The organism is Phycobacter sedimenti (assembly GCF_038148855.1).
Classification (GTDB): Bacteria; Pseudomonadota; Alphaproteobacteria; order Rhodobacterales; family Rhodobacteraceae; genus Phycobacter; species Phycobacter sedimenti.
Genome location: NZ_JBBVGR010000001.1, coordinates 227637 through 284983 on the forward strand (window position 1 = coordinate 227637; position 57347 = coordinate 284983).

The following is a 57347-nucleotide window of genomic DNA, read 5'->3' on the forward strand; positions in this document are numbered from 1 at the left end:
GCTTTGGAACGCATCACGCCCTTTTCTTTCCTGCGGGACATCTGTGGTCGGTTGAATTGGGACGGCAATGTCTGGGACAGGTTCTCATCGTGCCGTCGAGCGCGCCGGTGTCCATGCCGTCGGATCCCCTGCACCTGAAAGTTGCGAACGCCAGGGATCAGGCGCGACTGAACAGCCTGCTGGAGGAAATCGCACATGAACAAAGCAGGCATCCGGCATTTTGGCGACGTGCGATTCAATCCTATTCGGATCTCATCAGCATCCACCTGCGCCGCCAGATACCGTCCGGCCCTCTGCCTCCGCCCAAGCCAACCGCCGCACGGCGGCTTTCGCAGGCATATTGCAAACGTGTGGTCGAAAGCTTCAACCAGAACGCGAACATGGCCGAATACGCCGCGGACCTTCAGGTCACCCCCACCCATCTGACCCGCGTCTGCAAGGCCGAAACCGGCAAGACCGCCGCCGCGATCCTGACAGAGCGTCAGTTGTATGCCGCGCGCAACCTGCTGATCTCCAGCGACCTGCCCATGCGCGAGATCGCTGACCAGCTCGGGTTTGGCAGCGCGGCCTACTTTACCCGTTTCATCGCCCAGCACACCGGCGAAACCCCAAGCAGCCTGCGCAAGACGGCCCGGCTGTCCGCCATCGCGCAATAAATCCGTACGCACCGCATCGGGCTTCCAAAGCGTCATATCACGAAGCACGCCCTCTCGGCAGCACTGGACACTGTCTGCCCGGTTCCACCGCCGACCCGATGCCTCACAATGATCCGAAGCACGAATTCGACACAAAAAATTTCGTTCTTTTTGATCCACAGCTGTCGAATCGGCGCATTGACCTGCTGCGTCCAATCAGGCCCATGGATGGGTGAGACAGCGAAGTCCAATGGATGCACCTTTGCGGTCAGCCAAAGGACCAAACAATCATCACGCGAAACAGCGCGGCAAAAATGAAGGCCGAGGAAGCCGGGCTGCGCGAAGTCGGCATCAACGTCAAACGGACCATTCCACCGGGCAACGAACAGATCGGCACAAACGGACCTTCGCGAAACCCGTGCTGGTCCTGGCGTTCACTCCATCGACCTGATGAGTCTCTATGGCTCCAGGTAGACCTCATAACGCTGGTCGGTAAGCGTTTTGAGAAAGGCCACGAGCGCATCGATACGGCGATCATCCAACGCCGGGCCATGGGTCAACTCGGTCTGTGCCAGCGTCTGCGGCACCGGAATATCTCCCCAGGGCTGCCCGGTTTCAGGGTTGATCCATGCCGCCTCGGACTTGCTGTTGTAACGGTTATAGAACGCGATGACCGTGCGCAGCTCCTGAAACACACCATTGTGCATATAGGGGCCGGTCACCGCCACATTGCGCAGGGTTGGCGTTTTGAACTTTCCCTTTTCCTTTGGGTCCGTCACTGCCGGATTGGCCAACAGCCCCTCATCGACTGTGCCAAGGGGAACGCCGTTTTCCGCACGGCCCGGCACATTTTCGGGCACCCCGATGTTGTGATAGCTGTAATCGGTAAAGGTCTCTTCCGGATCAATCGCACTGCGTTTCAGTTGATGACACTGATTGCAGTTCGTGAACTGCTCGGAAAAGAACAGCAGCCGACCGAGCTCTTCCTCTTTGGAAAGCGCCGCCTCGCCCCGCAGAAATCGGTCATACTTGCTGTCAAACGGGGCAAAGGCGCTGCTGCGTTCAAAGGCGGCAATCGCCTTGGTCATGGCATCATAGCCGCTGTCAGGGCTACTCAGGACAGATGCGCCGAAATGCGCCTGAAACGCCGCGACATATTCAGGGCTTTCCGACAGGCGCGCGACGGCCTGCTCCTTGCTGGCCAGTCCCATCTCGATCGGGTTGAGCGGTGGCCCCTCGGCCTGTTCCTCAAGGGTCGCTGCGCGCCCGTCCCAGAACATACCGCCCACCCAGGCCCCGTCAGTGCTCTGATGAAAAGGTGGCGCATAGGCGGCGTAGGACGCTGTTGGCGCATTGCGATCCCCCAGAGACTGCCCGTCATCCCCAAGCGAAAAAGCGCCATCCGCGGTGCGCCTCGGATCCGCGAACCCGTACTCCGGATCATGGCAGCTGGCACAGGATTGCGTGCGGTTTGCCGAAAGGTCCGGATCGTGAAACAGCGCTTCGCCCAGGTCCTCCAGCGTGGAGATATCCCGACCTAGCGCGTCGCTGCCGTGCGACATCTGCCCGGCCAGACCAACGCCCAGAAGAATGAGTGCTGCAGAAAACGGCGCAGCGGCTTTTCGCATAAAGAAAGGCATGAACGGGCTTTCGATTCTGGGCTTTTCCTGGAGCCTGTTACGGCTCCATAGGCCAGACCTTGATCGAGCGCAATTCCCGACAATAAAAATCAACTACCTCACGGCGCGCCGCACTTTGTCCGTTCAGTAGCTGAGCAGAAGCACCACGATCATCAGGAGATTCATCGAAGAAAACTGCATAAGACGCGGGTGTTTGGCGCTGTGACATGCAGCATATACCGAAAGGCACACGGACAGGCCGAGACCCAGCAACGAGAGCGTGCCAAAGATCAGCCCAATTGTTCCGCTTCCCGGGCCCCAGGGGGACTGTGGAAAGGACATGCCAATCAGCCCGAATCCAATCAGAATACCGAGGATCGCACCTACCAGAGTGGCCGCAATGCTGCGGGTGCGCTGTCTGTGCCTCGCGCCCAAAACACTGTCCACGATTTCGCGGGAGGGCACGGCGGATGGTGTCCACTGCAGGCGATCAAGTCGGTCATCAAAACTGTAGGCTGTCACAGCAATTCCTCCTGAAACTGGCCCGGTTTTCCGGTCCAATTCAGGCAAGATCGTGACCAAGAAACGAAGTTAACGCGGCATTTACCAATATTACCGCTTTATGAACATTGCCTATCAGGCAAGGTTGCCCAAAAGCCGGGTGCCCATCGCCGCTCAGCTGCCCCAGATCTTGGAGACATAGGCCTGAGTTTCCTTGTACGGCGGTACTCCGCCATGGCGTTCCACCGCTTCCGGACCCGCGTTGTAGGCGGCCAGGGCCAACCGCCAGGAGCCGAACTTTCGGAATTGCCGCGCCAGATACCGCGCGCCCCCCTCCAGATTCTCCACCGGAACGGTCGGATCCACGCCAAGGGACTTTGCGGTTTGCGGCATCAGTTGCGCAAGCCCCAGCGCCCCTTTGTGGGACTTCGCCGCGGGGTTCCAATTGCTTTCCTGTTGCACCAGACGCAGGAACAAATCTTCAGGGACACCGTGCTTGCGCGCCGCAGCCCGGGCCATGGGCAGGAATTCACCGCGGTATTTCCCTGTGTAAAGCAGGTTCGAAGCCGCCTCGCCCGCGTATGGAGAGGGTGGCTTGAGGCGCGCCGAGTGCTGGTATTGTTTCGCCGCGCGCCCATCCAGAACCTTTGTATGGGCGGAAAAAAGACTGCGCTGGCTTTTGGTTGAAAACATGTCAGCGCTGGCCGTTTGCCCCCAAAGCATCAGTGCGCAGAGACTGCCCGCCAGCAAGATCCCGAACCTGTATTCGGTCCCGGTCTCGCCCCGGGGGAGTGTCAGACACATGGACTTAACCTTGGCCGCTTTCCGCTTCGACATTCGCGCTCCTCAACCCTGTCTTGAATACCGGCATCCACTCTGGCGCTGGACTATACCCAATTTGCTCCGAATTGAAACCTTTGGCTGCAGGTCGGCAGATCCGCGCCTGCCGGACGGAACGTCGGCCACCCCAAAGAAGCTTGCTTTCATCGCGGGCTGGGGGCCTGTAGGGTGTCGCCAACCCGCGGCCAAGCAAGATTCGTTCAGGTGAGGCAGCGCAGACAAATAAGAACAGACAAGAACAAGGACAGGACCAAATGGCCGGCTCAGTCAACAAAGTCATCCTCATCGGCAACCTGGGCCGCGACCCTGAAGTGCGGACCTTTCAGAACGGCGGCAAGGTGTGCAACCTGCGCATTGCGACCTCGGAAACGTGGAAAGATCGCAACACCGGGGAGCGCCGCGAAAAGACCGAATGGCACAGCGTTGCCGTCTTCAACGAGGGTCTGGTCCGTGTTTGCGAGCAGTACCTGCGGAAAGGCTCCAAGGTCTATATCGAGGGGCAGCTGCAAACCCGCAAATGGCAGGACCAGAACGGCCAGGACCGCTATTCAACCGAGGTGGTGCTGCAGGGCTTCGGCTCGACCCTGACCATGCTGGACGGCCGCGGCGAAGGCGGTGGTGGCGGACAGGGTGGCGGCTACGGCGGCGGCAGCGGTGGTGGCGGCTATGGCGGCGGTTACGACAGCGGACCGCAGGGTGGCGGCGGATTTGGCGGCGGCCAAGGCGGCCCTTCGCACAATATCGATGACGATGAAATCCCCTTCTGAATCGGGCAATTCCTCTGTGTGAAATTGATCAAAGGGCTGGCTTCTGCCAGCCCTTTTTTTTTGCACCTGGATCCTTGCGAAAACGGCGCATGCAGACATGCAGCAAACAACGCAAGCATCGTAAACGACCGTTAACCATATCTGAGATCGATCTTGCTTTACGCACCCGTGACCCCGATAATTAAAAATTGATTAACATTCAGGATATCAGCATGACGCGCTTCGCCTCCATGGTTTCGGCCCTTTCGCTAGCCCTTGTGGTGCCCATGAGCGCAAAGGCTGCAACCCTGTTCTCCCAGACCTATACCGGTGCTGAATTTGCAGCTCTGGCCACGCTCGGCCCGAACGCAACGCAAAGCGTGTCGGGCAACTCTGTCACCTATGGCATGACCTCGCACTATGCCACACTAGCTGAATTCTACGCCCTCAGCCCTGGTGCGCGCGGCGATATGACCTTTTCGGTCACGATCAATTATGATGCCCTCACCAACGACAACGACATGGCATTCGGCTTCACCGATGGATCTGGCATCATTGGTGCAATGCAGGCCGACAATGGCAGCGGGACCCTTTACGTGTTGAACGGGTCTCCCTCCAATCTTTCCGCGATTCAGAACGGGACAGGCTTTTCCAATCAGATCTCGGCGACGTTCACTGTAGCGGATGGCAGTGGTCCTGCGACCCTCTCTTACACCAACGGTAGCTACAGCGTGAGCGATCTCCCCCTGTCTTCCACGTTTGATACCGATGGCGTGCTCGGCTTTGCGCTATACGGCAACAACAAAAATGAATCCTACCGGATCAACTCCGTCGCTCTGGAGTTTGCAACGATGGCAGCCGTACCGCTGCCGGCGGGCGGAATGCTTTTGCTGACAGGTCTGCTTGGTACGGCCGCTGTGCGCCGTCGCCGACGCAAGAGCTGATCTGGCCCTGCCTTAGGCTGCGACTGTGCGCCTTCGGTCAATGGGTGACTTCGGCTGAAAAACCAAGATCAAACCCGCAGCGTTGTCGCGTGCGGGTTTCTTCTGTTCCGGGCCTGCAGTGTTTCGCGTTATACCCGAGACATCGATGGGCCTGTGCCTGACCGGCAGGTGACTCTTTTTGGATGCAAGGAACGACAATCATGACATGGTCTTTCTCTCTTGGCCGCCTGCTGGGTTCAGATGTGAGGGTTCATGTGACCTTCTTCCTTCTGCTGGGGTGGATCGCCCTTTCCGCCTATTCCGAAAGCGGCCTTCCGGGAGCAATCGAGAACACGGCCTTTGTGCTGGCCCTGTTTGCCTGTGTCCTGGCGCATGAGTTTGGCCATGCCCTGATGGCGCGACGCTATGGCATTGCGACCCCGGACATTACGCTGTTGCCGATTGGCGGGCTGGCCCGGCTGGAGCGCATGCCGACCAACCCCTTGCACGAAATCGCAGTGGCCCTGGCCGGCCCTGCCGTCAACGTGGTGATTTGGGCGGTCCTCGTGATGATCGGCGCGGGACACTGGACACTCGAAAGCCTGACCGATCCCAGTCAGGAGTTTTCGATCTGGACGTTCCTGGGACGTCTGGCCGCCGTGAACCTGATCCTTGCCATCTTCAACCTGATCCCCGCCTTTCCGATGGACGGCGGCCGGGTCCTGCGCGCGGCCTTGTGCCTGAAGATGGACCGAGTCAAAGCCACGCGCGTTGCTGCGCTCGCGGGCCAGATCTGCGCCGTCGGCCTGGCCTACCTTGGCCTTACGTCAGGCAATCCGATCCTGGTTCTGGTCGCCGGCTTTGTGTTTATAGCGGCCAATGCGGAAAGCCAGGATGTCGCGATGCGGGATCTCTCCCGGCAGTTCCTTGCGCGCGATGCGATGATCACCAGTTTCGAGGCCCTCAGGCCAGAGGACACTCTGGAAACCGCCTCTGCCGCCGTGATCCGCACCACGCAGCACGAGTTCCCAGTTCTGGATCCGGCGGGCCAGCCATTGGGCTTTCTCACCCGCAGTGCGCTGTTCTCTGCACTGGCCGCAGACCGCCCCCGTCTGACGCAGGTATCTGCGATCATGCAGACCGACATACCCACCGTTCCCATGACTGCCGGTCTCGACACTATTCTGGACAACCTTCACGCAGGCGCGCCCGCGGTTGTTGTGACCACGAAAGCAGGCACCATCGCGGGCTATGTCACCGCTGAAAACATCGGGGAGTTGATGGTGGTCCAAGGGCGCTGAAAAGCGCCCCTGGCTGCGGCATTTGTCTCAGGCTGCCCGCAGGGCCAGTGCATCTTTCAGCACGTTCAAGACCGCATCGCGCGGAACATCGGAGGTGACAAAGGCCGCCCCGATGCCACGTGCCAGGATAAAGCGTAGCTGGCCATCGACGACCTTCTTGTCCTGTGCCATCAGATCCAGCAGCGCTTCGGCATCCGGCAGATCGCCCGCGATGTCCGCAAGGTCCGCCTTCATGCCCATCGCCTTGAGGTGCGCGCGCACCCGGCTTGGATCTTCCTGACTGCAAAGGCCAAGCCGCGAGGAGAGTTCAAAGGCAAGGGCACATCCGATGGCAACCCCCTCGCCATGCAACAGACGGTCGGAATAGCCGGTCGCGGCCTCGAACGCGTGGCAAAAGGTATGGCCCAGGTTCAGCAGCGCGCGATCTCCCTGCTCGGTTTCATCCCGCGCAACGATATCAGCCTTCATCTGCACAGACCGCGCCACCGCCTCGACCCTTGCGGCCATGTCACCGGCAGACAGTGTCGGCCCCTGCTCTTCAAGCCAGTCGAAGAACGCCGCATCCCCCAGCAGGCCGTATTTTACCACCTCGCCATAACCAGCCAGAAAATCCCGCGCTGTCAGCGTCCCCAGAACCTCGGTATCGGCCAGCACCAACGTCGGCTGGTGAAAAGCACCAATCAGGTTCTTGCCCTGCGGCGCATTGATGCCTGTCTTGCCGCCAACCGAGCTGTCCACCTGCGCCAGCAGCGAGGTCGGGATCTGCACGAAACGTACCCCCCGGCGCAGGACGGCGGCTGCAAAACCGGCAAGATCCCCCACCACGCCGCCGCCAAAGGCAACCACGACGTCGGAGCGTTCGACCCGCTTGTCCAGCAGCCATTCCACCGCACGGGTGAACTGCGGCCAGCCCTTGGTGCTTTCGCCCGGCGGCAGCGCCAGGGCATCCATCTCGATCCCCTCCAGCGCAAGACCAGCGCGCAAGGTGTCCAGATGAAGGCCTGCGACGGTCTCATCGGTCAAGACCGCAACGCGCGGGCGTTTCAGCAAGGGCTTGATCCGCTTGCCTGCCTCCATCAGCAGGCCCGGACCAATCACCACGTCATAGGCGCGCTCCCCGAGGGGCACATGTACGATGCGTTCCATCTAGTTCCATTCCAATACGTCAGGTCGCGTTTTCAACGCCTCAAGCACCCGATCGACCATTTGCTCAATCGAGGCCTGACCATCCGATTTCACCGTAAGATCCGCCTTGGCATAAAGGGGCACACGCGCCTCATAAAGGCCGCGCAGGGTCGCCTTCGGGTCGGGCGTGCGCAACAGCGGGCGCGTATCGCGATGACGTACCCGGTTCCAAAGCACGTCAAGGTCTGCCTGAAGCCAGACTGAAACACCGCCTTTGGAAATCAGATCCCGGTTCTCCTTTGCGAGAAAAGCGCCGCCGCCGGTGGACAGGATCCCGCGCTCTTCCTCCAGCAAACGGGAAATCACCTGTCGCTCTTTCAGACGAAAGAACGGCTCGCCATCGCGGGCAAAGATTTCGGGAATCGACATATTGGCCGCGGCTTCAATTTCATGATCACTGTCGAGAAAGGGCACACGCAGGCGCGCCGCCAGAGCGCGTCCCACGGCGGTTTTCCCGGCGCCCATCATACCCACCATGACAACGGTCTTCTTGAGCCGCCCCGGCACGGGCTGGGTCATCACGGTTTCTTCAGTTTGCTCTTTTTCGCTCATTCTTCAGTGAATGACGTGATATTGCAAAAAAGGCCATATATAACTTGAACAAAAGACAAAGAAGCAGGCAGCAGGGACGTCATGGCGCGCTTGATCAAATACTTGTTTTACATCGTCCTCCTGGCCGGGATCGGGCTGGTTGGATACGCTTATGTGGGCCCGTGGTTCGGCGCTGATTTCAGCGCCCCGACAGAGGAGATCCGCAAACCGGTGGTGCTCAATGCCGACTAGGCTGTCGCTTTTGCCCCTTGCTGCGCTCTGTGCTTCGCTTTTGGCAAACCCGTCGCTCGGCGAAGAGCCCCTGACCGTCATCGACTGGCTGGGTCAGCCGACAACGGAGGATATTCCCGATACGGTTTTGATGGAGCCTGCAGTCAGCAGTAGCGCCGCGCGACCCGAAATCACCGTCACCCCGCTGGAGGCCCTTTTGCCCCCGATCGGCCTTGTGGCGCCATCGGCGACCGGGCTTCCCGTCGATCTGTGGCGCGGCAGCGATCCACGGGACATCGCCAGTTTGATCCGCGAGGTTCCGGTACGGGACAGCCCGGCTATGCAATCGCTGCTGTTCACGCTTCTCCTGTCTGAAAGCCGCCCTCTGCCCTCTGGCCAGGACGAGATATTGCTCGCCCGCCTGGACCGTCTCATCTCCCTCGGGGCGATCGATCCGGCTCAGGCGTTGGCGGAACAGGCAGGACCGACAACCTCTCGCGAAAGATTTGCGCGCTGGTTCGACGCGACCTTGTTGACCGGGGATGAGGATCGCGCCTGCGCTGCCCTGACGGCGGCGCCTTACCTTGCGCGGGACTACAGCGCACGGATTTTCTGTGCTGCCCGGCGGGGCGACTGGCCGACGGCCGCCCTGATGCTCGAATCGGCCCACGCCTTGGGTCTTTTGCCATCCGAGCGATTGGCGCTTTTGGACCGGTTCCTGAACCCGGACATCTTTGAGGACGCACCGCCCCTCCCTGCCCCCGAGACCCTGGATCCTCTCACGTTCCGCCTGTTTGAAACCATCGGGGAGCGCTTGCCGACGGCACCGCTGCCGCGTCCCTATGCCGCTGCCGATCTGCGCGACATTGCCGGCTGGAAGGCCCAGCTAGAAGCTGCCGAGCGGCTGACGCGTGTCGGCGCGCTGAACCCGAACCAGCTTTTGGGACTGTTCACCGAGCGTCAGCCTGCCGCCTCTGGCGGGATCTGGGACCGGGTCGAAGCCCTCCAGGCGTTTGAACTGGCCCTTCATGGCAATGCGCTCAAGGGTCGTCCTCCAGCAGGTCCTGAACACCTAGCCGTTTCTTTGAACGCGGCATGGAAGGCGGCAAAATCGTCTCGCACCGAGGTCGCCTTTGCCGATCTGTTTGCCGACGAACTGGCCCGCACGCAGCTGTCGGCCGAGGCCGAAGAACTGTCATGGCGCATTCGCCTGCTGGCCCCCACCTACGAGCTTTCGGCGCGCAGACCTCCGTCGCAGAGCACCGAGGATCTGTTCCTCGCCGCACTGGCCCAGGGACGCCCGCAGGAGGTGGAGGCACCCTCGGAAATTGCCCGCAGCATTGCCACCGGGTTTGCAGGCCAGCAGGAACTTCCCCTTTCCGTTCGACGGCACCTCGATGACGGGCAGCTCGGAGAGGCAATCCTGCACAGCATGTCCTTGTTCGCGCGTGGTGCGACGGGAAATCTGGGTGATCTTACGGGCGCCTTGATTGCCTTTCGCACCATGGGGCTTGAAGACACCGCGCGGCGCGCTTCGCTGCAGCTGATGCTGTTGGAGCGCCACTGACATGGACGCGCCAAAGGGCGATCAATTCTGGATTTCTTGCTTTCTGGATGCGCAGGCGGCCGACCTTGGCGCGGCGCGCAACACGCTCTTGGCTTATGGGCGGGATCTGAAGGATTTTGCCGGGTGGGCGGCGCGCAAAGGCACCGGTTTTGCCAGCCTCACTCAGGAGCAGATCGAGACCTATCTGGTGGCCTGCGATGCCGAAGGGCTGTCGCGCGCAACACGGGCACGCCGCTTGTCGGCAATCCGCCAGCTCTACCGCTTTGCCTTCGAGGAGGGCTGGCGCCCTGACAACCCGGCGATCCAGATCAAGGGCCCGGGCCGCAGCAAGGCCCTGCCAAAAACGCTGGAGGTGATCGAGGTCGACCGGCTGCTTGATGCGGCACGGACCAGCGGGCGCACCCCGCTCGAGAGGCTGCGCAACACCTGCCTGATGGAGCTGCTATACGCCACCGGCATGCGTGTGAGCGAGCTGGTCTCCCTGCCCGTGGCCGCCGCGCGGGGTGATCCGCGCATGCTTTTGGTGGCGGGCAAGGGCGGCAAGGAACGCATGGTCCCCCTGTCCCCGCCCGCCCGCGAGGCTTTGTCGGCCTGGCTCATCGCCCGCGATGCCGCCGAGGCCGAGGCCGAGGCGGATGGCCTCCCCCCGTCGCGGTTCCTGTTTCCCTCGCGTGGCAAGGCAGGACACCTCACCCGGCAAAGGTTCTTTCTGCTGATCAAGGAATTCGCAGCCTGCGGTGGGGTCCCCCCCGAAAAGGTCACGCCTCACACCTTGCGTCATGCGTTTGCGACGCATCTTTTGGCAAATGGTGCTGACCTGCGGGCGATACAGGCGCTCCTGGGTCATGCCGATATCGCCACGACAGAGATCTACACCCATGTCCTTGATGCGCGCCTGAGCGAGCTGGTCCTCGAACATCATCCGCTGTCACGTGGCAAGGCCCGACCTGAACGGGACTAGTCCGTGCCCTGAGCAGAAGAGCGCACCCTGCCCCTTGAACGAAACCCCTGCGGACCCCATAACCGGGAAAAGCCTTTGAAAAACGGAACCTGACATGGAAACCGAACTAGCAACCCTGGACAGTGCCTTTTGGTTCACGGCCGGATCGATCGTCTTGCTGCTTGTCCTGTCGGGGTTCTTTTCCGGCTCCGAAACCGCCCTTACCGCAGCCTCCCGCGGAAAGCTGCGCAGCCAGGCCGATAAGGGCTCGCGCGGCGCAAAGAGTGCGCTCGTCGTGACCGAGGACAGCGAGCGGCTGATCGGCTCCGTGCTGCTTGGCAACAACCTTGTGAACATTCTCGCGACCTCTCTGGCGACCGCCCTGTTCACCAGGGCCTTTGGCGAAAGCGGCGTCGCGCTGGCCACCCTCGTGATGACCCTTCTGGTGCTGGTCTTTGCCGAGGTTCTGCCCAAGACCTATGCCATTTCCAATCCGGAGAAAGCCGCCTCGGCCGTTGCGCCCGCCATCAGCTTTCTGGTGACCGTGCTGGCCCCCATCGTCGGCGCCGTGCGCCTGTTGGTGCGCACCGTTCTGCGCGTGTTTGGAGTGCGCATCGATCCCGACAGCCACATCATGGCCGTCCGCGAAGAGATCGCAGGCGCCCTGCACCTGGGCCACTCCGAAGGCGTGGTGGAAAAGGAGGACCGGGACCGGATCCTTGGCGCCCTCGACCTCTCGGAGCGGTTCGTCGAAGAGATCATGCTGCACCGATCCCACATCGAGATGATCGATGCTAATGCCGACCCGGAAGCCATTCTGGAGCAATGCCTGACCTCACCCCATACCCGCCTGCCGGTTTTCAAGGATGAACCGGAGAACATCGTCGGCGTGGTCCATGCCAAGGATCTGCTGCGCGACATGTACGCCCAGATCGGCGGGCCGGACGGCGATGCGGCCGCCTTGCGCAATTTCCAGATCATCTCGGTCGCCAAGCCGCCCTATTTCGTGCCGGAAACCACAACGCTGGATGAACAGATGCGCCAGTTCCTGCGCATGCGCAGCCATTTTGCGTTGGTTGTGGATGAATATGGCGCGCTGCAGGGGCTGATCACGCTTGAGGACATTCTCGAAGAAATCGTGGGCGAGATCACCGATGAGTTCGACCCGGCCGAGCAGTCTCCGGCGAAGAAAACCCAGGACGGGCATTTCATGGTCGATGGAGCGACCACGATCCGCGACCTCAACCGTGCAACGGAATGGAACCTGCCCGATGACGAGGCGAACACCATTGCGGGCCTCGTGATCCACGAAGCGCAGATGATCCCTACCGTCGGCCAGGTCTTCTCCTTCCACGGGTTTCGATTTGAAGTCACTGCGCGCGAAGGCAACCGCGTCACCCGCCTCAAGATCCGCCCGCTGGCATGAGATCAGGGTCGTAGGGCAAGCACGGACAGGGAAGAGATACGCAAATGACACGCGCCTGGCGATGGATCGACAGCATCTTCGTGGATCTTTCGCGCCAGCTGCGCTGGTCGTTTCTTCCCCCGTTGCTGATCTATTTCGCCTATGGGGCGCAGGGCATAACCTCAGTTGCGGGCGCCTTTTACGTCAAGGAATACCTCGACCTGCCGGCCGCCTTCCTGGCAGGCCTCAGCTTTTGGGTGGGAATTCCCTGGGCGCTGAAAATGCCGATCGGGCATCTTGTCGATCTGATCTGGCGCTGGAAATACCTGCTGATCCTGCTCGGCGCTGCACTGATGGCGATGAGCTATGCCATTATCGTGGCGCTGCTGACGATGCCCGAGACCATGCAGGCGATGATGACGGTGAACGCCTGGTACGTGACCTCGATCATCCTGGCCCCCTGCGGTTTCGTCCTGCAGGATGTGGTCGCCGATGCGATGTCGGTCGAGGCCGTGCCGCACCGTGATGCCGAAGGCAACGAGCTGCCCGCTGAGGAAACCCGCGCGCTGCATACCACGATGCAGACCTTTGGCCGGATCGCCCTGATTGCAGGCTCCAGCGCGGCGGCGGCGCTCAACGTGGTGCTGTTCGAAGGGGCAGAGGCCCTGCCCCAAGCCGAAAAGGGCACGCTTTATGCACATGTCTACGAGCTGGCGCTTCTGGTCCCCATGCTGTCCCTTTCGGGGGTGGCGCTGGCTCTGGTGCAGCGTCTCCGCAAGACCGCACATCTGCGAGGCAACGGGCTGTCGGTGAGTGAAATCCTGGCGCGACTGGATCCGCCGCGCGATCCGGTTGATGTCAACTGGTGGTACTTCATCGGCGGCGGCGCCTTTGTCGCCCTCTCGCTCAGCGTTGGCCTCAGCGATCTGGCCTATGGGCAAGAAATCATCTTTGCAGGCTCAATGGCTATTGTCCTGTTGCTGATGCGCCAACTGATTGCGGTGCTGACCCCGGCGCAGGCCCGCGCCCTCATCGGAACCGCAATCATCATCTTTATCTACCGCGCCAAACCGCTCAGCGGGCCAGGCACCACCTGGTTCGAGATCGATGTCCTGGGCTTTGATCCGCAGTTCCTGTCGGTGCTCTCCCTGATCGCATCGCTCTTGACCCTCCTTGGCATGATCGTTCTGCGCCCGATGATGGCGAACAACTCGATCACCTGGATCGTGATTTTCCTGACCATAAGCGAGACGATCCTCAGCCTGCCGAACCTCGCCCTGTACTACGGTGTGCATGAATGGACCTCGGCCATGACGAATGGTGTCGTGGATGCCCGCTTCATCGCTCTGGTGGATACGGCCGTGGAATCGCCGCTTGGGCAAGTGTCCATGATCCCGATGCTGGCCTGGATCGCACGCAACGCGCCATCGGGGCTGAAGGCGACTTTCTTTGCGGTGATGGCCTCTTTCACGAACCTTGCGCTTTCCGCCTCAAGCCTTGGTACGAAATACCTGAATCAAGCCTTCATCGTCACCCGCGAGGTGAAGGACGACACCGGCGCAATCATCACCGCAGCCGACTACACGCAACTGGGCCCCCTTTTGATCACGGTTACGGTGCTGACGCTGCTGGCGCCCTTGCTGGCCATCGTGATCGTGCAAAACAGCAGATTCCGTACCGAAGACTGAACCCCGTGCTCCTCCGGTCAGCAAAGAGCGAGATGGGCCGTCGCGTAATTCAGTGGAGCACTGTTCACCTCGGTCCAGAAGGAAGAATCCCGACACGCCAAGGGGCTTGGTGATGAAAACCTCAACCCGCGCAGCGGTCATCGGCAGGCGGAAGGCCGCACGACATGAATCCCTTCGCCATGCGGGCGATGATGTCGCTGACGCTTGACGGGTTCTTTGGCGCCTGGCTGCGGGCATTCCCCCCGCTTCCAACGCAGCGGAAACCGGCCTTGATCGCTTCATCTTCTTCAAGAAGGACGTCGTTGTCATGCGGTGCGCACCGGCTGACGCCGGGCGCAAATCAGGCCCTGCCCGCTGACTTTGCGCTTTTTGGAGGTCGATGCCGATGCTGAAACCTATGAGCGAACCGGCTTGATGGCGCAGCTGTGGGGACTTGCACCTCGGGCGGCTATTCGCATCACGCGCGGACATCCGTCGCCCCGGGGGTCATGCCTGCCGACAAGGTCACCGAGGGCCTTGAGGTGGAAATCGAGCTCCTCGGACAGATGCACAAGGCCTGCCTGATCATGACACCACTCTATGATGCGGACAGAGCACGGATGCGCAGATGACACGTGCCATCAGGTGCCTCGGTCCACTGGCGGGGGCGCTGGCTGCGGCGAAAAACCTCTGGCCTTGACCGTGGCATTCGCCGAAGATCCCCCTCAGATGGCACAGACCTGCCATCACACGGGGGAACTTCATGTCCAATATCGCGATCCTGCTCCTGGCAGCCGGGGCTTCGTCCCGTATGGCCGGGCGAGACAAACTCACCGAAGAGGTCGATGGCCAGCCGCTGCTGTCATTGATGTGCCGCCGTGCGGCTCTGACCGGATTGCCCGTTTATGTCACCGTGCCAAGTGACGCACATCCCCGCACCGGCCTGACCGGTACGGCAACCACGGTGCCCGTTCCCGACGCGGATGAGGGGATGGCGGCCTCCATCCGGCGCGGAATTGCGGCTCTCCCCTCGGACTGTGACGGGGTGATGATTATCCCTGCGGATATGCCAGAGATCGAAACTCAGGATCTATTGCATGTCGCCGCGCATTTTCACGGGGGAAACGGCCCGATCCTGCGCGCCACAGCAGAAGATGGCCAGGTTGGCCACCCGGTGCTGTTTCCAAGGCGCTGCTTTGGGCAGCTTTTCGAGATTTCAGGGGACCAAGGCGCCCGCGTGCTATTGAAACAGGACAAGGTGCAATACATCGCCCTGCCCGCCCGCCACGCGATCACCGATCTCGACACCCCCGAAGCCTGGGCCGCCTGGCGCGCAGCAAATGGCTGAGCCTGCCCGGTTGAGAACGGAATGACGGCGAGTCGTATTGCTTCCCATGGCAGAACCACACAATTCCTTTAAATCAAGGAACTGGCAGAGTTCAGCCAAAACGCGACATTTGTGCCAAGTGTCGAAAGCCCTGTACTGGTGTGCAGATTTTGATCACTTCCCGAAAGCGGCCATCGGTTAGGATCGACCAAGCTTTCCAGCTATTGCGGAAGTTGCGGACGAAGCACACTATACTCTTCTTTTTCTAAAAATAAGGGATTTTCATTTGCAACATGACAAATGGCAAAAGAACATATTCAAAAAATAATCCGAAATAATACCATCAGCCCCGGGTTTTCACCCCCAAAACCTTGACGCCAATCATGATCAACTCAAGCATGGTCAGCAGCAGAAAAAACATATATTTCCCAATATTCAGTCACATGCCCACTCTACACATTTCAAGCTCAGCTCGCAAAGCTTGCAAAATTTGTTCTCGCGCCTGTCCTTCAAATAACACATACTCACTGAGCGAAGACGATAGCGAGAGTTCAATCAATCCATCACAGCGGATAGATCTTGTTCCAGATTGAACACCATTCTCAGTCAATATCCGCTCGGCAGTCGCGTATCGCCTCTGAGGAGTTCCTTCAAGATCACCATGCTCGTGATTCAACGTTCGGTCCATCAGGCTATTGAAAGCCCGTTCAAATCCACTTCGAGTACGCTGATTAAAGTAGAACTCCAAAAACTGACGTTCTCCCCGCCCCCTTAGCAAAATCACCTTAACCTCTCTCAGATCAACTTTTGTTTCAGTTAGCTGGTATTGATCGTCTGCGGTGCAAACTCGGGGGTTCGGGATCTGAATATCGATAATGCAATCTTCAAATCGAACCCTTGATTCACCGGACAATTTAAATGCAGCATACAGCTCTCGTTCGAATTCATCCATGGCAAGAGACTGACCAGGAATAGACAGCAAAAGAACAGATGCGAAGAACCAAGCGTGTGCCAGTTTTGTCATTTTATAATGCGTCTCACTACTGCATGGATACCGGGTTCTGCATTAAGCAAAAGAACCCGAAAGATTATCTCGCTCAAAACGCGCCAGTCATCGACACGCGGCTTGCCGTGGGACTTCGGAAAAACAGGGTTCCAGATGCGCTACCTGCGTATCGCTCATCCAGAAAAGATCCGACTTGTTCCTCACTCACTTTTGGGATAGTGGATCACGCCGCAAAGCGAAAAACAATGGGGCCTTAGGCGGACTTTGCAAACCCCGCTTCTGTCGCGCATCGGCCACCCGGGAGCTCATAGCGGAGCGACACGTTTCACCGCCATCCCTGCAACAAAAATGAGCAGGGCCATCACAGCCCTGCCCCCCATGTGCCGATGCTCTTTCACCGCGCGGCCCGCTCCTGTCGGTCCTCCCCAGGCGACAAGGTGAACCGGGTCAGTGCACCAACAGCTGGGCTTCGTGTTTCTTGAGCGAGCGGCGCGCCGAGGTATAGGCTTCACGCCCTTCGGCCGATTTTAGCTCGGGGAAGAGTTCAAACACCTCGTTCCGCTGCCCCTGATCGAGGCCGCGCAGGGTCAGATCGCCAGGCTGGAAGCTTTCGGTCCAGGCCCCGTCCGACAGCACCACCTCGTGCTGATCGAACATGAAGTGGATGTAGGTGACAGCCGTGGTTTCGACCGCGTCGATGCCCTCAAGTCCGGTCAGATGCTTGGCTGCAACCAGAACCTCACGATCTTCGAAGTAGAGTGCCGTCTTGTCATTGGCGACCAGAACCCGGTGGTTGGGGCTGACCATCATGTCGCGTTCCGGCAGACCGTTGCCCAAGGCCCCTTTGCGGATAAGGACCGGTTGCAAATGCGCGGCATGTGCCAGGTCTTGAGCTGTCAGGCTGCGCGTTCCGATCCAGCGGATTTCCTGAATACCGTTGTCACGGGTGATCACGCGGTCGCCCACCGTCAGCTCTTCGACCTTCCGCTCTCCGTTTGGAGTGGCAATCAGGGTGCCCGGCGTGAAACAGGGGATGATCCGCTCGATCTCGCGGTAGGTCATCGTTCCGATGACCGAGTCCGAACCGTCCAGCAGATCGATGCTTCCCGAATAGCTGTTTCCATCTGCATCCAGAGTGCGGGACGTGATCACGAAGTTCTGCCCGGTCAGGTCCAGAGTATCGTAGTCGTCACCACCCGAGCCGCCATCAACTGTATCTCCGTCAGTGCCGCCAATAAAGGTATCCCGATCCGCACCGCCGCTGAGCGAGTCCGTGCCATGCCCCCCGGTGATCATATCGTTTCCGGCGCCGCCGGCTACGGTGTCGTCGTCGATGCCCGCGTCGATCGTATCGTCGCCCTCACCGCCCGAAATCAGGTCGTCATCGTCCTGACCGAAGATCAGATCGTTGCCTGCGCCCCCTTCGATCGTGTCCATACCGTTGGTGGGGTCAGGATCAACCGGGCGGCCGTCGGCGCCATCGTCCATGATGTTGAGGCCATCCGGGAAAGCCGGGTCGAGGCCCCCATAGAGCGTGTCGTCGCCCGCACCGCCCAAAAGCACGTCGGAACCTTCGCCACCGGTGATCACATCATTATCAGCACCACCATCGACCGTGTCATCGTCGATACCGGCATTGATCACATCATCACCAGCTCCCCCCGAAACAAGATCCGCGTCATCTCCGGTGAAGATGGTGTCATTTCCCGCGCCACCTGCAACGGTGTCCATGTCATCTGTCGGATCCGCATCGGCCGGGATCGGCGGGATGGGCGGCGTCGTACCCGTATATCCCGGAAAGCCACGATCCGGCAGCGGAGTAGGCTCATTGCCGGAGGTGTCGATGAAATCATCGCCCTCGCCGCCGTCGACGCTGTCGGAGCCATCGCCGCCGATCAGGCTGTCATCGCCGCCGTTGCCGAAGATCGCGTCATCGCCGTCGCCGCCGTCGATTGTGTCATTGCCAGGCACGATCGGCGCAGTCGGGTCGGTGGCGTCGAAATAGACATCCGTGACATCGATTTCGCTGTTGTTTACCCCGTCCTGGCTGTGTTCGATCACGATCCGCGAAACCGGGCCCGGAATGGTCACCAGCAATGAGTGGTCAGGATTGTCGTCGCTGACATAGGTTCCTGATACGGAAACACCGGCGATGTCGTCTCCTGGCACGCCATCGGTATCGGACAGCGTCAGCGCCGGGCCACCGGCCAGATTGACCACGACCGGGTTTCCGGCCGCATCGAATGCCGTGATCTGAACCGTGCTGTCGCCGTCAATGTCGTTGACGCGGAAGGACACGTTGCCAACTGCGTCGGAGAACTCAAGCTGATAGCCGGCGCTGTTCCCATCGCCGTTCATGTCTGATGCAAGACCGCTGTTGGCATCTGCCGTATTTCCGCCGGTATCGATGTTTCCGGTGAACTGGGTCACATCGCCAAATTCCGTATCCACAGCGGACGATTGAGACAGCACCGAGAAATCGACAGTCACCGAGCCGGTATCCTGGCTGAAACCGCCGCTCAGATCATCTCCGTCGTCCACGGCGCTTGCATCATCAGGGTCCGGCGCAAGATCCCACTGGAACACCTCGCGGCTGCTGCTGCCCGCTCCGGGCGCATCGGTATCGCCTTCGATGACGTCATTGCCTGCACCGCCGCTCAGGCTGTCGGCCCCTGCCCCACCATGGATGGTGTCGTCAGAAGCACCAGCAAGAACCGTGTCATCGCCTGCTCCGGCACTGACCAGATCAGCATCGGGATCGACAGATGGGTTGATTGCATCGCCGGCGTCGATCCGGTCGCCCTCGGGATCACCGGTGTAGCCAAGATCAATCAGATCATCCGTTGCACCACCCTCGACAATTCCATCCAGGCCGCCCGAGATGACATCCTCATCCAGCACTGCAACATAGTCGATCATCCCGTCAAACGACTGCGAACCATCTCCGGCTGCTCCGATGGAGAAGCTATCATCCCCAGAGCCAACAACATCCAGGGTCAACCCCGAGACATCATCTCCTGCGGTGGCCACGGTTCCCTGGGTGGTATTTTCCACCACCATTGTCTGGCCGCCGTCGGTCCAGCTGTATTTGACGTTCAGGATGTCCCCATAGGTGAAAAAGCCAGGATCTGTTGACAAAAGAACCGAGGCGCCGCCGTCCGCATGCAGGACTTCCACCGCGCCCTCAGGGGTGATACGGATCTCAAAATTCTCGCCATCCGCATCCCCTGCCGTGTCCAGACCGCGGCTGACGACGGTCTGATTGTCCGAGACAGGCACGGCGCTGGGGCGGAATGTGGTGATGATGGTGCCTTCGGTCAGATCAAATGGTCCATCCTGGCTCCCGTCCACCGTGAATTGAGTATCGCTGCCATTCCCCATCATCCAGCCACCCGCATAAGAGGTGGACGCAGACCCTGCCCCGTCTTGAGCTATGCCGTCGCCAAGCCCGGTATCATCCTGCGTGTAGCCGTCTCGAAAGTCCCAAAGTCCAACCAGATTGGCCGAATAAGGATTGTCAAAATTGTTAGCCATCACAGCCTCCTTGGCGGCACACTATCGTACCCAGAACCTTGTTTGACGCCGGATAGTAAAAAGTGCCGACGCGACAACGCAGGTACGGCCAACGCCGCAATGCGGCCCTTTGCGAAACGGGGGATGGATCGGATGCGAACCGCTTTCAACGTGGCGCGTCACACTTTCCACAGGCGCAAAACGGGCTCCTTCCGTCGACGAGAGAAGTCAACAGTGCCGCAGCAGACGAATTAACCTGAGCGCATGCAACTGAAACAGAAGACCGGCACCAACGATCGACACACTCACCGAACAGCCCCCCCAAACGGGCAATCTCAAGCTACTCCACGGCCCCACACCGACAAAGAAAAAAATTTAATGAAGTTTTAAAAACCAACGCGCTGGAAGGATAACGGCCAATCCCCCCCTGCCGGCGACGGGATCAGTTTCACCGGACATATCAGTGTTGCGTTTCAAGGACTTGAAGCACCGCGCCCGCTTGGAAACTCACCGAAGGATTGGCCTGCCCCATGTCACGTGAGCCGGAATTTAGCGGCAACTGTTTCCAATCAGCTTTCAATAAGGCGTGCTACTTGGACAAAACAACCAAAAAAAGGCAAAGTGGGCGACATTCCCGACCTTGCGAAGACCGACACAATCAACCCACACAAACCAAACTGTCGACGAAAGCGAAACACCGTCCCCTTAGCAGGCAGGAGCGAATCACATCATAATAGCCCGCCGCTGGTGTATGTATGGTGTCTGTGGCAGGGCGGGCAACGCTGTCCTCCTTGCAGTGAGGCTGCACAGTTCAGAAAAGGCCTGTGTGGAGATCAGTCGTCCCCATCGGCTTCATCCGGGTCAAGATCTTCCAGATCGGGTTTCACGGGGCCTTTGGATGGATCGGCTGGCCTGGATCCAGCTGGCAACGGGCCGAAAGGGGTTTGCAATTTATCGAGGTTGCGGATCCAGATATCGCGCTGGGCAAACGGGATTTCGATCCCCGCGTCATGGAAGCGCCGGGCAATCTCGTAGTTCATGTCCGATTTGACCGACAGCACCCAATTCACATCGCGAAGGATAGCGCGGATTTCAAACTCAAGGCTATCGGCGCCAAAACCCTGGAAGATCACGCTTGGCCCTGGGTTCATGAGAACCATCGGATGCGCTTCGGCGATTTCCAGCAGGATGGATTCAACCAGCCGCAAATCGGTGCCATAGGCAACACCAACCGGCACGATCACACGACCGACCGTATTGTTGCGGGTGTAGTTGGTGACGGTGCCACTGATCAGGTCCGAATTCGGAACGATAACATCCGTGCGGTCAAAGGTCTCGATCCTGGTCGAACGCACGGAAATGTCACGCACATAGCCCATCAAACCGCCGACCTCGATCCAGTCCCCTTTCGAAATCGGGCGCTCAATCAACAAAATGATGCCCGAGACGAAGTTCGAAACGATGGTTTGAAGACCAAACCCGATGCCGACCGAAAGAGCCCCCGCGACAATCGCCAGCGACGACAGATCGAGCCCCGCAAGCGAAATCGCAATCACCGCCGACAGGAAGATACCCACATACCCCAGGCCGGAAACGATGGCGTTCTGCCCACCGGGATCGATCCGGGTTTTCGGAAGCAGCGTATTGCGCAGGCTGCTTTGCACGATCCGCGTGGTTACGTAGCCCACACCAAAGACCAAGGCAAAGCTCAGAAAGGCCGCCGGAGAAATCCGCGTATCGCCAATCTGAAAGCCCGCCAGGAAACTGGACCACAGCTCGGTCAGATCAGCCACCCGTGCGCCCCAGATCAAGGCCAGCAAAGGCACCGCCAGAAGGACCAGGAAAAACCCGATCATCGCCGCAAAAAGGGAATCCCTAGCGGCCTGCCCCCGGCCGCTGACCAAACCGTAGATGTCGCCAATGAACCGCTGCAGGACCAGCGTCGCCCCCAGGAGTGCAATGGTCGAAATAGCAGGGAAAATCAGCGCCTCTGCCGCATTTGTGTATCCGACTGCCGAAAGCAACGGTGCCAGAACCGCCAGAGCAAAGGTTCCGCGACGGATCAGGGCAAAGACGCGGCTCAGACCGCTGATCGCAGCATCGTCGCCCTCTGCAGTCCCATCCACGGGTGGCACCAGCGCAAGCTTCTGTACTCGCATCAGGACAAGGGCCGAAGCCACGACAATGGGGAATCCAAGCACCGCATGAGACTCGACCGAGATCCGCTCGATCTGTTCCAATCGGATCAGGACGTCCTGCAGTACCAGGATCAGGGCCAACAGGTCCACCAGCAGGCGGGCCTGCCGACGCCGGTTGTCCGGCACTCCCACCAGGGCCTCTACTCCGCTGGCCGGAAAAAGCTGTTCTCCCAGCCAGTGGAAACTCAGGATGAGCAAGGCCCAATAGGGTACATAATTGCCAAGCAGAGTCCCCCGCAGCCCGAGCAGACCTGACAGATCTATGGCAGATGTCAGCAGCAGCACACCCGCGAAGGGCAATGCAACCTGCAGCAGAGATACGACAAAGGTCCAAACACCGCTGCCCCTGGCTCCAAACCGGCGCAGATACTCGCCCGTCGCATGCGCCCAGGGACGCCCACGAAAAAGCAACAGCCCCGACAGCGCCAGCAAGACCACGATGGCGGGCAGATTATCGTCAATCCGCTCCCGCGTTGTATCATTACGAAGCTGAGCAGCGCTTTCATGCCAGATGGCGCCCCCTGCCTCGGTGAGATCCGCCAGGGCACCGGGCCAGTGCTGCGGGTTGAGCGGCGACGGGCCGCGCTCCAGAAGCCGCTTTGTCCGACGCTCGCGCACGATCTTGTCGATCTCGGAAATCAGACCTGCAGCACGGCTGTAGGCTTCTTCCGCCACCACCTGCGGAACCCGCAGGGCGCTCAGCTGATCTTGCAGGCTGGCGCGCAACTGGGCGATATCCTCTGCTTCGCTCTTGCCCTCTTCTGGCGCAGGACCGAGCGCCTGCAGCTGGCCTTCCAGTGTACGAATCCGGTCTGCGTTTTCCGTGCCCGCGTTCAGGAACGTCTGACGATAGCGCACCAGCTCGCTGCGCAGCTGCTCCAGCGCCGCGCTTGAGGCGCGACTTGCATCGATGACCTGCTCTGCACGAGAGGCCGTTTTCTGCCATTCCGCCACATAGGCGCGACCCTCGTCCGTCATCTGAGCCAATGCCGACGCGGAGAGGCCCACAAGCAGTATCAGACCCAGAACCCAAACCCGAAGCAATGAAACTGCGTTTGCCATCGTGCGTCAGACGTCTTCGAACACGCCCGGAATCGACGCCGGTGCATGGGTCATCCAGTCTGGGACCGGCAGGCTTTTCTCCCGCAGGAAATCGGGGTTGAACAGCTTCGATTGATAGCGGGTGCCGTAATCACACAAGACAGTCACGATGGTCTTGCCCGGTCCCATCTCCTTGGCCATGCGCACAGCGCCGGCGATATTGATGGCAGAAGAGCCCCCAAGAACCAGCCCTTCGTTGTGCAGAAGGTCAAAGACATAAGGCAGCGCTTCCTCGTCCGGCACCTGGTAGTTGAAGTCCGGGGTAAAGCCTTCGAGGTTCTTGGTGATGCGCACCTGGCCGATCCCTTCAGCGATAGAAGAGCCCTCCATCGCGATCTCACCCGTCGTGTAATAGCTGTAAAGCCCCGCGCCCATCGGATCCGCCAGACCGATCTTGACGCCCTTGGGCTGCAGCGCCTCTGCCACGCCAGCGAGCGTACCGCCCGATCCAACGGCGCAGATGAACCCATCAACCTTGCCGTCGGTCTGTTGCCAGATCTCGGGGCCGGTGGTTTCCACATGCGCCTGGCGGTTTGCCACATTGTCGAACTGATTGGCCCAGATGGCGCCATTGGGCTCGGTCTTGGCCAGTTCCTTGGCCAGCCGTTCCGAGTAGCGCACAAAGTTGTTGGGGTTACGATAGGGTGCGGCGGGCACCTGCACCAGTTGGGCACCCGCAAGGCGCAGCATGTCCTTTTTCTCTTCGGACTGGGTTTCCGGGATCACGATCACGGTCTTGAACCCCATCGAGGCCCCAACCAGCGCGAGGCCGATACCCGTATTACCTGCCGTGCCTTCGACGATGGTGCCGCCCGGTTTCAGATCGCCACGCGCGATGGCATCGCGGATGATGTAGAGCGCCGCGCGATCTTTCACGGACTGGCCGGGGTTCATGAACTCCGCCTTTCCGAGGATTTCACAGCCGGTTTCCTCGCTGACGCGGTTCAGCCGGATCAGAGGCGTATGACCGATCGCATCGGCCAGGTCACGTGCAATGCGCATGGTATCCCTTTCAGTCGTTCCCCAAAGACTTAGCCAAGCCCATGCCCGACCACAAGGCATGAGGCCCCGGCAAACCGCCTATTCGCACCCCTGTGAGCGGAGCCTCTCCCGGTGTCTGGCCAGCCACAAAGCCGCTGTCACGAGAGGCATATCCTGATAGGTACGGCTGTCCACCCCATCCATCAATTCCCGGAACGAAATGACTTTACTGCGAATGTCTTCGTGTTCGCTGTCCAATCCGCCGCCGCCCTGGACGTCTGACAGATCTGCGATGCCCACTAAGAGATGCAGGAATTCACCGGATGCACCACTGGAGGGGTAGACCTCTGCCACAGGCTCCAGCCGCTGCACGTTCAGCCCCGCTTCTTCTTTCGCTTCGCGCAGGGCCGCCTGTTCCGGCGTTTCACCCGGATCGATCAAACCGGCAACCGGTTCCCACATCCAGGGGCGCTGTTCCCCGGCGATGTAGGTGGCGGCACGAAACTGTTCGACCAGAAGCACCTCATCCCGCAAAGGATCATAGGGCAGCACAACCGAGGCGCGCCCCACCAAGGCGACACAACGATTGATCACCGGGCTGAGCGTGCCGTCATAGCGGCGGAACTGCAGGTCCATCTCTTCCATGGCAAAGAAGTTGACAAAAGCCCGCTTGTGCCGGTGCACGTGCACATCCTGCGACAGATCGTGGTCGGGGTCCTCGGACCGTGCCCGCGCGGCCAACCAGGCCGACGCGCGGCGGAACATCGCAGGATAGATTCTGGCGATCTCCTGAGGCGTCATGCGCCCTTGATAGGCCATCATCTCCTCGGCGGCCCGAAGGGAAACCGCGGCCCAGTCCCGCTCCCAGGTCGCAAGATTCCAGGGACCGTCTGTCGGCAATGCTCCGGCCTCCGGGAAATAGACCTCGGCCGTTATGATCTCGCCGCTGTCGAGCCGGACCGGAACGGATTTCAGCGCATAGCCAAAACCACCTTCATAGAAATCAAGCGCCGCAAGATCAGCCTCAGACAGGCCCCGCAGCACGATCCCATCCGCCCGACTGCCTGCCGCGCTCTCAATCACAGGGTAAGCCTGCCCTGCCACCCAAGAGACCTTGTGATCGAAAAGTGTCGCCGGTTTCGCTGCAAGGTGCTCCAGGTCCCTGCCCAGAACCAGCGCCAAAAGCGGCTCATGGCGCAACGTTCCGTAGAAAAAGAAATCGGTCATGCGTTCACAGTCCTTTTCGGTGCGGCCTTATCGCCAGCGCCTGTGCGCGTTTTCCGTGGCAAGCCCCGCCAGAACACCGCCAATCACCAAGGCGAGCAGGACGTGAGGCACCGCCATCACGAAGAAATAATCGAGACCAATGGTGAAGATCGCGGTCAGCGCCTCGAAGGGTCCATCATAGCGGTGGCGCATCGCCAGACGGAACATCTCCCACACGCCCTGTGCAAACAGGCCCCAGAACACCATCACCGCCATGCCCGTGATTCCGTTGTTGATGGCCGGTACCAGCCCTCCGCCTGCGCGCCGCCCCATCAACACCCATCCCGTTACGACCCCAATCGCAATGTTGACATGGGTGAAATAGCCGAAGTCAGTGCCTTCCGGCATTAGCGGCATGATCAGCGTGGAAGCAACAAAGGCAAGCAGCGCCATCGACAGGGCTGCGATCAGTCTGGCTCCGTTGGGCATGGGTTGGTGTCCACTCCTGCGTTATGGCCCGGTCACGCGGCAGAACCTGGCCTCTGTCCGCCCGCACTGTCCTGTTTTCTTGCGCGTGGCACAAGAGGTCACACCTTAGGTTTTCAGATCAAAACTCACCCTGCCGGTTCAGATTTTCGATTGGCGCTGTAGGCTTCCAGAGCGCGTTCACGGCCGACCTTGAGGTCAATCAGCCGTTTTGCACGGGACTGATCCGGCGCCAGGGCCCAACTGCGGGGCGTCGCGTCGAAAAACGACAAGGCTGTTTCGGGCGGATTGCGCTGTCCCTCTGCAATCCAGCGCCGGATGTAGCGGCGATCCGCGTCGAACTTGTCCAGTTGTCCGTCGGGGTTGAAGATACGGAAGAACGGAGCCGCATCCGGGCCGGACCCGGCGACCCACTGCCAGCCCATCGCATTCGAGGCCGGATCCCAATCCACCAGACAGTCGGCAAACCAGTCCATGCCGATCTTCCAATGCACCATCAGATGCTTGGTGAGGAAACTCGCCACAAGCATGCGCGCGCGATTGTGCATCTTGCCGGTCACATACATTTCCCGCATGGCCGCATCGACGAAGTCATACCCGGTCTGCCCGCGCATCCAGGCTTCGGCCTCAGGGGTGATTTCGGTGCGCCAGGAAAAACTGTCCCATTCAGCCCGCCAGTTCCGGGTCAATATCTCGGGGCTGTGGTACATCAGGTGATAGGCGAACTCGCGCCAGACCACCTCTTTCAGGAAATGCTCGGCGCCATTGCGGCTTTGCTCCATCGCGCGCTGACCAAGATGCCACATGCGATGCGGGCTGATCTCACCCCAGGCCAGGTTTTCTGACAGGCCCGAGGTGGCATCAAGCGCCGGAAAGTCCCGCAGGGCCTTGTAGCGCGCCACCGAAGTCTCGAGGAAGTCGTCAAGCCGATCGAGGGCAGCGGCCTCGCCCACGCGGCAATGCGCCTTCACGACATCTGCGCCGCGCCGCATGGCCGCCCCAATCTGCCATGTCTCAAGGATTTCGCTGTCTGGCCATGCATCTGCCGCCAGAAGCTTCCCGGGTTCCGGCAATAGCGCGGAAGGCTCCCGATCCCGAACCGCTTTCCAGAAAGGGGTGTAAACGCGAAACATGCCCCCGGCCTTGGTCTCCACCGTCCAGGGTTCAAACAGGAGCCGCCCACCAAATGATTTCGCCTCGATGCCGGTTGTTTTCAGGCTCTCTTTGACGACCGTATCGCGTGCAATGGCATCCGGATCGTAAAGGCGAGACCAGAAGACGGCCCCGGCTCCTGTCTCCCTGATCACGTCCGACAAGACCTGCTGCGCGTCCCCCCGGCGCAGGATCAGGCGGCTACCGCGTGCAGACAGGGTATCCCCAAACTGCGCAAGGCCGAGACCCAGCCGGAACCTTGGCGCCGCGCCAAGCCCTTCGTCCTGCTTGTCAAGGATATAGAGCGGAATGATCGGTGCGCCGCGCTCGACTGCGGCCGTCAGGGCTGCGTTGTCGGCAAGGCGGAGATCGCGCCGGATCCACCAGATGACCGGCGCGCCTGCCGGGGCTTGGCTGCTCATGTGAGATGTGACCTCGTGCTGCGGATGTCCTTACAGCACGCGATCTAGGGCCTCGATCAGCCGTGTCACCTCATTTTCGCTGGTGTAATGCGTGAAACTCATTCGCAAAACGCCCTGGTCCGGGTCGACCCCCATCGCCTCGAGCGCACGCATGGCGTAGAAATCACCGCCTCCCGCCATGATGCCATGTCCGGCCAGATCTCTGGCGATCTCAACGCCGGGCCTGTTGACCGCCACGGCCACGGTCGGCGCACGTTTCTCGGCCTCAGCCGGACCGAGAAGACGCAGATCGTTGCGGTCCTTCAGGGCATCCAGCAGTGGCTGCAAAAGCTTCACCTCATGAGCCCGCATCAGGTCATGTACAAATCCGGCGCGGGCGGCAGCGCCCTCTGACGGGCCAGCATGATGATCACACAGGGCCTCGATGTAATCGGCCATGCCGGCGCAGGCCGCGACCTGGGCGTGATCCGGCCCGGCGGGTGTGAACCGCTTGTAGAGAACATCACCGTTGAAATAGTGCCCCTGGTTCGGCAGCAGCTCTCCAAGGGCGCGGCGGATCACCATGATGCCCTGATGCGGCCCGTAGGTCTTGTAGGCCGAGAACAGATAGATATCAGGGCCAAGGTCATCCACATTCGGCAGCCCGTGCGGCGCATACGAAACCCCATCCACACAGACAAAGGCACCCGCCGCGTGGCACAGTGCGGTGATCTCTGTCACGGGGTTGATCTCCCCCACAACGTTCGAACAATGCGGAAAGCAGACAAGCCGCACGCGCTCATCCAGCAAGTCCTCCAGATCACGCGGGTCAAGATGCCCGGTAGTGGGGTCGATCTTCCATTCCAGGATCTCGATCCCTGCGTCGGCCAAGCGGCGCCATGGCCCGGTGTTGGCTTCATGGTCCTGATTGGTCACGATGATCGCTTCACCCGGCGACAGAAACTGGCGAAAGGCCTGTGCCAGGACATAGGTGTTCTGCGTGGTCGAGGGACCAAAGCTCACCTCGTCGGTCTGCACGCCCAGGATCCCCGCCAGCCGCTGGCGCGCCTCCTCCATCTCCGCGCCCGCCAGGCTCGAGGCCTCATAGGGCGCATAGGGCTGAACTTTACGCTGGGTGTAAAACCGCATCAGCCGGTCGATGACCGGCTTGCAGGTATAGGAGCCTCCGGCATTCTCGAAAAAGGCCTGACCTTGCAGGGATGCTTCTGAAAAGGCCGGGAACTGTTCCCTTACGAAATCAATATCAAGCGCCATTCTGTGCCCCCGTTGTATGCGACCGGGAAATGGATGCAGATCTTGTGGGCAAAGGTCAAGCGCAGCCGACCGGTGACGACCTTGAGGTAAAAACGCCCAAAAAAAATTGGCACCGCGCGGCCCAAGCCGCGCGGTGCGTCAATTCAGGGCATCCTTTGCGATCACGCGTTTACATCGACAACCACGCGCCCTTTGACCTGACCCTTCAGGATATCGGACCCGAGCTTGGGCAGATCCTGAAGCGTCGCGGGCTGGATCATCGCCTCAAGCTTGTCCATGGGCAGATCCGTTGCGATCCGCTGCCATGCGCGCAGGCGGTTGTCGTAGGGCTGCATGACTGAATCGATCCCCAAGAGGTTCACCCCGCGCAAAAGGAAAGGCACCACAGTCGCCGGAAGCGCCGCACCACCTGCAAGGCCCACCGCCGCAACCGACGCCCCGTATTTCATCTGCCCCAGGACACGCGCCAGCATTGCACCGCCAACGGCATCGACGCAGCCCGCCCAGGTTTCGCTTTCCAGCGGCCGCTTGACCGTTTCGTTGATCTCTTCGCGCGCAACGATCTGGGTGGCGCCAAGACCGCGCAGATAGTCCTCGGTTTCGGGGCGACCCGTGACAGCGGCCACCTCGTAACCCAGATGCGCCAGGATCGCGGTCGCGACCGAACCGACACCGCCCGCCGCGCCGGTGACCAGAACGGGACCGTGGTCCTTGCTCATCCCTTGATCTTCCAACGCCATCACGGCCAGCATCGCGGTAAAGCCTGCGGTTCCGACCGCCATCGCCTGACGGGTATCGAGGCCTTCGGGCAGCGGCACCAGCCAGTCGGCCCTCACCCGTGCCTTTTGGGCATAGCCGCCCCAATGGGCCTCACCCACACGCCAGCCGGTGAGAACGACCTTGTCGCCGGGCTTGTAGCGGTCATCGCCAGAGGTCTCGATCGTGCCGGCGAAATCGATCCCCGGCACATGCGGATACTTGCGCACCAGCCCGCCCCCCGGACCAATGCACAGGCCGTCCTTGTAATTCACGGTGGAGTATTCGACGGCAACTGTCACCTCTGCCTCCGGCAGATCATCGAGGCCGATCTGTTCCACTGCTGCCGATGTCTTGCCGGTTTCCTCGTCCTTGTTCACGACCAAAGCATTAAACATGCCAGTATCCTTTCGTTTTAAATCCAGAACTTTTCCCGCACGGTCGCGCTGCGCATGCCCTCTGGCGTTTCCACCTCAAGCCTGCTGCCCGCGTCCCAATGGGTCATTCGCACCATGCCGATCGACACATTGGTCTGAAAATCCGGAGACCAGGCGGCGGATGAAATCCGCCCCACACGGCGCCCGCCGGAGAAGACCGGCCAGAAACGATCACAGGGCGGCACCGCATCGCCGTCGATGGCGATGGGCCGGATCTGCTGCACCGGGCCCTCCTTGGCCACCCGCAAAAGCGCATCGCGCCCGATACAGCCAATGGCCGTATGGGTGTTGCAGAAGCGACCGAGCCCGCATTCGTGGGGCGTGTTGTCGTCAGTCATGTCATTGCCATAACTCAGCAGACCGCCCTCGATCCGCTCGATCAGGTTCGGACAGCCTGCACGAACCTCCAAATCCTCGCCCGCCTCGAACAGCTTGCGCCAAAGCGGCATGCCGAATTCGCTGCCCTCGACGTAGATCTCGAACCCGCCCTGCTTGGAATAGCCAGAGCGGGCGATCACCAGATCATGGCCCTGAAACTGATAGACGCCAAAGCGAAAGAAACGGATATTGCGGATGCTTTCACCAAAGACCCGCACCATCAGCTCTTCGGCCTTAGGCCCCTGCACCGCAAGGGGAGAGACATCGGGCTCATCCACCAGAACATCCAGCCGCCAGCCGTTGGCGATCCCCTTGACCCAGTACAGAAGGTCACTGTCCGCAATCGAAATCCACCAACGGTCCTCGGCCAGTTTGACCGCGACCGGATCGTTCAGCATCCCGCCCGTCTCGTCCACGATGGGCACATAAAAACACTGTCCGGGTGTCATCCCGCGCAGATCGCGCGGGGTCAGCATCTGCATCAGGCGTCCCGCATCGGGTCCCCGCAGTTCGACCTGGCGCTCGCAGGCCACGTCCCAGATCTGCACGTGACGCTTGAGGTGATGATAATCCGCCTCCACGCTTTCGAACACGGTGGGGAGCAGCATGTGATTGTAGACGGTGTAGCCTTTGACACCGGCAGCTTCCACACCTTCGGAAAACGGGGTGCGCCGCAGGCGGCGGGATGGTGAGATCAGGGCCATTGCAAATCCTCCCAGGCAATGGTGAACCTCTGCGCCAAACCGGGCTGCAGAGCGCGACTCAGAACTTGAACTTTAAATGTCAGACTTTTAAATGTCTGACAAATGATTTCTTTGCACCTCACCTTGGGCAAATCAGATCCAACGACCGGTGCCCGGACCTACACAGAGAAACACCATGCAAATCGACCCAAGCCGCCCCGAGGACCTGTCCGCCCAGATTGCCCAGGCGATAAAGGACGCGATTGTGGATGGCACGCTGATCGTGGATGAAAGATTGCCATCCGAAGCTGAACTGGCAGATCACTTCCGGGTGTCCCGGCCAACGGTTCGGGAGGCGTTGAAACGGCTTGCGGCGCAGTCCTTGATCCGCACCCAGCGCGGAGCCACCGGGGGTGCGTTTGTCAATCGGCTGAGCTTTGAGGATGCCTACGTGCAGCAGATCACCACTTCGACCCTGCTGCTGTCGATGAATGCCGTGAGTTTCGATACGGCCTGCGAAGCGCGCTATGCCCTGGAACGGGCCTGCGCCCCCCTGTGCGCGCAGCGCCGCACTGCGGATCACCTTGCGACAATGCGTACCGAGATCTTTCGCCAGTCGCAGCCAGGGCTGACGGATGAAGCCTTCTGCACCTCCGATGTTGCCTTCCACCGGGCATTGGTCGATGGCGCGGGCAACCCGGTTCTGTCCTACCAGCTGGCAGGGGCCGTCGAGGGCATGCAACCTCTGATGAACATGATCACCTTCACAGCCCGCGACCGCGCACGGATCATCGCCCTGCACGAGCGTATCGCAGATGCCATCGAAGCAGCAGACCCAGAGGCCGCCAGCACCGGACTGAGCGAGCTGGAAATCGAGACCCGCAGGCTCGCGAAGGATGTTTTCGCCGCTCGGGCCGAGGGGCTGCGCTCCTCATCTTCGACTGGTTGCTGAAACCATGAATTTTCGGGGTATTATCCCTATTTCCCCTCTTTAAATCCGGGAACACAAACCCTATGTTTACCATGTTCCTCATGGAACTATGGACATAAACGCGCTCGTAATAAGCGGATCGGACCCGGGGGCGGTACCCGGCGGCTCCACCAAATAAACTTCTGGCGGCTTCCTTCGTTTGGGGACGCCTTTCAGAACTGGGGGGCCGAAATAGGATCGACGAACGTCTAAAGGGGTTAGCTTTGTCTCGGCGGTCTGCCACCGTTACCGGCGAAAACAGTACAATTGCAAACGACAATCGTGCTCCGGTTGCTCTGGCTGCGTAAGCAGTTCGAGTCGAACCGACTTTAAGTCCTTATGCCTAGCAGCGTAAGGCGGGGTTCGCAGGTACCTGGCAACAGAAACCTGCACTTTCATCCCGCACTCAATTGTCTTTGCTCAGTATAACCGTTTCGGGATCGGTACAGGCGGTTGTTTCAGGTGTCGAAAGTTTCATCGCCTCAGGCATGTCTCTCCTGATCGGGCGTTTGCTGTTGAGGCTTTGTTCAGAGTTTGCCGCCATCTTTCTGCATATATGGAGTCAATGAATGACCAACATCGAACGCTTGCGCGCCTGGTACACAGAAGTTTGGGAAAAGGGGAACCTCGACTCGATCGGGGATTTCTTCGCAGATGACACGATTGCCTCTGGAATCGTTCCGGAAATTCAGGTCGGCACAGCTGAGCTGAGTGAGCTTGTCATGGCGTTCCAGGCCCATGTCGGGAAGTTCCGAATTGATCTGCCCAAAGTCATCGAACACGGGGATTGGGTCGCCGCACTTGTGATCGTGCGCACCACGCGCGGCGACACAGGCGCACCGATTGAAGTGACCGGCCAGATCATGACCCGCTTTGACGGCGGCAAAATCGTCGAGGCCTACAACCATTTTGACTATGTGTCGCTGCTTGAACAGATGGAACTCTTGCCCGCCGACACCATTCCGATCTGCCTGACCGGACAGCGTCTGACTTGGGCAAGATAAGAATGACACCTCTGCCGCCGCGCGCCGCCCCCAAAACGCCTACCCAAGACAATCCGGCTCGAAGCGCCATCTCTTCTGCCTCAGCACCTAAAGGACCCCAACTTGCCCGCTCTTCTTCTTGCCCCTCATCGACAATGTAGCCGGGCTCAAGTCCCCTCCCAAGTTTCCCGAGGGTTCTGACGATGCAGACTACGAGACTCCGCAACCTGGACGTTGTCAAACAGTGGTTCAACACTCTTTGGGAACAGGCGGACATCGCAGCAATCAAGAACCTGTCGTGCACAGGCATCACTATCGAAGGTCAGATCACCGCAATAAGCGGCTCGCCCGAGGACTACGGCGATATGGTCATGGCACTCAACAGACTGCTCGTTAACATCTCCTTCGCGTATGAAAGCCCGGTCGAGGCAGGAGATCTGGTGGCGGCCAAACTTCTGGTCAGCGCGCAATCGGCCACGACCCTGCAAGATGTCCACTTTTCCGGCCATTTCATAGCGCGGGTCGAAGAGGGAAAAGTCGCAGAAGTGTCGGCTTCGATGGATTACATGAAAATGTTCGAACAGCTTGGCCAGATCCCGGAGGATGCCCTGGCGATCTGCCTGACCGGAGAACGTCTGAGATGGAGCGGTTGATCCTCCCGCAGAAAAACGCATGCCGAGTGAGCGCCATTTTTGCTGTCAGCACATACCGACCTGGTCTATAGGCTGATCACCGAGCTCAGGCATCTGCATCGGAGAGACCCGTGTCCATTGACCATCCCGCGGCGCGGCCCACGACGCGCGATCTGATGATCGTCTTCTTGCGTATCGGGCTGATGAGCTTTGGCGGGCCGGCAGCCCAGATCGCGCTCATGCACCGCGAACTGGTCGATAAGAGATCCTGGCTGACAGAAGAGGCGTTCCTGCGCGGATTGTCGTTTTGCATGTTGCTCCCCGGCCCCGAGGCGATGCAGCTTTGCACCTACACCGGCTGGCGCCTGCGCGGGATGGGCGGGGGGCTTCTGGCCGGGTTGCTATTCGTTCTGCCTGGCGCACTGGTGATAGGCCTGCTGGCATGGGGTTATCTTGCCTACGGCAACCTACCAGCCGTGCAGGGCGCGTTTGTCGGTATCAAGGCAGCGGTGATCGTTATCGTGCTTCAGGCGCTATGGCGCCTCAGGACCAAGGCCTTGCACAGCCGGATAGATTGGCTCTTGTCCGCCTTCGGTTTTGCCGCACTGTTCTTTCTCGGGCTGCCCTTCCCGGTCGTCATTCTCCTGGCCGGCCTGATCGGCCTCACTCTTCGCCCTACCCCGTCCTTGGATGGCAGCGCATCGGCCCCAATCAGCAGTCTGCAGGACAGCATAAAGACGGCGGCAGTCTGGGGCCTGCTGTGGATTGCTCCTCTGCTCGCTCTTGATTTGCTTGGCCATCAGTTTCTGGCCACACTCGGGTGGTTTTTCGCCAAACTCGCCATAGTGACCTTCGGCGGCGCCTATGCAGTTCTGGCCTACATGAGCCAGGCAATCGTTCAAGACCACGCCTGGATTTCCACCGGGCAGATGATCGACGCCCTGGGGCTCGCCGAAACCACGCCAGGCCCCCTGATCCTGGTCACACAATTCGTGGCGATGCTGGCAGGTCATGCACAGGGCGGCCTCCCTTTGTTCCTGGCGGCTGGTGCGGTTGCGCTTTGGGCCACCTTCGTGCCCTGCTTCCTTTGGATCTTCACGGCTGCACCTTACGTCGAACGCCTGTCGCAGCATCCCCGGCTCGGGAACGCGCTCAAGGGGGTCACCTCGGCCGTGACCGGCGTGATTCTCAACCTGAGCCTCTGGTTTCTTGCCCATGTACTGTTCGCGTCAGTTGCACAGACGCACATCGGTCCTTTCACCCTGGCTCTGCCGCAGTGGCAAAGCTTGGATCTGACCGCCGCCGCCCTGACAGCCCTTGCGGTCGTTACCGCCACCCTTTTTCAGGGGCGCCTGGCCCCTCTCCTGGGTCTTATGGCCGCTGCCGGTCTGCTTCTTTCTGTCTTGCCAATCAGTGCGCTCGGCTGAATTCCGGATCAAGTCCAAAGGCCGGAGCAGATGGCGACGATTTTTTCCAAATCGACTGCACGGCCTATTTTGTTTCCGGGAAAATCGCTTATGCTGGTGGCAAAGGATAAGAGGTACAGCGTGTCACGGGAAATCGACTACGGAAACCTGATGCATACCGCCATGCGTGGGCTCATCCGCACCGTGTTGCAGGATGTCGCGGACCATGGGCTGCCTGGGAGCCACCATTTCTTCATCACCTTCGATACCCGCCATCCCGAGGCCCAACTCGCGGACTGGCTGCGTGAGCGTTACCCTGAGGAAATGACCGTCGTCATGCAGCACTGGTTCGACAACCTGCACATCGACCCGGACGGCTTTGCAATCACGCTCAATTTCGGCGACACACCCGAGCCTCTTTATATCCCATTCGATGCGATAAAGACCTTCGTGGACCCGTCGGTGGAGTTCGGACTGAGGTTCGAAACGGCCGAAGACGACGAGGATGAACCCACCGAAGCGGTGGAGAAAGATCATGACCGCGATGAGGTCCGGGGCGAACCTGCCAAAAAGACGGACGCTGACGTGGTGTCACTGGACAGCTTCAGAAAATAGGCACCGCTACCGATCAGCCTCTGCGCACCGGCGCGCAGGCTCTGGTTTCGATTGACGCGCTTAAGCCACACGGCACCAGACGCGCCTTTGACCAGTTTGTGATTGTCGCACTGCCCGTCAGCGCAGGGCAGCGTGAGACAAGGTAGGCTCTGGCAGCGTCACGGTCTATTTGGTTCGCTCAAGAAAGGTCGAAAGCGTACGGGTGGGCACCCCGTTGCGATGCACGATATAGCGCAGCTCAAGCCCCCCGTCCGCAAGCGTCCGGTCATATTGCTGCATTTCGTAGTCCCCGTTCGGGGCGATGAACATGGAAAACACGGTCAACGTCTGTCCAGTGATGCGTCCCCAGACATAAGGGTGGCCCTTCATCGGATCCATCTGCACCGCATGACCAAAGACGTTGCGCTGCATTGCAGCCGCAAAAATACCGGCGCGATCCGTTTCCACGAAACTGACGTCGTAGGTCTTGACCTTGCGACTGCCGTCTTCGCGGATCGACGCCGTGCTCCACTCGACGGAAAAACCCTTCCTGATCTCGCTGATGGCGACGCTCATGTCGCGCAGCTCGACCGTACCGTCGGCATGTGCAAGTTCGACAGACCCCGAGTATGATCCGACAAACGGAGCAACCTCGGCAAAGGCAGCCCGCGAAAAACACAGCAGCACAAAAAAGAGGGCAAGGCCGCTGAACAGCATGGCCTGAATCTCGTGCAGCCTGGTCATGGCAACGGCGCCCGCCCGGCGATGGCTCGATGGTCTTTGCAACGAAAGAGAAGGTCTCAGCACTCTCATATCCTTTTACCTGGGGCCACATTGCGCGTCTGACGAGAACTTTAGTCGATTTGAATGCGCAGGCAATGCATCCGGCCCAATTGTCTCTATACCCGCCCACGTGTTTCCTTATGATGCGCGCAACTGCCCGATTGCGCCCACGGCGACCGCGGGCTAAACGGCATGCAACGGCATACGAGACGGAGACAGACGAGATGTCCAATACCCGCACCGAAACAGACAGCTTTGGTCCGCTGGAAGTTCCTAACGACAAATACTGGGGCGCGCAGACGCAGCGTTCGATCATGAACTTCCCCATCGGCTGGGAAAAGCAGCCCGTTGCCATCGTGCGTGCGCTTGGCGTGATCAAGAAGGCCTGCGCCATGGCCAACAAGGAGAGCGGCAAGCTAGACCCCAAGATCGCGGATGCCATCATCCAGGCCGCTGGTGAGGTGTTCGAGGGCAAATTCGACGACAACTTCCCGCTGGTGGTCTGGCAGACCGGGTCCGGCACCCAGTCCAACATGAACTCCAACGAGGTGATCGCCAACCGCGCGATCGAGATCCTGGGCGGCGAGATCGGCTCCAAGGATCCGGTGCACCCCAACGATCACTGCAACATGGGCCAGTCCTCGAACGACACCTTCCCGACCGCGATGCATATCGGCGCCGCCATGATGGTGCGCGACGTGCTGCTGCCGGGTCTGAACAAGCTGCTGTCGGGACTCGAAGCAAAGTCCGAAGAGTTCAAGGACATCATCAAGATCGGCCGCACCCACACCCAGGATGCGACCCCGCTGACGCTGGGCCAGGAATTTGGCGGCTATGCCCACCAGATCCGCATGGGCATCACCCGCATCGAGGCGGCCCTGCCCGGTATCTACGAGCTTGCACAGGGCGGCACCGCCGTCGGTACCGGCCTGAACACCCAACACGGCTGGGGCGAAAAGGTCGCCGCGAACATGGCCGAGATCACCGGCCTGCCCTTCGTGACCGCGCCCAACAAGTTTGAAGCGCTTGCCGCGCATGACGCCATGGTCTTCATGTCCGGCGCGCTCGCCTCGGTCGCTGGTGCCATGTACAAGATCGCCAACGACATTCGTTTCCTCGGCTCCGGCCCGCGCTCGGGCCTGGGAGAACTGATCCTGCCCGAGAACGAGCCGGGTTCCTCTATCATGCCGGGCAAGGTGAACCCGACCCAGGCCGAGGCAATGACTCAGGTTGCCGCGCATGTGATGGGCAACGACGCCGCGATCAAGTTCGCAGGCAGCCAGGGCCATTTCGAACTCAACGTCTACAACCCGATGATGTCCTACAACCTCTTGCAGTCCATGCAGCTTCTGGGGGATGTGGCCGACAGCTTCACCGAGCGGATGCTGAACGGCATCAAGGCCAACGAGCCGCGCATCGAAAAGCTGATGAAAGAGTCGCTGATGCTGGTCACGGCGCTTGCCCCGACCATCGGCTATGACAATGCCACCAAGGTCGCCAAGACCGCGCATAAGAACGGCACCACGCTCAAGGAAGAAGCCATCGCGCTTGGCTTTGTGGATGAGGCCACTTTTGACGCGGTCGTGCGCCCCGAGCAGATGATCGGGCCCAAGGACTGATGGCTGAGCCGGTCAATCTGAACCGGTTTCGAAAACAAAAGGCGCGGGCCGAGAAAAAGGCCCGCGCTGACGCCAACGCGGTGAAATTCGGCCGCAGCAAGGCGGAAAAACAGCTCGATCGCAGCCGTCGTAACCAAGACGAAAAACGTCTGGATGGCCACAAGTCCGACGATCAGGAAAAATAATGAACACCCGCCCCAAGAAACACTCGCTGACCCTGCGCGGCCATCGAACCTCTGTTTCATTGGAAGACGAATTCTGGGCCGCCTTTCGCGCCATTGCCGCAGAGCAAGGCCGCGCCATCAATGAACTCGCCGCCGAAATAGACGAGTCGCGCGCGACCGACTGCGGGCTGGCGACGGCCATCCGCCTCTACGTTCTGCGCCACCTCAAATCGCGCTTGAGTTGATCAAAATCCTATTGCATTATCCCGCCCGGCAGCTCCGAAAGAGGCGCAGACGCGTCACCTTAGGGAGCATGCCGTTATGTTTTAACAATTGCGTCCGTTTCAAACAGACATAAACAAACCTGATCGAGACCCAACAATATGAAAAAGACCCTTTCCGTCCTGGCCCTACTGTCCTTGTCCGCCTGTGGCGATATTCAGACCTACCCCGCTCAAATTGAAAAACAGGCGTCAGCCGTCGCCGCGACTACCGCTACGCCCCTTGATCAGATCGCAATTACCGCAGACAGCAAGATTGCAGGCAAAACATTCACGACCGTCGGACCGGTCAAGGGCACGGTGGCAAAGGTAACTGCCTTTCATCCCGCACCAACCGTTGAACAGGGCGAACAAAAGCTTCGTGTAGAGGCCGCTGAGCTGGGTGCCGACGCCGTCATCAATGCCAAGATCGGAGCTGTAGAAATCTGCCCGCTCAGCTGGGGCTGCCGACATGTTTCGGGCACGGCGGTCAAGTTCACCAACTGATACGGCGTGACACCACTGCGGCTGATGCTCTAACGCGGTGTCAGCCGCAGCCATATCCCATCCTCGGCGCGCACGGTCAGATGTGCGACCGGAACAGGGTCCTTGCCCTCGACCGGTGCCACGCGAAACTCGCGCAGCAGCATTGACAGGATCAGCGGTCCTTCGACCATGGCAAAGCCCGCCCCGGTGCAGACGCGGGCACCCGCGGAAAAGGGCATATAGGCCTCACGCTGGCAGGTCTTTCCGTTCTCGGTCTCCCAGCGGCCCGGGTCGAACCCGTCCGGATTGTCCCAAAGCCGCTCGTGCCTGTGCAGGTGCCAGGGGCTGAGCACCAATTGCGATCCTTTCGGCACCTCCCGGTTGCGAAACTCCTCAGGGCAACGCGCCTCGCGCACCATCATAGGGACAGGCGGATAAAGGCGCAGCGCCTCGCGGAACACATCCCGGCTGACCCGCAGGCGAGACATGGCAGCAAAGCTATCGTCCTTTAGCGCTGCCGCCTCAGCGGCCACCCTCTCCTGCCACTCCGGGTAGATGGCCATCAGATACAGTGTCCAGGCCAGAGCCGAGGCACTGGTTTCATGACCCGCCAGGAAAAAGATCGCCACCTGATCGACCATTTCCTCGGTGGTGAAGGTCTCTCCGGTCTCGGGATCCGCCGTGGTCATGATCTTGCTAGCCAGATCCTGCGGCGCCGTACCCGACGCGATCTGGGCCGCCCTTTCATCCGTAAGGCGCGTTATCAGATCGCGGATACGCGCGGCGTTCTCCAGCGTGCCCCGCCGAAAGAAACGCGGCACCCAAGCCGGCACCGGAACAAAGGCCGCAAGGTTCAGGATCGGCTGGCTGCGCTGGTAATCGCGGAAACGCGCAAACACCTCCGATGCGACCTCGTGCTCGATGGGGATGGAAAACAACGTGCGAAAGATCACATCCGCCGCCGCATGGGAGGTGACCGCCTCGATCTCGATCTCGCCCTCCTGTCCTTTGAGCCGCTCAACAGCCGCCTCGGCTGCGGCGCGCATGGCCGGGAAAGTTTCCTTCAGACGCCCGCCTTCGAAAGCCGGGTCAATGATACGGCGCTGGCGCTTCCAGACATCGCCATTGGTGAGGAAGACCGAGTTCCCCAACAGCGGCCGCAGCCCTTCTCCAATCCGGTTGGATTTCGGGAAATCATCGGGGCGCTCTTTCAGAACGGTCTGCACCAGATCCGGCTGGTTCAGCAGAAAGGAGCGAAAGAAGGGGGTGCGAAACTCTGCCATCCAGGCCCGATACAGCCGCGCGGGCTGGGCCGACAGGATGTCCTTGCGAAACAGTTGCGCGTACCGCCACAGCGAGACCTTGTCGGGGCGCGCAGGTGGTTTGGGCGGCAGCCGTGTCATGGCGCGCCCACCGAAGAATATCCAGAAGTCGCCACCTCGATACGCGACTTTGACGGCTTGCGCCCCCTATAGCGGTCGGACAGTGTCACCGGCCCGGCGGTGATCTTGAAGTAATCATAGTCGCCAGGCTGGTCGAAGGCGCAGAGATACTGAAAATGCAGGCGAAAAAACCGCCAGCGCAATTCCTTCCAACGCGCGGGGCTCAAGGTTTGGGTGAAAGCCGCAGAGACCACCAGCGGCCAACGTTTTCCCTCGGGCGCAACGCCGCTGACAGCAACCGGATCACACAGCGCAAAGGCGCAGCCATCCCCCGGCGCGCTGACATCGATCCAGGTAATGTCGGGGCTGGCCGACAGATACTGCAGATCACCACGCAACCGGTCCGCACGCGGAAGGAAGGACACCATCGGCACCACCTGCCCCAGGCTGAGGAACCCCAGGGCGGGGCGCACCCCTGGCACTCCTGCACGGAGCAGATCCGCCAGCACCGAAACCCCTACATGGGCCCCGGAAGAATGGCCAACGACCAGCACCTCATCCACTGCGTTCTTCTCAATGGCAGTGCGGATCAGCTGGCAAAACTCAGCCATGCGCGCCTCAAGGTCTGGCGGATTGGCCCCGCGCAAGGCCGCTGAATAGGCATAGTCGTGCATCAGGTAGTAGGCAAACAGCTTCCCATCGCGGGCCTTGAACCATCTCAGCACAAGGATCGCCACAGCCCCGAACGCGACGAGAAAAACAAGCGAGCCAAGCAGGCCGACGGCTGCGCGGCCAATGAGTTCCGCAAAGCCCCATTCCGCAACAGCTCCGGCGAGAGAGCCTGCAATCACCGCCAGCATCAGTTGCAGGAGCAACATTCCCACCGGATAAAGCGCGGCAATCACCGGCCCCTTGCGCAGGCGCATCAAGCGCAGCAGCGCACCTGTGGAGATGTAGATCCAGGCTGTTCGAACCAGCTGCAGATAGGTTGCCGGGATCGAGGCCGACATGCTGCCGCGCACAATGTCGGACCAGACCAGCACCTCCACATCCGCATTGATCTCTGCCCCCTCCATGCAGGCCGACACATGCCAGCCATAGGGGCCACCGGCCTGTTTCGGTCGCTGTGCGATCTCATATCCCGATATCCCGGCCTGAGCCGCGCTTTCGCTGCGGTACAGCTCTCGATAGCGGCGCGGGTGGATCGGATCGTAGCCGGGAATATAGAACACGTGGCGACGGCGCACCATTGCCGCCCCCTGCCCGTCTGTCTTCCCCTGCTCTGCCGCCTTGCCCATTCCGGCCTCATCTGATTTGCCTCAGATTAGCGGCGGATAAGGGCAAGAGTAAGCCCCCAGGATCAGAGTGTTGGCCGTGTGTTTCTCAGCCGAGCGCAGCCAGCGCGGGGAAGGTCTCCAACAACCACCATGAGAAGGTGGAGAAAAGTCCCGTCACCAGCATGAACCCGACAAAGAGCAACAGCCCCCCCATCAGTTTCTCAATGAGGCCCATATGGCGCTTCATCCGGTTCATCAGCGCCATTGATCGATTGAGGAAGATCGCGGCCAAAAGAAACGGGACCCCAAGGCCAAGCGCATAGACCCCCAAAAGGATCGTGCCGCGGCTGACAGACGCCTCAGAGGCGGCCAGCGACAGGATCGCGCCCAGTTGCGGGCCAATGCAGGGCGTCCAGCCAAAGGCAAAGGCCAGCCCCAGAACATAGGCACCAAGGGCCGAGCCGCCAGACTCTCCCGCATCCATCCGCGCCTCCCGGTCCAGGATCGGGATGCGGAACACTGACAGGAAGTGCAGGCCAAAGACGATCACCACCACGCCCGAGATCTTCGCGAACAGCTCCTGGTTTTGCAGCACGAAGGCTCCGAAGGCCGAGGCCGTGAACCCCAGCAGGAGAAAGACCGTCGACAGCCCCAGCACAAAGAACAGGGCCGAGACGATAACCTTGCGCCGGGCCGTTTCAGTGCCCTGCATCTCGCCGATGGTCACGCCGCTCATATAGGCAAGATAAGGCGGCACAATGGGCAGCACACAGGGCGACAGGAAGCTGATCAAACCGGCCACCAGCGCCACGAACATGGCAGGAATCAGTCCTGCGTCGATGATCTCAATTCCAAACATGACACTCACTTAGAGGAGGACTGCGCAAAGGTCACGGGGGGGCATGGTCACATCCTTGTGGACAGGCCGTGAAGGCCGGATTATCTGATGGGATATGAGCGATACCACACCCACCCTCGATGCCATCGGCCTGTTGTGCCCCCTGCCCGTACTGAAGGCCCGCAAGCGATTGAAATCATTGGCGCAAGGCGAAGTATTGACGATCCTGGCCGACGATCCGGCCGCTATCGTCGACGTGCCCCATTTCTGCACCGAGGCGGGGCATGAGTTCCTGGGACAAAGCGACGCGCCGGACCACCAGATCTATCGGATCCGCAAAGGCGGCTGAGCGTCAAAAGCGCCTGCCCTTGATCAGGGCAGCGGGGTTTGCACGCCCTCTGGCAGGGCTTCGGTGTCCTGGCTGAAGACGTTGATCCATCCCGCCCCCTCCCGTTTCCAGACCGAACTGACATACATGGCGCGTTCGGTTTCATCGCCAGGCAGATGGTAGGTCGCGAGATAGGCCAAAAGAGCGCAATCTGCTGCCAGCGTCAGGATGCGGGCCTTGGACAAGGCAAAGCGCGCCACCGTGGGGCCGTTCAGCAACTGACCGCTGTGCGCGTCCCGGCCGGCAAAGCCGCTGGGATAGACGCCCAGAAATTTCGGGTGCAGTGCCGCTCGGTCCGCCGCAACGTCCCCATTCTGCAGTGCCTGCCAAACCGCCGTTTCGCAGGCCAGGATCTCTTGCAGCAGGTCGTCATGTTGGCACATCAGGCCGTCTTCCTTTAAACGAAAAAGGCGGCCCCAAGGGGACCGCCTTTCGTTCGTGGGATCAACCGCCCAGAGACCACCAGCCGCGGCGCTTGGGCTTTGACGGGCTGTCCGGTTCCGGGGTCGGGGCAACCTCTGCCTCGGCTGCGACCAGTTCCGGCTCGGGCTTTTCGACCGTTTCGGTTTCCGGTTCGGAGGCGTCCTCTCCCGCAGGGGCGTCTTCAGCCTCGGCGGTGGCTTCAGGTGTAGCTGCAGCCTCATCAGGGACCGGTGTCTCTTCTGCGTCCCCTTCGGTCGCGGCGATCACCTTTGCTTCCGGGGCCTCGGTTGCAGCCTCCTGTTCAGCAACTCCAGCCTGCAGCTCAGTGGTTTCGGCGACCTCCTCCGTCACCTCGCCAGCCTCAGGCTCTGCCGTCTGCTCTTGCGCGGCGGCATCGGACGGAGCTTCGGCCTGCTCTGCTACAGGGGCCTCATCAGCCTCGGCTGCGTCAGTGGTCTCTTGCTGAGGATCCTTGCTCTCTGCTTCTGCGTCCTTATCGATCGGCTTACGGCTCCGACTACGGCGCTTGCGGGTTTTCTTCCTGGGCTTCTCTTCTGTTTCGGCAGCGCCCTCTTCGGCTTCGCCTTCGACTGCGGCCTCAGATTGATCCGCGTCCGGCTGCGCCTCCGGTTCAGCGGCATCTTCTGCCCCCTCATTGGAGCCGCCGGTCTCGTCTGCGCCATCAGCCTCAGCGTCGGCATTGGCAGATCCATTCTCGCCATTGTCCCCTTCGGACGAGCCGGACTTGCGGCGACGACGGCGACGACGTTTGCGCTTGGGCTTTGCGTCACCTTCCGCCTCGGGCTGGTTGTCCTCTGCCTCGCTTTCAGCGGCAGCGGCAGCGGCCTCGGCTGCGGTCTCATCCGCGTCCACCTCATCCATGATCGAGGTATCGACCGAGACGACGGGTGCCGCCGCAACCGGCACCGCACGTGAAGCGGTCTTGAACTTCTCCAGCACGAAATCGGGGCTGACCAGATGCACGTCCCCTTCGATCCGCACCGACATGCCGTAGCGCGCTTCAATCTGGGCGATGTGGTCACGCTTCTGGTTCATCAGGTAGTTGGCAATCGCAACAGGGCATTTCACCAGAACCTCACGTGAGCGGCGACGGGTGCCTTCCTCCTCGATCTGACGCAGGATCGACAGCGCAAGGGAATCGTCCGAACGAATCAACCCGGTTCCATGGCAATGCGGGCACGGCGCAGTCGTGGCCTCGATCATGCCGGGGCGCAGACGCTGACGCGACATTTCCATCAGGCCAAAGCCAGAGATCCGGCCAACCTGAATACGCGCACGGTCTGTCTTCAGCTTGTCCTTCATCCGCTTTTCGACGGCGGCATTGTTCTTGCGCTCGTCCATGTCGATGAAGTCGATGACAATCAGGCCCGCAAGATCGCGCAGGCGAAGCTGGCGAGCCACCTCCTCGGCAGCCTCCAGGTTGGTCTTGAGCGCGGTTTCCTCGATCGAGGCTTCCTTGGTGGCGCGGCCAGAGTTCACATCGATGGCCACCAGCGCCTCGGTCACGCCGATCACGATATAACCACCGGATTTCAGCTGCACCGTCGGATTGAACATGCCCGCCAGATAGCTTTCCACCTGATAGCGCGCAAAGAGCGGAAGAGACTCGTTGTAGTTCTTCACGTTCTTGGCGTGGGACGGCATGATCATCTTCATGAAGTCCTTGGCGATGCGATAACCGCGCTCGCCTTCCACCAGAACCTCGTCGATCTCGCGGTTGTAAAGGTCGCGGATCGAGCGCTTGATCAGGTCGCCCTCTTCATAGATCTTCGCGGGTGCAATCGATTTCAGCGTCAGCTCGCGGATCTGCTCCCAGAGTCGCTGGAGGTATTCATAGTCACGCTTGATCTCGGCCTTGGTGCGTTTCGCCCCAGCCGTGCGCACGATCAGGCCCGCGCCCTGAGGCACGTCCAACTCGGCAGCAATGTCTTTCAGCTTCTTGCGGTCGGCGGCATTGGTGATCTTGCGGCTGATACCACCGCCACGGGCGGTGTTCGGCATCAAGACGCAATAGCGGCCTGCCAGCGACAGGTATGTGGTCAGGGCCGCGCCCTTGTTGCCACGCTCTTCCTTGACGACCTGCACCAGAAGAACCTGGCGGACCTTGATGACTTCCTGGATCTTGTAGCGGCGCGGACGTGGCTTGCGCGGCGGGCGGATGTCCTCGCTGTCGTCATCGTCAGCAACGGACTCGATGCTCTCGTCCTTAGCGGCGGCGTCGGGCTTCTTTTCGCCGTCCTCGTCATCCGCATCGTCATCGGGCTGTGTTTCGTCGCTGTCCACCGTATCGGTCTGAGCAATGGGCTCTTCCGTTTCGCCTGCGGCGCTGTCTTCGCCTGCGTCACCAACAGCTTCGCTGTCTTCGCCAGCGTCGGAAGCGGTGTCGTCCGTCTCGGGCTCTTCGACGGGCGTTTCAGCGACACGCTCCATCGGCGAGGTCCCCTCGGGCACCTCGGCAAGCTTGTCCTCTGCTGCGGCATCATCCGCGCCGAGGTCGATGGTTTCCATTCCAGCGATCTCACTTGCCGCATCGGACGCGGAGGACCCAGCTTCCAAATCGTCAATGGCAATCTCTTTGGTTTCCACCGCATCCGTAGAGCTGGCAGAGGCCGCCTTGCTGCGCGGAGACTTGCGGCTACGCGAACGGGAGCGAGAGGGTTTTTCCTCTTCGGCCTCATCTTTGGCCCGCATCGCCTCGGCATAGGCGCGCTCTTCCTCCATCAGCGCCTCGCGGTCGGCGACGGGGATCTGGTAATAATCGGGATGAATTTCCGAAAACGCCAGGAAGCCATGACGATTGCCGCCATAGTCCACGAAGGCCGCCTGAAGAGACGGTTCGACCCGGGTTACTTTTGCGAGGTAGATATTGCCAGCAAGCTGGCGTTTGTTTTCGGATTCAAAATCGAATTCTTCAACCTTGTTTCCGTCAACCACCACAACGCGGGTCTCTTCCGCGTGGGTGGCATCGATAAGCATCTTCTTGGCCATGTGTCCTTGGTGCACCTGCCCAGTGCAAACGGAGGCCTCCCTCTTCCAGGGGGGCGCGCATGTCTTGGGGGGTGTCTTGTCAGGGCGATTTCAGACGTCGCGCCGCAGGGCAGGATCCCGGAACATCCGTCCGGCCCTTTGTCCTGTATGCTCTTCGCTCGCGCGCGCGTCATCGCGGTTCTTCTCCGACAGGTGGGATATCCCGAACCCTGCCATGTTATTCCTTCCCGGCGATCCCGGAAGAGGTGTTTGGCTGCCCCGGTTACCGGGACAAATCGGTCTGCATCTGCTTTCTCGGATCATGCCGGACAAAAGAAAGACGCAGCGAATCTCATCTGGGGCGCCACAACAAAGGTGCGAAGGCCCCGTCTAATCACCATAAGGCCTGTCGCCGGGAAATGACAATGGCCATTCGCAACAGGCACTCGTGAAAGTGTAAACTATTCTGCTTTAGGTCAAAATGATTAACAAAAGCAGGCACAAACCTGCTTTTGGCGTCAAATCACAATCACGCGGGGGCCCTTTCAGCCCAGATAGTCGGACCGCTGCAAACCGTACTTTGCCATTTTTTCGTTCAGGGTCCGGCGCGGCAGGCACAACTCCTCCATGACCGAGGCGATCGATCCCTTGTGGCGCCGCATCGTGTTGTCGATCAGCATGCGTTCAAAGGCTTCGACGTATTCTTTCAGCGGCTTGCCCTCGGTGGTCATTACCGGCTGCATTTCATCGTGATCCGACATCAGGAGCGAGGCGATGGTTCCCGACCCGCGACGCGATTGCAGCACGGCCCGTTCGGCCACGTTGATAAGCTGGCGTACGTTGCCCGGCCAGGGCGCCTGCAAGAGCTGTGCCGCTTCCTGCGCCGTCACCTGTGGCGCATCGCACCCATATTCCTCGGCGAACTGCTCGCTGAGGCGGGTAAAGAGCGTCAGGATATCCTCGCCGCGCTGACGCAGGGGCGGCACAGTGATACGCAATGCAGCGAGCCGGTAAAACAGATCCGGGCGCAGGGCGTCCTCGCAGGTCTTGCCGGCCTCCTGCAGGTTCGAAATTGCGATGATCCGGGTCTCTCCCGGCATGCCCTGCTCATTGATCACACTCAGGAGTTTCGCCTGCAAAGGCTCGCTCAACGCCTCGATGTCTTCGAGCACGAGCGTGCCGCCGCGGGCCTCTTCGATGGCAGGCAGGAGGCTGTCCTCGGGCTGCATCGGACCAAAGAGGCGCTTTGACAGGGCATCTTCCTCAAATGCCGCGCAGGAGATCAGCACGAACTTCTTGCCGGCCCGGCTGCCGACCGCGTGCAGGGCATGCGCCACCAGCGTTTTGCCGGTTCCGGTCTCGCCGTCGATCAGCACGTGACCGTCGGCCTGCCCCAGATCCAGGATATCCTCGCGCAGCCGCTCCATCACCGGGCTCATCCCGATGAGTTTCTTCATGATCTGCCCACCATCGGAGAGTTCGCGCCGCAGGGCGCGGTTGTCGAGCGTCAGACGGCGGGAATTCGTGGCGCGTTTCGCCAGCTCGGACATGCGATCCGGATTGAAGGGCTTTTCGAGAAAATCAAAGGCGCCGACCCGCATCGCCTCTACGGCCATGGGCACGTCGCCATGGCCGGTAATCATGATCACCGGCAAGGCGCTGTCGCTGCCCATCAGTTTCTTCAGAAACTGCATCCCGTCCATGCCGGGCATCTTGATGTCCGAGATGACGATCCCCGGATAATCCGACCCCAGCACCTTGAGCGCGTCTTCGGCGCTGGCGAAGGTCTCTGTGTCATACCCAGAGAGGGCCAGCCATTGGCTGATCGACTGGCGCATATCCTGTTCATCGTCCACGATCGCGATTTTCATAGCCTGTGCCATAGTGGCCTCTCCATCTTTGATGCCGCCTACTCGGCAGCCTCGATCCCTTCGACGAGGATCGGCAATTGCATTTCAAAAACGGCGCCGCCGTTTTGCCCGTTGCGTGCGATCAGCCGTCCGCCAAGGTCGTTCACGATCCCCGAGGAAATCGCAAGGCCCAAGCCCACCCCGTCACCGGGCTGCTTGGTGGTGTAGAAGGGCTCGAACAGGTTGTCGAAATCCTTGATCCCTGCCCCGTTGTCGCGCACCGAAAGAGTCGCGGTCTCCCCTGCCGCCAGCAGGATTTCAACCTCGGGGTCTTCGACAGATTTGGTGGCATCAAGCGCATTGCGCAAGAGGTTGACCATTACCTGCTCAAGCCGCATGCGATCTCCCATCACATAGACCGGCTCGTCTGGCAGGATGCGGGTGATCTTGACCTGCCGCTGACGCAGCTGCGGCTCCATCATCGACAGCGAGGACGCAAGCGCGTCTCCCATGTTTACAGGGGCAAAAGCATCGCCCGCCTTGCGCGCATAAGACTTCAGCTGCCGCGTGATCGCCCCCATCCGCTCGATCAGGTCATCGATCCGTCCGAAGGAGGCAAGCGCCTCCTCTGGGCGATTGCGGTTAAGCAGCAAGCGCGCGCCGGCAAGGTAGGTCTTCATCGCCGCAAGCGGCTGGTTCAGCTCGTGGCTGACCGCTGCGGACATCTCCCCAAGCGCTGCCAGTTTGGAGCTTTGCGCCAGGCTCTGCTCGGCAACGGCAAGGGTCTCCTGCACCCGTTCACGCTCGGCAATTTCCCGCTGCAGGCGGGCGTTCAATACGCGAAGCTCTGCCGACTCGCGCTGGAACAGGGCCATGCGCAGCGCCGTCTTGCGGCTCAGCGCGTAAAAGGCGAGCGCCAGAAGGATGGCGAATCCCATGATCTCGAGCGCCAGAACCGCGTTCACCTTCTCCCGGATCGACGCATAGGTGGTAAAGGACGTCAGTCGCCAGCCCTGAAACGGCACGCGCGTCTCAAGCCGCATCACCGCCTCGCCCTGAAGGTAGGCGTCGGCCGGCAGAACGGTCCAATCTGCGGTGGCGCGGATCGCGCGCTGAATGGCCCCTTCAGGGGTTTGTACGCGCAGCGCGTCCCGCTCTTCCTTGCCACGCCAGCGTGCCTCGGTCGCCAGAACGATCCGGCCGGTACTATCGCTGACCATGACCGCGTCGGAAATCCCGGCCCAGGCGCGTTCGAATTTCTGCAGATCCACTTCGATGACGATGACGCCAAGCGTGCCGGTGGTATCCACCACGCGCCGCGAATAGGTGAAGCGATAGCCGCCCACCTCGCGCTCGATTACAGAGAACACCGTCGCCTTGGAGCGCACCGCATCCACGAAATAGGCCGCGTTCCGGTGGGTTTCCCCAAGACGGTTCCGATTGGTGGCCGCCACGGTGCGCCCGTCACTGGCCAGCAGCATGATAGAGGCCGCCCCGATTTCCTCGACAAAAGAAATCAGCCGTTGCGTGGAAAGAGAGAAGTCCTGGCTCTGCAGGGCTGCGATCAGCGCCTGATCCCGCGCGAGCAGCTGCGGCACGATGGCGTGGCGGCGCAATTCGCTGACCAGGTTGCCGGAGTAAAGCGCCAGGCGCAGCTCGGCGCGGTTACGGGTGCTTTCGGTGAAGCGGTCGCTGAGCATCCGGTTGGTGACCCAGACCGTGGTTCCGGCGACGACCATGAAAAACAACAGCCCAAGACGCGCCCGCCACGAGATCGTACCCGACCGGGTTGCGGGGCGTCGTTTGGCCATGCGCGGCGTAGAGGGGTCAGGCGAAGCGGACATGATCTTAAATCTATTGCGCCTGCCCGCCCGCCTCAAGTCATGCGGAGGTGACCATACCTGCCAATGCGCGGAAGACTGCCGCCCCGTCCGTGCCGCCATGCCCTTCGTCAGCAGCGCGCTCCGGGTGCGGCATCATGCCAAGAACGCGGCGGTTCTCGGACAGGATCCCGGCGATATCGGCAACCGAGCCATTGGGATTGTCCACGTAGGTAAAGGCAACGCGGTCCTGATCCTTAAGCGCCGCAACAGTCTCGGCGTCGGCATAGTAGTTGCCGTCGTGATGCGCGATCGGGATGCCGATCACATCGCCTGCACTGTAAGCTTCGGTGAAGACACTGTTTGAGGTTTCAACCTTCAGATCGACTGTGCGGCAGATGTACTTCAGCCCGGCATTGCGCAACAGAGCTCCTGGCAGGATGCCCGTCTCGGTCAGGATCTGGAAGCCATTGCAGATCCCGATGGCATAGCCACCGCGATTGGCGTGATTCACCACCGCCTGACAGATCGGCGACTGGGCCGCAATGGCGCCGCAGCGCAGGTAATCGCCGTATGAAAACCCGCCCGGCACGCCGACGATATCCACGCCCGCGGGCAGCGCGCTGTCCTTGTGCCAGATCATCGAAACATCGAAGCCCGCGCGCTCGAAGGCCACCGCAAGATCCCGGTCGCAGTTGGATCCCGGAAAGACAACAACCGCCGCTTTCATCAGACCATCTCGATGCTGTAGGATTCGATCACGGTGTTGGCGAGCAGCTTTTCGCACATCTCGGTCACATCCGCTTCGGTGGCGCCTTCGGCGAGATCGAGATCGATCACCTTGCCCTGACGCACCCCTTCGACCTTGTCAAAGCCCATGGCACCAAGCGCATGGCGCACGGCCTCGCCCTGGGGGTCCAGAACTCCGTTTTTCAGCATCACATGCACCCGTGCCTTCATCGCGTCATCCCTTGGCTATTTCTGGCAAAGCCCGGCGGTGGGCTTTTCGTTTCAAGTCTCGTCTGCGCTGGCCGGGCCGGTCAGTTGACCAGCGTCGGCTTCCCCGGCGCAGGCGGGTTGTTCGGCATCACACCAAGACGGCGCGCAACCTCGCTGTAGGCGTCGGTCAGGCTCCCCAGATCGCGGCGGAACACGTCCTTGTCGAGCTTCTGCCCCGTCTCGATATCCCACAGGCGGCAGCTGTCCGGGCTGATCTCATCGGCGACAACCAAACGCTGGAAGTCGCCTTCGTAAACGCGCCCGATCTCGATCTTGAAGTCCACAAGGCGGATACCGACAGCCAGCATGACGCCCGACAGGAAATCATTGACGCGCAGCGCGAGGCTCAGGATGTCGTCCATGTCCTGCTGGCTGGCCCAGCCAAAGGCGGCGATGTGTTCTTCGGTGACCAGCGGATCGCCGAGCGCATCGTCCTTGTAGCAATACTCCACGATGGGGCGCGGAAGCTGTGTGCCCTCATCAATGCCAAGGCGCTTGGAGATGCTGCCGGCCGCATAGTTACGCACGATGATCTCAAGCGGGATGATCTCGCAGCTGCGCACCAGTTGTTCGCGCATGTTGAGGCGTTTCAGGAAGTGGGTCGGAACACCAATCTGCCCCAGCCCCAGCATGAAAAACTCGCTCAGGAGGTTGTTCAGAACGCCCTTGCCCTCGATCACGTCGCGCTTTTCGGCGTTGAACGCTGTGGCGTCGTCCTTGAAGTATTGCACGATGGTGCCCGGCTCGGGACCTTCATACAATGTCTTGGCCTTGCCTTCGTAAATCTTCTTGCGACGTGCCATGAGAAGCCTTTCGGGGGTGCGTGGCGGGAATCCATCCCGATGTCTTGCCGCCCTCATAGTGCAAGCGACATTGCGCCGCAAGCGCGGCGCGCGGTCACAGCAGGCGAACAATGCCACCGATTTGATTGACACCGGCCTGCCGACTGCCACGTCGCAATTCCGCGCGGCCACTATTGCGCAACCGTTGCCCGCCGCACATATTGATTACAGCAGACAATCCGAGACAGGAGAAACGGATGAGCACCTTTGATAACCGTGAGCAGGCCTTTGAAGCGAAATTCGCGCATGACGAGGAGATGCAGTTCAAGGCACAGGCGCGCTGCAACAAACTTCTGGGTCTTTGGGCGGCAGAAAAACTCGGCAAATCCGGTGCCGAGGCAGATGGCTATGCCAAAACCGTCGTCGTGTCGGATTTTGAGGAAGCCGGTCACGAGGATGTCGTGCGCAAAGTCGCCGCGGACCTCGATGGCCTTGCCAGCGCGGATGAGATCCGCGCCAAGATGGCGGAACTGTTGCCGGTGGCCAAAGAACAAATCATGACAGAAGCAGAATAACCCCGTCGCACGGGCGGCGCCGTCGGCAGTGGGCCGGGCGGCGGCGCCCGCAATGCCCTGCTGGAGGCGGCAGGCGCTCAGGGGGGGGCGGGGTCGGCCCGCCCGTTGAGCGGCGCTTCCGGGCACATGCGCTGGCCGGGCGAATGCGCGGGACTGTGCGTCTTTGCCGGGGGTGTTCGTTAACTTCTGGCCAAGGTCTGGTGAATATGGTGGGGGCGTCACGAATCCGCGCGCACCAACAGGAACGCCAATGACCAGTCCAAAACGCACGCTTTCTGGATCGGTGCTCGCCGGTATCCGGTGGACAGCCCCATTGGCGATGGCAGTTCTTTGCCTTTGGGCGCTTGATGCGCGCGTAGGGCTGCCCTCCCTGCAGGAGCTTGGCGAAACCCTGAGCACAATTCCCACCTGGCGCTGGTTCGCCGCCCTTCTGGCAACCGCTGTCAGCTTCTGGGCGCTTGGCCGGTATGACACGGTAGCGCATCGCCACTTGGGAACAGGTTTCGATGGCGCGCCTCAAGGCCCACGCGCCCGCCGCGCCGGCATGGCGGCCATTGCCTTTTCTCAAACCACGGGGTTCGGGCTGATCACCGGCGCATATGCACGCTGGAGGATGCTGCCGGGGCTGACCGCGCTGCAAGCCGCCCAGATTACCGCCCTGGTCGGATTCACCTTCATGGTCACCCTCGCCGCCATCAGCGGCGCAGCCTTGCTGATCAATCCGGTGCTGCCCGGCATGGGGTGGCTGGGCGCCGCGCTGATCGCAGGGTTTGTGGCCGCATTGGCGGGCAGTTTCTGGTATCCTTCCCTGCGGATCGGAAAGCTCAAACTGCGCTGGCCCTCCCTGATAGCAATGACTGCCCTGCTCGGCTGGACGGCCCTTGATGTCATCGCCGCAGGCACAGCACTTTGGATCTTGCTGCCCACCGGCCTGGAGGTAACCTGGGCCAGCATGATCACCGTCTACTTCATTGCTCTTGGCGCAGCCATCCTGTCCTCGGCGCCGGGTGGGGCCGGCCCGCTTGAGCTGACGGTCTGCGCGTTATTGCCCGGCACCGAGACCAGCGTCCTTTTGGGGGCGCTTGTGGCATTTCGCCTTGTCTACTACGTCGTCCCGGCATCCCTCGCATGCATCGCACTGCTGTTGCCGCGCAAAGCCACCCTGTCCGTCGGCCCTCCGCAAGAGGAAGCCCTGATCGGAACCCAGAGGCGTGCTGCGCATCAGCTACCGGCTGAGCGCCCCAATGCCGAAGCGGCGATCATCGCGCAGAACGGAGGCCACCTGCAGGCCTTCGGACTGAACCAGCTTGCTATGCTGGACAGCCCGCAATGCTCGATTGCCCTCTTCGACCCTGTCTCTGGGCATCTGCCCGAAACTCTGCCGCTTCTGGCTGCCCATGCCCGCCGTCGCAACGCCTCTGCCTGTCTTTACAAATGCAGCGCCCGCACCGGCCTTGCCGCGCGCGGTGTCGGCTGGAAGGTTCTGCGCGTCGCGGCAGAAGCCGTTGTTCACCCCGCCACATTCAGCGACAGCGGATCCTCGCACCGACAGTTGCGCCGAAAACTGCGCCACGCTGAAAAGGCCGGGGTGACGATCCTGCCCGCGCACGTGTCCCTGCCAATCGAACAAATGGCCGAGATCGACAGGCAATGGCAGATTTCGCACGGACGCGCCCACGGCACCACAATGGGGCAGTTCGAACCAGGTTATATCGCGCATCAGCGCATCTTCATTGCCTGGCGGGAGGGGCGCCTTGACGGGTTCATTACCCTGCATCAGACACCGAAGGAATGGTGCCTTGATCTGATGCGCCTGCGCCCCGATGCGCCGGACGGAACCAGCCACGCACTGGTCCGCAGTGCAATCGCCGCCGCTGCCGAGGAAAATGTCCCGCGCCTGTCCCTTGCTGCCGTGCCCGACCATCGCTGGGCCCACCGTGTCGACGATGGGCTGCGCCGTTTCAAATCCTGTTTCGCGCCCACTTGGGAGCCGCGCTATGTCGCCGCCAAGTCCTGGGCCCATATGGCACTGTCGCTGGTGGAGCTGCTGCGCCTTGTGCACCGCCCTGATGCAGTCGTTCCGGCCCCCGAAGCGTCTCGGCATATTGCCCCCACCGCGGACAATCTCAGCCGCGAGGACCTGGCCGGGCACGCACTTCATAATGAACTTGAGGATTATGCATTTGCCCTCAACGGCTCTCCGTGACAGGACGGACCTGAATCCCTGCTGACTGGCCTGCGGCCCTTGGCATTCACCTTTTTGACAGGAAGCACCTGCGATGAGCAACACCTTCACCCAGCTTCTGGAAACCAAAGACGTTCTGTTGGCTGATGGCGCCACGGGCACCAACCTGTTCAACATGGGCCTTCAATCAGGCGATGCGCCGGAACTGTGGAACACGGACGAACCTCAAAAGATCAAGGCGCTCTATCAGGGATCCGTTGATGCGGGCAGCGATCTGTTCCTGACCAACTCTTTCGGCGGAACGGCTGCGCGCCTGAAACTGCATGACGCCCAGGGCCGCGTGCGCGAGCTCAACCGGGTGGCTGCGGAACTCGGCCGCGAGGTCGCCGACAAGGCAGAACGCAGGATCGCCGTCGCCGGTTCGGTCGGCCCGACTGGCGAAATCCTTCAACCGGTCGGTGAGCTTTCCCACGAATTGGCGGTTGAAATGTTCCACGAACAGGCCGATGCGCTGAAAGAGGGCGGCGTCGATGTCCTGTGGCTCGAGACGATTTCCGCCCCCGAGGAATTCCGCGCCGCAGCCGAAGCCTTCAAGCTGGCCGATATGCCCTGGTGTGGCACCATGAGCTTTGACACCGCAGGCCGCACCATGATGGGCGTGACCTCTGCCGCGCTTGCGCAGCTGGTCGAGGAGTTCGACAATACCCCGCTGGCCTTTGGCGCCAACTGCGGGACCGGCGCCTCGGACATCCTGCGCACGGTACTTGGATTTTCCGCACAAGGTACCGAGCGCCCGATCATCTCAAAAGGCAACGCCGGTATTCCGAAATACGTCGACGGGCATATCCATTATGATGGCACCCCCGAACTGATGGGGGAATACGCGGTGATGGCCCGCGATTGCGGAGCCAAGATCATTGGTGGCTGCTGTGGCACCATGCCCGACCACCTGCGCCATATGCGCGAGGCGCTCGATACCCGTCCGCGCGGTGAGCGCCCGACGCTGGAACGTATCGTCGAGGTCCTTGGCCCGTTTTCTTCGGCCAGCGATGGCACCGGAGAGGATTCCTCTGACGCTGGCGAGCGTCGCACCCGCCGGGGCCGCCGGCGCGGCTGATCTCATCTCGATCACAACACATCGGAAGGGGCCAGGCAGGCCCCTTTTTTTGTGGCAGGTTATTCACCCGCCCGCACCATCTCACGGATCCGCGCCGCCTTTTCAAAATGGTCCAGACGGTGGGTTGAAATCCACCACGTGGCAGCCTCCATCAACAGCTTTGGATCGTCGTTCCTGTTTGCAAAGAAGGCATAGAAAGACAGGCCCACATCAGGACCTTTCTGAGCAATCCTGCGCTCACAAACCGCAATTATCTTTTCTCTCAGGCTCTGACGCATTCTTCGTCTTTCAAAAAAGGACCAGTTGGTCCCCAGGCTGCGGGGGAACCGCGAAGACATCACAACGCAAGGACGGTGATTTCTCATTCAGCCCAAGACGCTTGCACGCTGCGCGAAAGCGCCGGGCGATCACGTCGGCATACTCTCCCTCGCCGCGCATCCGGTGCCCCCAGCGCGGATCATAATCCCGCCCCCCATGCATGTCCCGCAGGCGCGCCATCACCTTCGGGGCGCGGTTGGGTTCATGCTCGGCAAGCCACTCCTGCCACAGCGCGGAGACCTCGCGCGGCAAGCGCAGCATGATCCAGCTGGCGGCATCGGCTCCGGCTTCGGCTCCAGCGGCCAAAAGCGCCTCGACCTCATGATCGGTCAGCCCCGGCACGATGGGCGACGTCATGATCCGCACCGGGATCCCCGCCTCCGTCAACCTGCGCATCGCAGCCAGCCTGCGCGCGGGCAGCGGCGCGCGCGGCTCCATCCGGCGCGACAGTTCCGGGTCCAGCGTGGTCACTGAAATCCCGACCCGGACAAGACCCAGATGCGCCATGGGCGCGAGAATATCGATATCGCGTTCCACCATCGCGCCCTTTGTCACGATAGCCACAGGATGGCCAAAATCACGCAGCACCTCGAGGCACCGCCGGGTGATTTCATGGTCCCGCTCGCAAGGTTGATAAGGGTCCGTGTTGGTGCCGATGGCGATGGGTGCCACGCGATAGCGTTTGGCAGAAAGCTGTTGCCGCAGCAGGTCGGGGGCATTGGGGCGGGCGATAAGGCGGGTTTCAAAATCAAGTCCCGGCGACAGCCCCAGGTAGGCGTGGCTGGGGCGCGCAAAACAGTAGATGCAGCCATGTTCGCATCCCCTGTAGGGATTGATCGAGCGATCAAACGGCAGATCGGGAGAGCGGTTGTAGGTAATGATGCTGCGCGCAGGTTCTTCCCGGATTTCGGTGGGAATCACATCGCTTGGCGCCTCCTGCACCCAGCCATCATCAACCGCAACACGCTCCGGCTCAAAGCGGCCTGACGCATTGCTGAGGCTGGCGCGGGCTTTGCGACGCAACAAAGTTTGGTCTGAAACAGAGGTCATGCCTTTTAGATGGCAGAACCGCGGGAGCAAATAAAGAACAAACAAGTGAAACCGAAGATTTCCTTGCGAATTCTTCATTATCATTCGGCATGTTTTCCGCCTATAGGTCGGTTCGGATAAAGGCAGTGTCGCAAATTCGCAGTCGCGCTGCGGCATTCTGGCCCATTAGTCGAATAAAAGGCCAAGCCGGGGTTTCCCCGCCAGTCAAGGAATAGGCGCATGTCGGAAGAAGAAGACGAAATCATTCTGGCGGAGCTGGACGATGAGGAACTTGTCCAGCAGATGTTCGACGATCTCTATGATGGGATGAAAGAAGAGATCGAGGAAGGTGTGAACATCCTTCTGGAGCGCGGCTGGGCGCCGTACAAGATCCTGACCGAGGCCCTGGTGGGCGGCATGACCATCGTGGGCGCCGACTTCCGCGATGGCATCCTGTTCGTGCCCGAGGTGCTGCTTGCGGCAAACGC

Annotated in this window: 53 protein-coding genes, 1 other RNA gene and 1 pseudogene (2 of these 55 cut by a window edge); 26 read left to right on the forward strand and 29 right to left on the reverse strand. The window is 60.7% G+C overall.

The window, feature by feature from the left end:
- Positions 1 to 656, forward strand: partial view of a helix-turn-helix transcriptional regulator gene (locus AADA15_RS01085; RefSeq protein WP_341639696.1) — the 3' portion only. 19 nt of this gene lie to the left of the window's left edge; only the last 656 of its 675 coding nucleotides appear in the window; its start codon lies off the left edge, out of view; its stop codon occupies positions 654 to 656.
- 437 nt (positions 657 to 1093) lie between these two features.
- Here AADA15_RS01085 and AADA15_RS01090 read toward each other — a convergent pair whose 3' ends face one another.
- The 3 genes from AADA15_RS01090 to AADA15_RS01100 form a co-directional block, all read right to left on the reverse strand.
- Positions 1094 to 2197, reverse strand: coding sequence for a cytochrome-c peroxidase (locus tag AADA15_RS01090; RefSeq protein ID WP_341640060.1), 1104 nt, complete (start codon positions 2195 to 2197; stop codon positions 1094 to 1096).
- A 201-nt stretch (positions 2198 to 2398) separates the two neighbouring features.
- Positions 2399 to 2776, reverse strand: coding sequence for a hypothetical protein (locus tag AADA15_RS01095; RefSeq protein ID WP_341639697.1), 378 nt, complete (start codon positions 2774 to 2776; stop codon positions 2399 to 2401).
- A 153-nt stretch (positions 2777 to 2929) separates the two neighbouring features.
- Positions 2930 to 3478, reverse strand: coding sequence for a lytic transglycosylase domain-containing protein (locus AADA15_RS01100; RefSeq protein WP_341640061.1), 549 nt, complete (start codon positions 3476 to 3478; stop codon positions 2930 to 2932).
- A 371-nt stretch (positions 3479 to 3849) separates the two neighbouring features.
- Here AADA15_RS01100 and AADA15_RS01105 point away from each other — a divergent pair, with 371 nt between their 5' ends.
- From AADA15_RS01105 to AADA15_RS01115, 3 genes are all read left to right on the forward strand, one after another.
- Positions 3850 to 4362, forward strand: coding sequence for a single-stranded DNA-binding protein (locus tag AADA15_RS01105; RefSeq protein ID WP_341639698.1), 513 nt, complete (start codon positions 3850 to 3852; stop codon positions 4360 to 4362).
- 212 nt (positions 4363 to 4574) lie between these two features.
- Positions 4575 to 5285, forward strand: coding sequence for a VPLPA-CTERM sorting domain-containing protein (locus tag AADA15_RS01110; protein ID WP_341639699.1), 711 nt, complete (start codon positions 4575 to 4577; stop codon positions 5283 to 5285).
- Positions 5286 to 5485: 200 nt separating this feature from the next.
- The gene (locus tag AADA15_RS01115) at positions 5486 to 6565 is read left to right on the forward strand and encodes a site-2 protease family protein (protein ID WP_341639700.1); all 1080 of its coding nucleotides are present in this window, start codon (positions 5486 to 5488) and stop codon (positions 6563 to 6565) included.
- A gap of 27 nt (positions 6566 to 6592) precedes the next feature.
- On the opposite strand, the gene aroB is transcribed toward AADA15_RS01115, so the two are convergent.
- Complete coding sequence (gene aroB / locus AADA15_RS01120; protein ID WP_341639701.1) at positions 6593 to 7711, reverse strand: 3-dehydroquinate synthase; 1119 nt, start codon at positions 7709 to 7711, stop codon at positions 6593 to 6595.
- Positions 7712 to 8302, reverse strand: coding sequence for a shikimate kinase (locus AADA15_RS01125; RefSeq protein ID WP_341639702.1), 591 nt, complete (start codon positions 8300 to 8302; stop codon positions 7712 to 7714).
- 81 nt (positions 8303 to 8383) lie between these two features.
- Here AADA15_RS01125 and AADA15_RS01130 point away from each other — a divergent pair, with 81 nt between their 5' ends.
- The 7 genes from AADA15_RS01130 to AADA15_RS01160 all read left to right on the forward strand — a co-directional run bounded on the left by AADA15_RS01130 (position 8384) and on the right by AADA15_RS01160 (position 15439).
- Positions 8384 to 8533, forward strand: coding sequence for a hypothetical protein (locus AADA15_RS01130; protein ID WP_341639703.1), 150 nt, complete (start codon positions 8384 to 8386; stop codon positions 8531 to 8533).
- The gene (locus AADA15_RS01135; protein ID WP_341639704.1) at positions 8523 to 10079 is read left to right on the forward strand and encodes a hypothetical protein; all 1557 of its coding nucleotides are present in this window, start codon (positions 8523 to 8525) and stop codon (positions 10077 to 10079) included. Before AADA15_RS01130 ends, AADA15_RS01135 begins: the two co-directional genes overlap by 11 nt.
- A gap of 1 nt (position 10080) precedes the next feature.
- Complete coding sequence (locus tag AADA15_RS01140) at positions 10081 to 11040, forward strand: site-specific tyrosine recombinase XerD (protein ID WP_341639705.1); 960 nt, start codon at positions 10081 to 10083, stop codon at positions 11038 to 11040.
- 94 nt (positions 11041 to 11134) lie between these two features.
- Positions 11135 to 12445 (forward strand): HlyC/CorC family transporter, encoded by a 1311-nt coding sequence (locus AADA15_RS01145; RefSeq protein WP_341639706.1) that lies wholly within the window; start codon positions 11135 to 11137, stop codon positions 12443 to 12445.
- A 44-nt stretch (positions 12446 to 12489) separates the two neighbouring features.
- Positions 12490 to 14112 carry an MFS transporter gene (locus tag AADA15_RS01150; RefSeq protein WP_341639707.1) on the forward strand — a complete coding sequence of 541 codons (1623 nt, stop codon included), beginning with the start codon at positions 12490 to 12492 and terminating at the stop codon, positions 14110 to 14112.
- 425 nt (positions 14113 to 14537) lie between these two features.
- Entirely contained in the window at positions 14538 to 14723 is a 186-nt protein-coding gene (locus tag AADA15_RS01155; RefSeq protein WP_341639708.1) for a glycine cleavage T C-terminal barrel domain-containing protein, read from the forward strand.
- A gap of 131 nt (positions 14724 to 14854) precedes the next feature.
- The gene (locus AADA15_RS01160) at positions 14855 to 15439 is read left to right on the forward strand and encodes a nucleotidyltransferase family protein (protein WP_341639709.1); all 585 of its coding nucleotides are present in this window, start codon (positions 14855 to 14857) and stop codon (positions 15437 to 15439) included.
- Between the two features lie 418 nt (positions 15440 to 15857).
- Here AADA15_RS01160 and AADA15_RS01165 read toward each other — a convergent pair whose 3' ends face one another.
- From AADA15_RS01165 to AADA15_RS01215, 11 genes and pseudogenes are all read right to left on the reverse strand, one after another.
- Positions 15858 to 16442: a hypothetical protein gene (locus AADA15_RS01165; RefSeq protein WP_341639710.1), complete on the reverse strand. Its 585-nt coding sequence runs from the start codon at positions 16440 to 16442 to the stop codon at positions 15858 to 15860.
- A gap of 59 nt (positions 16443 to 16501) precedes the next feature.
- Positions 16502 to 16601 (reverse strand): annotated as a pseudogene (locus AADA15_RS01170) (IS5/IS1182 family transposase); the annotation flags it as partial.
- A 270-nt stretch (positions 16602 to 16871) separates the two neighbouring features.
- Complete coding sequence (locus AADA15_RS01175; RefSeq protein WP_341639711.1) at positions 16872 to 19958, reverse strand: Hint domain-containing protein; 3087 nt, start codon at positions 19956 to 19958, stop codon at positions 16872 to 16874.
- A gap of 812 nt (positions 19959 to 20770) precedes the next feature.
- On the reverse strand, positions 20771 to 23197 hold the full coding sequence (locus AADA15_RS01180; protein WP_341639712.1) for a DUF3772 domain-containing protein: 2427 nt from the start codon (positions 23195 to 23197) through the stop codon (positions 20771 to 20773).
- 6 nt (positions 23198 to 23203) lie between these two features.
- Positions 23204 to 24238 (reverse strand): cysteine synthase A, encoded by a 1035-nt coding sequence (locus AADA15_RS01185; RefSeq protein ID WP_341639713.1) that lies wholly within the window; start codon positions 24236 to 24238, stop codon positions 23204 to 23206.
- A 78-nt stretch (positions 24239 to 24316) separates the two neighbouring features.
- Positions 24317 to 25444: an NUDIX domain-containing protein gene (locus AADA15_RS01190; protein WP_341639714.1), complete on the reverse strand. Its 1128-nt coding sequence runs from the start codon at positions 25442 to 25444 to the stop codon at positions 24317 to 24319.
- A gap of 27 nt (positions 25445 to 25471) precedes the next feature.
- Positions 25472 to 25912: a TrgA family protein gene (locus AADA15_RS01195; protein WP_341639715.1), complete on the reverse strand. Its 441-nt coding sequence runs from the start codon at positions 25910 to 25912 to the stop codon at positions 25472 to 25474.
- A gap of 125 nt (positions 25913 to 26037) precedes the next feature.
- Positions 26038 to 27483, reverse strand: a complete 1446-nt coding sequence (locus AADA15_RS01200; protein WP_341639716.1) for a cryptochrome/photolyase family protein — start codon at positions 27481 to 27483, stop codon at positions 26038 to 26040.
- 30 nt (positions 27484 to 27513) lie between these two features.
- A complete protein-coding gene (locus tag AADA15_RS01205; protein ID WP_341639717.1) occupies positions 27514 to 28737 on the reverse strand; it encodes an aminotransferase class V-fold PLP-dependent enzyme in 1224 nt (407 codons plus the stop codon).
- Between the two features lie 161 nt (positions 28738 to 28898).
- On the reverse strand, positions 28899 to 29891 hold the full coding sequence (gene acuI, locus AADA15_RS01210) for an acryloyl-CoA reductase (RefSeq protein ID WP_341639718.1): 993 nt from the start codon (positions 29889 to 29891) through the stop codon (positions 28899 to 28901).
- Positions 29892 to 29908: 17 nt separating this feature from the next.
- Positions 29909 to 31012: a dimethylsulfoniopropionate demethylase gene (locus tag AADA15_RS01215; protein ID WP_341639719.1), complete on the reverse strand. Its 1104-nt coding sequence runs from the start codon at positions 31010 to 31012 to the stop codon at positions 29909 to 29911.
- A 175-nt stretch (positions 31013 to 31187) separates the two neighbouring features.
- Here AADA15_RS01215 and AADA15_RS01220 point away from each other — a divergent pair, with 175 nt between their 5' ends.
- From AADA15_RS01220 to AADA15_RS01245, 6 genes are all read left to right on the forward strand, one after another.
- Positions 31188 to 31943 (forward strand): FadR/GntR family transcriptional regulator, encoded by a 756-nt coding sequence (locus tag AADA15_RS01220; protein WP_341639720.1) that lies wholly within the window; start codon positions 31188 to 31190, stop codon positions 31941 to 31943.
- Positions 31944 to 31977: 34 nt separating this feature from the next.
- Positions 31978 to 32355, forward strand: a transfer-messenger RNA (tmRNA) gene (gene ssrA / locus AADA15_RS01225).
- Between the two features lie 175 nt (positions 32356 to 32530).
- Positions 32531 to 32965: an ester cyclase gene (locus tag AADA15_RS01230; protein ID WP_341639721.1), complete on the forward strand. Its 435-nt coding sequence runs from the start codon at positions 32531 to 32533 to the stop codon at positions 32963 to 32965.
- Between the two features lie 182 nt (positions 32966 to 33147).
- Positions 33148 to 33597, forward strand: a complete 450-nt coding sequence (locus AADA15_RS01235; RefSeq protein ID WP_341639722.1) for an ester cyclase — start codon at positions 33148 to 33150, stop codon at positions 33595 to 33597.
- A 155-nt stretch (positions 33598 to 33752) separates the two neighbouring features.
- Entirely contained in the window at positions 33753 to 35003 is a 1251-nt protein-coding gene (chrA, locus tag AADA15_RS01240) for a chromate efflux transporter (protein ID WP_341640062.1), read from the forward strand.
- Positions 35004 to 35123: 120 nt separating this feature from the next.
- On the forward strand, positions 35124 to 35597 hold the full coding sequence (locus AADA15_RS01245) for an SspB family protein (RefSeq protein WP_341639723.1): 474 nt from the start codon (positions 35124 to 35126) through the stop codon (positions 35595 to 35597).
- A 165-nt stretch (positions 35598 to 35762) separates the two neighbouring features.
- On the opposite strand, the gene AADA15_RS01250 is transcribed toward AADA15_RS01245, so the two are convergent.
- Positions 35763 to 36320, reverse strand: coding sequence for a hypothetical protein (locus AADA15_RS01250; RefSeq protein WP_341639724.1), 558 nt, complete (start codon positions 36318 to 36320; stop codon positions 35763 to 35765).
- Between the two features lie 263 nt (positions 36321 to 36583).
- On the opposite strand from AADA15_RS01250, the gene fumC reads away from it, so the two are divergent.
- From fumC to AADA15_RS01270, 4 genes are all read left to right on the forward strand, one after another.
- Positions 36584 to 37978, forward strand: coding sequence for a class II fumarate hydratase (gene fumC / locus AADA15_RS01255; protein ID WP_341639725.1), 1395 nt, complete (start codon positions 36584 to 36586; stop codon positions 37976 to 37978).
- Positions 37978 to 38163: a DUF4169 family protein gene (locus AADA15_RS01260; RefSeq protein ID WP_341639726.1), complete on the forward strand. Its 186-nt coding sequence runs from the start codon at positions 37978 to 37980 to the stop codon at positions 38161 to 38163. Before fumC ends, AADA15_RS01260 begins: the two co-directional genes overlap by 1 nt.
- On the forward strand, positions 38163 to 38387 hold the full coding sequence (locus tag AADA15_RS01265; protein ID WP_341639727.1) for a ribbon-helix-helix domain-containing protein: 225 nt from the start codon (positions 38163 to 38165) through the stop codon (positions 38385 to 38387). The genes AADA15_RS01260 and AADA15_RS01265 overlap by 1 nt, the downstream gene beginning before the upstream one ends.
- Positions 38388 to 38525: 138 nt before the next feature.
- Positions 38526 to 38909: a hypothetical protein gene (locus tag AADA15_RS01270; protein ID WP_341639728.1), complete on the forward strand. Its 384-nt coding sequence runs from the start codon at positions 38526 to 38528 to the stop codon at positions 38907 to 38909.
- Between the two features lie 29 nt (positions 38910 to 38938).
- On the opposite strand, the gene AADA15_RS01275 is transcribed toward AADA15_RS01270, so the two are convergent.
- The 3 genes from AADA15_RS01275 to AADA15_RS01285 all read right to left on the reverse strand — a co-directional run bounded on the left by AADA15_RS01275 (position 38939) and on the right by AADA15_RS01285 (position 42406).
- On the reverse strand, positions 38939 to 40291 hold the full coding sequence (locus tag AADA15_RS01275) for a cytochrome P450 (protein ID WP_341639729.1): 1353 nt from the start codon (positions 40289 to 40291) through the stop codon (positions 38939 to 38941).
- Positions 40288 to 41568: a hypothetical protein gene (locus AADA15_RS01280; RefSeq protein WP_341639730.1), complete on the reverse strand. Its 1281-nt coding sequence runs from the start codon at positions 41566 to 41568 to the stop codon at positions 40288 to 40290. The genes AADA15_RS01275 and AADA15_RS01280 overlap by 4 nt, the downstream gene beginning before the upstream one ends.
- Positions 41569 to 41653: 85 nt before the next feature.
- Positions 41654 to 42406, reverse strand: coding sequence for a cytochrome c biogenesis CcdA family protein (locus AADA15_RS01285; protein WP_341639731.1), 753 nt, complete (start codon positions 42404 to 42406; stop codon positions 41654 to 41656).
- A 94-nt stretch (positions 42407 to 42500) separates the two neighbouring features.
- Between AADA15_RS01285 and AADA15_RS01290 the strand changes: the two genes are divergently transcribed.
- Entirely contained in the window at positions 42501 to 42734 is a 234-nt protein-coding gene (locus tag AADA15_RS01290) for a sulfurtransferase TusA family protein (RefSeq protein ID WP_341639732.1), read from the forward strand.
- Between the two features lie 23 nt (positions 42735 to 42757).
- Here AADA15_RS01290 and AADA15_RS01295 read toward each other — a convergent pair whose 3' ends face one another.
- The 7 genes from AADA15_RS01295 to purC all read right to left on the reverse strand — a co-directional run bounded on the left by AADA15_RS01295 (position 42758) and on the right by purC (position 51656).
- On the reverse strand, positions 42758 to 43156 hold the full coding sequence (locus tag AADA15_RS01295) for a DUF4440 domain-containing protein (RefSeq protein ID WP_341639733.1): 399 nt from the start codon (positions 43154 to 43156) through the stop codon (positions 42758 to 42760).
- 61 nt (positions 43157 to 43217) lie between these two features.
- Positions 43218 to 46205, reverse strand: a complete 2988-nt coding sequence (locus tag AADA15_RS01300; protein WP_341639734.1) for an Rne/Rng family ribonuclease — start codon at positions 46203 to 46205, stop codon at positions 43218 to 43220.
- Between the two features lie 524 nt (positions 46206 to 46729).
- On the reverse strand, positions 46730 to 48067 hold the full coding sequence (locus tag AADA15_RS01305; RefSeq protein WP_341639735.1) for a sigma-54-dependent transcriptional regulator: 1338 nt from the start codon (positions 48065 to 48067) through the stop codon (positions 46730 to 46732).
- Positions 48068 to 48093: 26 nt separating this feature from the next.
- Entirely contained in the window at positions 48094 to 49878 is a 1785-nt protein-coding gene (locus tag AADA15_RS01310) for an ATP-binding protein (protein ID WP_341639736.1), read from the reverse strand.
- Between the two features lie 37 nt (positions 49879 to 49915).
- Complete coding sequence (purQ, locus tag AADA15_RS01315; RefSeq protein WP_341639737.1) at positions 49916 to 50584, reverse strand: phosphoribosylformylglycinamidine synthase subunit PurQ; 669 nt, start codon at positions 50582 to 50584, stop codon at positions 49916 to 49918.
- Entirely contained in the window at positions 50584 to 50814 is a 231-nt protein-coding gene (gene purS, locus AADA15_RS01320; protein WP_192966788.1) for a phosphoribosylformylglycinamidine synthase subunit PurS, read from the reverse strand. The genes purQ and purS overlap by 1 nt, the downstream gene beginning before the upstream one ends.
- A gap of 80 nt (positions 50815 to 50894) precedes the next feature.
- Complete coding sequence (purC, locus tag AADA15_RS01325; RefSeq protein ID WP_341639738.1) at positions 50895 to 51656, reverse strand: phosphoribosylaminoimidazolesuccinocarboxamide synthase; 762 nt, start codon at positions 51654 to 51656, stop codon at positions 50895 to 50897.
- A gap of 236 nt (positions 51657 to 51892) precedes the next feature.
- On the opposite strand from purC, the gene AADA15_RS01330 reads away from it, so the two are divergent.
- The 3 genes from AADA15_RS01330 to bmt all read left to right on the forward strand — a co-directional run bounded on the left by AADA15_RS01330 (position 51893) and on the right by bmt (position 55512).
- Entirely contained in the window at positions 51893 to 52210 is a 318-nt protein-coding gene (locus tag AADA15_RS01330; RefSeq protein WP_341639739.1) for a DUF1476 domain-containing protein, read from the forward strand.
- A 250-nt stretch (positions 52211 to 52460) separates the two neighbouring features.
- Positions 52461 to 54416, forward strand: a complete 1956-nt coding sequence (locus AADA15_RS01335; RefSeq protein ID WP_341639740.1) for a phosphatidylglycerol lysyltransferase domain-containing protein — start codon at positions 52461 to 52463, stop codon at positions 54414 to 54416.
- A 73-nt stretch (positions 54417 to 54489) separates the two neighbouring features.
- Positions 54490 to 55512 (forward strand): betaine--homocysteine S-methyltransferase, encoded by a 1023-nt coding sequence (gene bmt, locus AADA15_RS01340; RefSeq protein ID WP_341639741.1) that lies wholly within the window; start codon positions 54490 to 54492, stop codon positions 55510 to 55512.
- A 59-nt stretch (positions 55513 to 55571) separates the two neighbouring features.
- Here bmt and AADA15_RS01345 read toward each other — a convergent pair whose 3' ends face one another.
- Positions 55572 to 55790: a DUF6500 family protein gene (locus tag AADA15_RS01345; RefSeq protein WP_341639742.1), complete on the reverse strand. Its 219-nt coding sequence runs from the start codon at positions 55788 to 55790 to the stop codon at positions 55572 to 55574.
- A gap of 10 nt (positions 55791 to 55800) precedes the next feature.
- Positions 55801 to 56880 (reverse strand): PA0069 family radical SAM protein, encoded by a 1080-nt coding sequence (locus AADA15_RS01350; protein WP_341639743.1) that lies wholly within the window; start codon positions 56878 to 56880, stop codon positions 55801 to 55803.
- Positions 56881 to 57099: 219 nt separating this feature from the next.
- Here AADA15_RS01350 and AADA15_RS01355 point away from each other — a divergent pair, with 219 nt between their 5' ends.
- Positions 57100 to 57347, forward strand: partial view of a corrinoid protein gene (locus tag AADA15_RS01355; protein ID WP_341639744.1) — the beginning only. The gene runs 454 nt beyond the window's last position; 248 of the gene's 702 nt are visible here — the first part of the coding sequence; its start codon is at positions 57100 to 57102; its stop codon lies beyond the right edge, outside the window.

Coding starts and splice junctions, on each gene's coding strand:
- AADA15_RS01105 (WP_341639698.1), top strand. CDS start 3,850: ATGGCCGGCTCAGTCAACAAAGTCATCCTCATCGGCAACCTGGGCCGC.
- AADA15_RS01160 (WP_341639709.1), top strand. CDS start 14,855: ATGTCCAATATCGCGATCCTGCTCCTGGCAGCCGGGGCTTCGTCCCGT.
- AADA15_RS01180 (WP_341639712.1), bottom strand. CDS start 23,197: ATGGCAAACGCAGTTTCATTGCTTCGGGTTTGGGTTCTGGGTCTGATA.
- AADA15_RS01335 (WP_341639740.1), top strand. CDS start 52,461: ATGACCAGTCCAAAACGCACGCTTTCTGGATCGGTGCTCGCCGGTATC.
- AADA15_RS01295 (WP_341639733.1), bottom strand. CDS start 43,156: ATGTGCCAACATGACGACCTGCTGCAAGAGATCCTGGCCTGCGAAACG.
- AADA15_RS01290 (WP_341639732.1), top strand. CDS start 42,501: ATGAGCGATACCACACCCACCCTCGATGCCATCGGCCTGTTGTGCCCC.
- purC (WP_341639738.1), bottom strand. CDS start 51,656: ATGGCACGTCGCAAGAAGATTTACGAAGGCAAGGCCAAGACATTGTAT.
- purS (WP_192966788.1), bottom strand. CDS start 50,814: ATGAAGGCACGGGTGCATGTGATGCTGAAAAACGGAGTTCTGGACCCC.
- AADA15_RS01140 (WP_341639705.1), top strand. CDS start 10,081: ATGGACGCGCCAAAGGGCGATCAATTCTGGATTTCTTGCTTTCTGGAT.
- AADA15_RS01190 (WP_341639714.1), bottom strand. CDS start 25,444: ATGACCGATTTCTTTTTCTACGGAACGTTGCGCCATGAGCCGCTTTTG.
- AADA15_RS01300 (WP_341639734.1), bottom strand. CDS start 46,205: ATGGCCAAGAAGATGCTTATCGATGCCACCCACGCGGAAGAGACCCGC.
- AADA15_RS01150 (WP_341639707.1), top strand. CDS start 12,490: ATGACACGCGCCTGGCGATGGATCGACAGCATCTTCGTGGATCTTTCG.
- AADA15_RS01200 (WP_341639716.1), bottom strand. CDS start 27,483: ATGAGCAGCCAAGCCCCGGCAGGCGCGCCGGTCATCTGGTGGATCCGG.
- AADA15_RS01275 (WP_341639729.1), bottom strand. CDS start 40,291: ATGACACGGCTGCCGCCCAAACCACCTGCGCGCCCCGACAAGGTCTCG.
- aroB (WP_341639701.1), bottom strand. CDS start 7,711: ATGGAACGCATCGTACATGTGCCCCTCGGGGAGCGCGCCTATGACGTG.
- AADA15_RS01350 (WP_341639743.1), bottom strand. CDS start 56,880: ATGACCTCTGTTTCAGACCAAACTTTGTTGCGTCGCAAAGCCCGCGCC.
- AADA15_RS01090 (WP_341640060.1), bottom strand. CDS start 2,197: ATGTCGCACGGCAGCGACGCGCTAGGTCGGGATATCTCCACGCTGGAG.
- AADA15_RS01305 (WP_341639735.1), bottom strand. CDS start 48,067: ATGGCACAGGCTATGAAAATCGCGATCGTGGACGATGAACAGGATATG.
- AADA15_RS01125 (WP_341639702.1), bottom strand. CDS start 8,302: ATGAGCGAAAAAGAGCAAACTGAAGAAACCGTGATGACCCAGCCCGTG.
- AADA15_RS01235 (WP_341639722.1), top strand. CDS start 33,148: ATGCAGACTACGAGACTCCGCAACCTGGACGTTGTCAAACAGTGGTTC.
- AADA15_RS01215 (WP_341639719.1), bottom strand. CDS start 31,012: ATGGCCCTGATCTCACCATCCCGCCGCCTGCGGCGCACCCCGTTTTCC.
- AADA15_RS01250 (WP_341639724.1), bottom strand. CDS start 36,320: ATGACCAGGCTGCACGAGATTCAGGCCATGCTGTTCAGCGGCCTTGCC.
- fumC (WP_341639725.1), top strand. CDS start 36,584: ATGTCCAATACCCGCACCGAAACAGACAGCTTTGGTCCGCTGGAAGTT.
- AADA15_RS01260 (WP_341639726.1), top strand. CDS start 37,978: ATGGCTGAGCCGGTCAATCTGAACCGGTTTCGAAAACAAAAGGCGCGG.
- AADA15_RS01230 (WP_341639721.1), top strand. CDS start 32,531: ATGACCAACATCGAACGCTTGCGCGCCTGGTACACAGAAGTTTGGGAA.
- AADA15_RS01110 (WP_341639699.1), top strand. CDS start 4,575: ATGACGCGCTTCGCCTCCATGGTTTCGGCCCTTTCGCTAGCCCTTGTG.
- AADA15_RS01135 (WP_341639704.1), top strand. CDS start 8,523: ATGCCGACTAGGCTGTCGCTTTTGCCCCTTGCTGCGCTCTGTGCTTCG.
- purQ (WP_341639737.1), bottom strand. CDS start 50,584: ATGAAAGCGGCGGTTGTTGTCTTTCCGGGATCCAACTGCGACCGGGAT.
- AADA15_RS01115 (WP_341639700.1), top strand. CDS start 5,486: ATGACATGGTCTTTCTCTCTTGGCCGCCTGCTGGGTTCAGATGTGAGG.
- AADA15_RS01220 (WP_341639720.1), top strand. CDS start 31,188: ATGCAAATCGACCCAAGCCGCCCCGAGGACCTGTCCGCCCAGATTGCC.
- AADA15_RS01330 (WP_341639739.1), top strand. CDS start 51,893: ATGAGCACCTTTGATAACCGTGAGCAGGCCTTTGAAGCGAAATTCGCG.
- AADA15_RS01310 (WP_341639736.1), bottom strand. CDS start 49,878: ATGTCCGCTTCGCCTGACCCCTCTACGCCGCGCATGGCCAAACGACGC.
- AADA15_RS01195 (WP_341639715.1), bottom strand. CDS start 25,912: ATGCCCAACGGAGCCAGACTGATCGCAGCCCTGTCGATGGCGCTGCTT.
- chrA (WP_341640062.1), top strand. CDS start 33,753: ATGATCGTCTTCTTGCGTATCGGGCTGATGAGCTTTGGCGGGCCGGCA.
- AADA15_RS01285 (WP_341639731.1), bottom strand. CDS start 42,406: ATGTTTGGAATTGAGATCATCGACGCAGGACTGATTCCTGCCATGTTC.
- AADA15_RS01345 (WP_341639742.1), bottom strand. CDS start 55,790: ATGCGTCAGAGCCTGAGAGAAAAGATAATTGCGGTTTGTGAGCGCAGG.
- acuI (WP_341639718.1), bottom strand. CDS start 29,891: ATGTTTAATGCTTTGGTCGTGAACAAGGACGAGGAAACCGGCAAGACA.
- AADA15_RS01130 (WP_341639703.1), top strand. CDS start 8,384: ATGGCGCGCTTGATCAAATACTTGTTTTACATCGTCCTCCTGGCCGGG.
- AADA15_RS01265 (WP_341639727.1), top strand. CDS start 38,163: ATGAACACCCGCCCCAAGAAACACTCGCTGACCCTGCGCGGCCATCGA.
- AADA15_RS01100 (WP_341640061.1), bottom strand. CDS start 3,478: ATGCTTTGGGGGCAAACGGCCAGCGCTGACATGTTTTCAACCAAAAGC.
- bmt (WP_341639741.1), top strand. CDS start 54,490: ATGAGCAACACCTTCACCCAGCTTCTGGAAACCAAAGACGTTCTGTTG.
- AADA15_RS01175 (WP_341639711.1), bottom strand. CDS start 19,958: ATGGCTAACAATTTTGACAATCCTTATTCGGCCAATCTGGTTGGACTT.
- AADA15_RS01185 (WP_341639713.1), bottom strand. CDS start 24,238: ATGCGCATTGCACGTGACCTGGCCGATGCGATCGGTCATACGCCTCTG.
- AADA15_RS01165 (WP_341639710.1), bottom strand. CDS start 16,442: ATGACAAAACTGGCACACGCTTGGTTCTTCGCATCTGTTCTTTTGCTG.
- AADA15_RS01270 (WP_341639728.1), top strand. CDS start 38,526: ATGAAAAAGACCCTTTCCGTCCTGGCCCTACTGTCCTTGTCCGCCTGT.
- AADA15_RS01280 (WP_341639730.1), bottom strand. CDS start 41,568: ATGGGCAAGGCGGCAGAGCAGGGGAAGACAGACGGGCAGGGGGCGGCA.
- AADA15_RS01205 (WP_341639717.1), bottom strand. CDS start 28,737: ATGGCGCTTGATATTGATTTCGTAAGGGAACAGTTCCCGGCCTTTTCA.
- AADA15_RS01145 (WP_341639706.1), top strand. CDS start 11,135: ATGGAAACCGAACTAGCAACCCTGGACAGTGCCTTTTGGTTCACGGCC.